The organism is uncultured Alsobacter sp., assembly GCF_945952055.1.
Lineage (GTDB): Bacteria > Pseudomonadota > Alphaproteobacteria > Rhizobiales > Beijerinckiaceae > Alsobacter.
Genome location: NZ_CAMFHB010000021.1, coordinates 1 through 56,544 on the forward strand (window position 1 = coordinate 1; position 56,544 = coordinate 56,544).

A 56,544-nucleotide genomic window follows, 5' to 3' on the forward strand; every position below is an offset into this window, starting at 1 on the left:
CCCCCGAGGCTTCGGCCGAGGCTCCCGTCGAGGCGGTCGCCGCCGAGCCCGCCCCCGAGGCGGCGCCCGCTGTCGAAGCGCCCCCTGCCGAAGCGCCCCCTGCCGAAGCCGCGCCGCGCGCCCGCAAGCCGCGCGCCCGTCGCCCGAAGAAGGGGACAGAAGAGGTCGTCGCCGAGGTCGTCGAAGAGGTGGCCGTCGTGGCCGAGGCGGCTCCTGTCGTCCCGCCCGAACCGGTCCGCCCGCCCGCGCCCGTCGAGCCCCCGGCTCCCGTCGCGCCCGAGCCGGTTGCGGCCGCGGAGCCCACGCCCGAGCCGGTCACGACCGAGCCGGTCGTCATCGGCGCCGAACCCGCCGCGCCCCGCAAGGCCGGGTGGTGGGCCAAGGCCAAGTCCGCCCTGAGCGGCAACTGAGAACACCGACGGCCCCGGCGACCAGCCGGGGCCGTCTTTCTATCTGAGGCAAGTGGTCAAGGAGTGACAGCTTTCGTCACGCCTGAACTGCCCCTCTGGCCTGCATGCTGGCCCAGCAGCGCGGCGATCGGTCCTAGCCGACTTTTTCGATGATGAACAAGCATCCGCCTGACGCCATTCCGACAGACAAGTAGATGTCGTCTCCCCTGGTCGCGATATTGCATGACACCAAGCTGCCGGCGTCGGATGCCTCCAGATTGCACCGATCATTGTAAGGCGTATTGTATCGGACGTTATTGAGACGAAAACTTATATTCCAGTAGTCAAAATTGGCCCAGAAGCCCGTCTCGAAGCTGATTTGCTTGGAGGGAGATTCGCTGCCCGATTTTAGTTGTGCACACTCGATCGTGTCGATGTTGTTCCCTTGTTGATGGGTCAGTACGACTTCCGTCAGATCGGCTGCAAGACTGTTCGTGATGTAGATGAAGCAGGATCGGGTGGTGGCTTGGACATCCTTGCCCGTCCCGTCGTTCTTCCGCGGATCCGTTCCATCATTGCGAATTTGCTGGTGTGTCACTGATGTCGACCTTGTCCTGAAAAAAATGTTCAAAAGGCTCAAAGCAAAAATGCGCGGATCCGCCTGCGCGGCTCAAAGCAATGCATCGTGCCCAAATGTAGTCAATGGTGACGTCGGCAAGAAAGACTAGGACCGGACGTTTGTCGACGCATATCCGGCAAGGACATCGAAGTCGTGCAGACTGCTGGTTGATACGATACTCAGTTTTGTCTCGTGGCTAACGATGCGGGTGGGCGGACGGCGAGCCAATTTCGGCGGGCGCCGCGACTCATGCCCCGAACAGACCTCGACGCCGCCCGCCAGCCGACCAAGTTGTGAGATATGCGGGGGGGGCTCGGCTAGGATTGGCACGGCAGAAAGGTGGGACCAGTCGGTGTGACGGGCCCCAAGGCGCTCCGACGATGCCGCCTACTGCACCAGCGTCAGGGCGTTCGCGCCGCGCAGGTAGCGCATGGGGTCGACCGGGTCACCGTCGACGCGGGTCTCGTAGTGGAGGTGCGGGCCGGTCGACCGGCCGGTGGAGCCGACCTTGCCGACCACCGCGCCCGCCTCGACTTGCCGCCCGGGCTCGACCAGGATCTGTGACAGGTGGCCGTAGCGGGTGGCGATGCCGTTGCCGTGGTCCACTTCGACCATGTTGCCGTAGCCGCCCGTCCACTCGGCCGACACGACCCGGCCGGCGGCGGTCACGCGCACCGGCGTGCCCCATTCGTCGCGAAAGTCGATGCCGGTGTGAAGCGCCATGCCGCGCGTGAAGGGATCGATGCGGTAGCCGAAGGCTGACGTGGTATCGAGCTCGCCGCTGAGGGGCCGCCGCAGGGGCAGGGCCTTGACGATGCGCCGCAGCCGGTCGGCCTCGACCAGGGAGCGCTGCAGCGCGTCGATGCCCGCCTCGAAGGGGCCATGCGACGGATCGACGGCGACAGGGACGAGCGGGCCGCCGACGCCGGACGGGACCGGCATGGACGCGAACCGGTTGCGGTCCAGACCGAGGTCGGCGATCACGCCGGCGAGACGGTCCGCGGTCTTGCGCGCGCGGCTCTCGAAGCCGCGCACCTGTGCGATCTGCGTCGCTTCCGTCTGGGCCATGGCCTCCTTGAGGGCCAGGAGGCGGCTTTCGGCGGGCATGGACGGGTCAAGGCGCCAACTCTGCTTCTGGGACGGCGCAACGGCCGGAGCGGCCTCCGCCGCGGGCCGGGCGGGGGTCGGAATGCCCCGCAGCGGCCCGAAGTCGACCAGGGGATGCGGCTTGTCGACCGGCGCGAAGGCCGACGCGCCGACCGGCACCGCGTCCCGCGGAATGACGGTCGCGGCCTGGGGAAGCTGGGGCGCCGACGGCTTGGCGGGCGGCGCGGTCTGGGCGGTGGCGACAGGGGCCGCGTTCGGCTTGAGGACGCTCTCGGCCTGGCTCGCGACCTGCGAGACGATGGCCTGGCGGGTCTCGAGCTGCGCCTGGCGTGAGACCAGGTCCTGGAGCTTGCCTTCGATGGTGTCCTGGTCGAGCACCTGCCGGCTCGTCACCTTGTCGATAGACGCCTGCAGCGCGGCGATCTTGTCCTCGTAGGCGTACTGGACCTGCGCCTGACGCGAGACCAGGTTGACGATGAGGTCGTCGCGGAACACCAGGTAGAGCGTGGCGGCGATGGCCCAGAGGCCGACCAGCACCATGAGGATGCCGACGACCAGGGCCGCGCCCGTGTCCAGGCGCCATTGTCGCTGTCGTCCGCCCTGATCGATGACGAGTGTCAGGAAACGGCCCTTGCTCGGGCTCGAACGGCCGAAAACCCAGGACATCCGGGGAAGCCTCACGGAACGAAGGGGGCAATCCGCGCCCCGTGAGGATTAGAAACAATTAGGGTTAATCAATCGCTACATACACGCGCAGCGTGTTGTATCGCGATTGGCCGTCTCAAGCCGCCTTGGCCGCCGCGAGGACCTCCTCGGCGTGGCCCGGCACCTTCACCTTGGACCAGACCCGCGCGATCTTGCCCGCCGCGTCGATCAGCACGGTGGTGCGCTCGATGCCCATGTAGGACTTGCCGTACATGCTCTTTTGCACCCACACGCCATAGGCCTCGAGCATCGCCTTCTCCTCGTCGGAGCCGAGCGTGAAGGCGAGGTCGTACTTCTTCTTGAACTTGTCGTGGCTGGCCACGCTGTCTGCGGATACGCCAACGATCTCGGCACCGGCCTCGGCGAAGGCGCCGCGCAGGGCGTTGAACTCCATGGCCTCCTTGGTGCAGCCGCTCGTGTCGTCCTTCGGGTAAAAATAGAGCACCACCTTGCGGCCCTTGAGGCCGGCCAGTGAGACGACGCCGCCGCCGTCCTTGGGGATGCTGAAAGCGGGCGCGGGCTGGCCCACCACGAGAGTCTCCGACATATCGCCTTCCTTTTGCCGAATCGACGTGACGCATACCTTACGCACGGATCGCCGGGACGGATTGTCGTATTCCGCGTTGATACGTCGTTGGGCCGTGCCCAGCGTGTTATATCGGGACGAACGGCGGACGAGATCGGTTTGGCGACCCAGGATCTGGACAGGCAGGAGGGAGGAGCCGAGGCGGCCATGCGGGTCGCCCGGACGCGCTTGCGTCTGAGGCAGCGAGCCCATGCCCGGTCGGAGAAGGTCCGGCGCAATCGCGAGGGCAAGGCCCGGCGCTGGCGCACCATCATCGGGCGCGTGGTGCTGGCCTGGGTCGTCCTGATGGTCGTCGGGATCGCCGCCGCCGCCTGGCGCATCCGGCAGGGCCCCGTGGCGGCCGACGCCATCACGGAGCGAGTCGTGGCCGCGCTGGAGGCGCAGTTCGGGGCCGGCTACGACGTCGACGTCCGCCACGCCCAGGTCGAGTGGAGCGACGACGGCCCGCTGCTGGCGGTCTCGGGAATCACGGTCCGCGACGGATCGGGCAGCCTCGTCGTGGCCGCTCCGCAGGCCGACATCACCTTCGACGCGACGGGCCTGCTCGGCTGGCAGCTGAAGCCCAAGGACATCTCCTTCGTCGGCCTCGCCATGGTCCTCACCATCTCGCAGGACGGCGCCGTGTCCATCTCCGCGACCGGAGAGGAGGAGCCGCAGGCCGAGCCCGCTCCGCAGCCCGCCCAACCCAAGGCCGGCTTCGGCCCCGCCCAGATCCTCGACGGCTTCGCGGCGCGCGAGGGCCCCCTGGCGGTCCTGGAGCGCGCCGGCATCCGCGACGGACGCCTGCGAATCAACGACCGGCGGCGGGACCGCACGGTCGTGTACGACAAGATGTCGGTCAGCTTCGCCCGGCCGGAGGAGAACACGGTCCGCATGGCGGTGGGCGTGACCGGCGCGCTGGGCACCTGGTCCGCCCGTGCGTCGCTGTCCGGCAAGCCGGGCGAGCGGCGCGACCTGCGCGTCGAGATCAACGACCTGTCCGTCGCCGAACTGCTCGGATATGCCGAGCCGGGCTCGCTGCCGGCCTCCACGGACATGCCGCTGACCGGCTTCGCGGCGCTGACCCTCGCGGCCGACAACACGGTCACGACGTTCGAGGGCCGCATCACCGGCGGCTCCGCCGTCGTCATGTTCACGGATCCGGACGCCGAGCCCCTCTTCATCGACAGGGTGCGCGGCGCGTTCGGGTGGGATGCCGTGGGCCACGCCATCCTCGTGAACGACCTCACCATGGAAGCGGGTGACACGCGCTGGCATCTCGCCGGCCGCGTCGACGTCCCGCAGACCGACGCGGCGCAATGGAAGATCTCGCTGGCGAGCAGCGATTCGGCCATGGCGGCCGACCGGCCGTCCGACGCTCCGGTGGCCATCGACCGGCTGGTGTTCGAGGGCCGGATGCCGATCGGCCTGGCGGGGGTCGAGATCGACCGGCTGGAGCTCGCCGGCCCGCAGGTGGGGATCGCGATCAACGGGACGCTGGGGCGCGTCGCCGGGTTCAGCGGCATGCGGCTCGGGGTGACGACGACGCGCATGCCGGTGCGCAACGTGCTGGCCTTCTGGCCCTCGCCGGTCGCCGCCGACGTGCGCACCTGGTTCCTGGAGAACGCCGAGGCGGGCACGGTCGAACGCTTCGCGCTCGCGGTCAGCCTGACGAGCGACGCTCTGGCCGCGGCCTTCGCCAAGCAGCCCATTCCCGACGACGCGGTGCAGCTCGACGTGGCCGTGAGCGAGGGCGTCCTGCGCCCGGGCCCGGGCTTTCCCGTGATCAGCGAGCTCAACGCGACGGGAAAGGTCACCGGTCGCACGGCGCGGGTCCAGGCCAACCGCGGCACGGTGAGCGGGGCAGGGCGCCTGCTCACGCTGGCCAACGGACGCTTCGACATCGACGACACGTCGCAGCATCCCCCGCGGGCGGCGCTCGCCTTCGATGCCGCGGGCTCCGCCGAGGCCATGGTGGACGCGCTGCGCAGCGAGGCCCTTCGGCCCTTCGTGGCCCTGCCGGCGGACATCAGCGCCGTGAAGGGGCAGATCGACACCAAGGTGCGGGTCCAGTTCCCGCTCGATTCGGTCATCAACCCGAAGGACGTCGTCCTCTCCGTCACGGGCCAGGCCAGCGCCGTCAGCGCCGAGGGCCTGTTCGGACGGGAAAAGCTGGAGGGGGGCTCCTTCACCTTCTCCCAGGACAAGGCCGGCAACCTGCTGGTCAACGGCGACGGGAAGCTCGGCGGCACGCAGGCCGTGTTCGAGATGAAGCAGGCGGCCGGAACGGGCGTGTGCGACGTCACCGTGACGGCGACGTTCGACGATGCCGCGCGCAACCGTCGCGGCATCAAGCTGCCGGGCGTGACCGGGCCGATCGAGCTCAAGATCACGGTGAAGGACGCCGCCGCCCAGAAGCCCGTCCTGCGCGTCGAGGCCGATCTGGCCAAGGCCGTCATCAACGATGCCCTGCCGGGTTGGAACAAGGCCGCGGGCCGCCCGGCCAAGGCGAGCTTCAGGCTGGAGCAGGACGGCGAGGCGCAGACCCTGGAGGAGCTCGCGATCGACGCCTATGGCGGCGTCCAGCTGCGGGGCGCCGTGAAGCTTGCCGCCGACGGCTCGCTCACCAGCGCGCGCATGACCAGCGTCCGCCTCTCCGCCCAGGACGACATGCGCCTCGACCTCGACCGCGCCGGGGGCGTGATCAAGGCCACCGTGCGGGCGACGAGCCTCGATGCCCGGCCGCTGCTGCGCGCCCTGACGAGCCCCGGCGGCCCGTCCATGGGCAATCCGGGCGATCTGGACGTGGACCTCACGGCGCGCACCATCCTCGGCGAGAACAACGAGAAGCTGACGGCCTCGGACCTGAAGCTGGCGCTGCGCGGCGGCGACATCCGCGAGTTCCGCCTGGCGGGCCGCTTCGGCAATGCGCCCGTCTCGGGCCAGCAGGCCCGGGCGGAGAGCGGCCAGTCCGGGATCGTGGTGGAAAGCGGCGATGCGGGAACGTTCCTGCGCTTCCTCGACACCTACCGGCGCATGCTGGGAGGCACGCTGATCGTCCAGCTCTACGGCTCCCCGCCGGCCATGACCGGGGCGATCATCGCCAACAACTTCACCCTCGCCAACGAACCGGCCCTCGCCAGGACCGCCGGGGTGGAGCCGGGCAAGCCGGCCAATGTCGCCTTCACCAAGCTCAAGGCGAACTTCACGGTGGGCGCCGGCAAGCTCGACATTCGCGACGGCACCATGTGGGGCACCGCCGTCGGCGGCACGCTCGACGGCACCATGGACTTCAACCGCGACCGGCTCGACCTCAGCGGGACCTTCGTGCCCGCCTACGGCCTCAACAACGCCCTCAACCGCGTCCCGGTGCTGGGCACCATCCTGGGCGGCGGCCAGAACGAGGGCATCTTCGCGGTCAATTTCCGCATCACGGGGCGGCTGAGCCAGCCGACCCTGTCCATCAATCCGCTGAGCGCGGTGGCGCCTGGCGTGCTGCGCAAGTTCTTCGGCGTGTTCACGCCCGCCGAGACCTCGCCAGTCCCGGACAAGCGCGGTCCGGAGACGACCCAGTCGATCCCCCAGCCCAGCCCGCAGCGCTGATCGTCCGGCTCCCTCACCGGGATCCAGATCGCCTGCTTCTTCCAGCCGTCATGGCCTGGCCCTGACGGCTACAGCCCTCACTCCACCACGCGCAGCAGCACGTGCTTCTTGCGGCCGAAGGAGAGCTTCGCGGCGCCGTCCAGGAAGGCGTCCGCCCCTATCGACGCGCGCTCGTCGGTGACCGGCGCGTCGTTGACCCGCAGGCCGCCGCCCTTCACCTGCCGGCGCGCCTCGCCGGTGGACGGCACGAGGCCGGCCCGCACGAAGGCGGTCAGGACGCCCAGGCCCGCGTCGATCTCGGCCTTCGGGATGTCGATGCTGGGCAGCGTATCCGCCGTCACACCCTCCTCGAAGGTCTTGCGGGCGGTCTCGGCTGCGGCCAGCGCCGCTTCGCGCCCGTGCATGAGCGCGGTCGCCTCGGTGGCCAGCACCTTCTTGGCCTCGTTGATCTCGGAGCCGCCGAGCGCCTCCAGGCGGGCAATCTCGTCGAGGGGCAGGGTGGTGAACAGCTTCAGGAACCGCCCGACGTCGCGGTCCTCGGCGTTGCGCCAGAACTGCCAGTAGTCCCACACGGGCAGCATGTCGGCGTTGAGCCACACTGCGCCTGCGGCCGTCTTGCCCATCTTGGCGCCGGACGCCGTGGTCAAGAGGGGCGTGGTGAGCGCGAAGAGCTGCGCCGTGCCCATGCGCCGGCCGAGGTCGATGCCGGTGATGATGTTGCCCCACTGGTCCGACCCGCCCATCTGCAGCACCGCGCCGTAGCGGCGGTGAAGCTCGGTGAAGTCGTAGGCCTGCAGGCACATGTAGTTGAACTCCAGGAACGACAGTTCCTGGTCGCGCTCCAGCCGCAGCCGCACGGAATCCATGGTCAGCATGCGGTTGACCGAGAAGTGGCGGCCGACCTCGCGCAGGAAGTCGACGTAGTGCAGCGCCGTGAGCCACTCGGCGTTGTCCGGCATCACGCCGTTGCCGCCGTCCTCCTCGAAGCGCAGGAAGCGGTTGAAGACCTTGCGGATGCCGTCCTTGTTGGCCTCGATGTCGGCGACGCTGAGGATCTTGCGCGCCTCGTCCTTGCCGGAGGGGTCGCCGACCCGCGTCGTGCCGCCGCCCATCAGGGCGATCGGCTTGTTGCCCGTCTGCTGGAGCCAGTGCAGCAGCATGATCTGCACGAGCGAGCCCACATGCAGCGAGGGGGCCGTGCAGTCGAAGCCGATATAGCCCGTCGCCTCGCCCTTCGCCGCCTTCTCGTCGAGGCCGGCGAGGTCCGAGCACTGATGCATGTATCCGCGCTCGAGAATGATGCGCAGGAAATCGGACTTGGGGCGGAAATCGGTGGCGGTCATGGTCGGGGCCTTGCAGGATCTCGCGGTGCGCCGCGGGCTTGAAGCGGTTCGTCTATCAGCTTCGCCCGGGCTTTTCACCCGGCTTTCTCCGCGTTCGGACGAGTTGCCGGCCCGCCTCGGCTCGGGTTACGCTGGCGCGGTCACGGGTCGGTCATGCGCGTTTCGGTTCTTCACCTCCTCCTCCTCATGCTCCTGGCGCCGCTCGCCGCGGCCCGGGCCCAGGAAACGTCTCCCACGCAGACGACACCGACGCGCCCGCCCGAGTTCGTGCAGGAGACGACCCTCCTGCCGGTGACAATCGCGGGCGCCACGTTCCGGCTGGAGGTGATGACCGTGCGCAGCCGGACCGCCACCGGCCGGCTGCCCATCGCGCTCATCACCCACGGCAAGCCGGGCCCGCGCGACGATCTCGCCACCATCCACGCCACGAGCTACCGCAGCATCGCCCGCGACATGGCCCGCCGCGGCTGGCTTGCGGTCGTCCTCGTCCGCCGGGGCTACGGCTTCTCGGAAGGGACGTTGCCGCAGTTCGGCGACTGCAAGTCCGGCTACGACCTCGCCCGCATGTTCCGCACCGAGGCCCTCGACATCGCCGCGACCCTGACCGTGGTCGCCAATCGGCCCGATGCCGATGCCACCCGCGCCATCGCCATCGGCGTGTCGGCCGGCGGGGCGGCCTCCCTGGCCCTCGCCGCATCGGCGCCCGCCAACCTCAAGGCCGTCGTCAACGTGTCGGGCGGCCTGCGCAACGACACGTGCCCCTACGAGGGCAAGCTGGTGGAGACCTTCGCCGGGTTCGGGCGCACCACGAAGATCCCGACGCTCTGGCTCTACGCGCGCAACGACCGCCTGTTCGGCCCGGATCTCGTGGAGAAGATGAGGGCCGCCTTCGTCGCAGCCGGCGGCGACGCCCGCCTGTCGATGATGGACCCGGTCGGCGACGACGGGCATTCGCTCTTCACCCTGACGGAGGGCCGCACGCGCTGGTACGCGGCGCTCGACGCTTTCCTGCGGGACGTGTCGCTGCCCACCCTGGGTGACCACGACGTCGAGGCGGTGATGGCGCTGGGGCTCGGCGCGGAGCAGCGCACGTCGGTCGCGCGCTACATGGCGGTTCCCGGGGAAAAGGCGCTGACGCGCCCGGTCGGCGGCGGCAAGCTCACCTGGTACCTGGGCCAGCCGGACGTGGCCACGGCCCGTCGCCTCGCACTCGAGCTGTGCGAGAAGGCCGCTCCGAAATGCGAGGTGGTGGCCGAGAACAACAGGCCCGCCCCGCGGACCGTGGCGGGCGAGGGAAATCCGGCTGCCAACGACAATGCGATGAAGGCGGCCACCGAGGCGGCCCGTAAGTCGATCGGGCGCTAGAGCGGAATTCGACCTGATTGCATCAGTACTCTCGCCGCCGCCTGCCGGCGGAAGAGGGCGTCAGCCCTCCTTCGGGCCGAGCCGCTTGTCGAGATAGGTGCCGACGACGCCCATCAGGTCCTCGACCTTGTTCTCGAAGAAGTGGTTGGCGCCATCGACCGTCGCGTGCTCGATCTGGATGCCCTTCTGCGTCTTCACCTTCTCGATGACGCTCATGACGTCCTTGATCGGGGCGACGCGGTCCTGGGACCCGTGCACGAACAGGCCCGACGAGGGGCAGGGCGCCAGGAACGAGAAGTCGAACCGGTTGGCGGGCGCCGCCACCGAGATGAAGCCCTCGATCTCGGGCCTGCGCATCAGGAGCTGCATGCCGATCCAGGCGCCGAAGGAGATGCCGGCGATCCAGCAGGCGCGCGCCTCCGGGTTGACGGCCTGGGCCCAGTCGAGCGCCGCGGCGGCGTCGGAGAGCTCGCCCTGGCCGTGGTCGAACACGCCCTGGCTGCGGCCCACGCCCCGGAAATTGAAGCGCAGCGCCGAGAAGCCCCGCTCCACGAAGCCGTAGTACAGGGCATAGACGATCTGGTTGTTCATCGTCCCGCCGAACTGCGGGTGGGGGTGGAGGACGATGGCGATCGGCGCGCCCTTGGTCTTCGACGGGTGATAGCGGCCCTCGATGCGGCCGGCGGGACCGTTGAAGATAACCTCAGGCATGGATGCTCCGACCTCGTTTTCGGCCCGGGGTGGGACCGAATGACCATGGTGAAAGGGGGCCGCCACCTTGACTTCGAGGCCCGGCGGGACCACAATTCTCTTAGAATAATTCTAACAGCGGACCCGCACTCCATCGGCCAATCTGGCCGGCGGCGGGGCGATCCGCTTCGGGAGCGCCGCTTTTAGCACGGTCGCAGGGGTCGCTTGCAAGCTTTTGCTGCAACGGATTGCCGGGCCTGCGGGCGGCGCACTTCATGGATTGGGGACCACAAGCGGTGATGGCGGGCGCCCAGCGCACCTATCTCGACCACAACGCGACTTCCGCGCTTCGGCCGGAGGCGCGCGCCGCCATGGTCGCCGCCCTGGACGCCGTGGGCAATGCCTCCTCGGTGCATGCCGAGGGTCGGGCCGCCCGGGCGCTGGTCGAGGCGGCGCGCGAGGGCGTGGCGGCCCTGGTCGGCGCGAAGCCGGCCAACGTGGTCTTCACAGCCGGCGGCAGCGAGGCGGCCGCGCTCGCGCTGACCCCTCGCATCGAGATGGGCGGCACCGTCAGGACGTTCGATCGATTGCTGGTGTCGGTCACCGAGCATGCCTGCATCCTGGCGGGCGGCCGCTTCGCGGCTCATTCCATCGAGATCCTGCCGGTCGATCCGCGCGGCGTCGTGGACGCCGCGGGCGTCGCCGCGCGCCTGGCCGACCTCGCCGCGCGGGGCCTGCGGGCGGTCGTGGCCGTCCAGGCCGCCAACAACGAGACCGGTGTCGTGCAGGACCTCGCGGCCATCGCCGCGGCGGTCCATGCCCACCAGGGGATCCTGGTGTGTGACGCCGTCCAGGCGCCGGGCCGCATCGGCTTCGACCTGAAGGCCAGCGGCGCGGACTTCGCGATTCTCTCCGCCCACAAGCTCGGCGGACCGCAGGGCGTCGGCGCGCTCGTGGCCGCCACCGGGTCCGTCCGCGTGGCCGACCCGCTCGTGCGTGGGGGTGGCCAGGAGCGTGGCATGCGGGCCGGGACGGAGAACGTCCCCGCGATCGCCGGCTTCGGCGCGGCGGCCCGCGCCGTGCGCGGCGAGGGCGCCGAGGCCCATGGCCGGCTCGCCACGCTGCGCGACGCCTTCGAGACAGGGCTGCGGCAGCGTCGTTCGGACGCTGTGATCTTCGGGGCCGGCGCCGGCCGGCTGCCCAACACGAGCCTTTACGCCATCCCCGGCCGTGCCGCCGAGGTCGAGCTGATGCGGCTCGACCTGGCGGGCATCGCGCTGTCGTCCGGCTCGGCCTGCTCGTCGGGCAAGGTCAGGGCCTCGCATGTGCTGGCCGCGATGGGCATCGAGGCGGATCTCGCGCGGTGCGCGCTGCGCCTGAGCCTGGGCTGGACCTCGACGATCGAGGACGTGAACCGTTGTCTCGGTGCCTACGAAAACCGGGACGACACCCTATCTGAAAGACCGGGACGGGCCGCCGCCTGAGGCCGACCGTTCCCCACCACACCCGCGGCCCTTGAAGCCGTAGAGGAGGACAGTGCAATGCCTGCCGTGCAGGAAACCGTCGAGAAGGTCCGCGCCATAGACGTGGACCAGTACAAGTACGGCTTTTCGACCGACCTCGAGGTCGACAAGGCCCCCGTGGGCCTGAACGAGGACATCGTCCGCCTCATCTCGGCGAAGAAGAACGAGCCGGAGTGGATGCTGGAATGGCGCCTCGACGCCTACCGGCGCTGGCTGACCATGCGCGAGCCGACCTGGGCCCGCGTCTCCTATCCGCCGATCGACTTCAACGGCATCCACTACTATGCCGCGCCGAAGCTGAACGCCGCGCCGAAGTCCCTCGACGAGGTCGATCCGGCGATCCTGGAGACCTACAAGAAGCTCGGCATCCCGCTGCGTGAGCAGGAGATCCTGGCCGGCGTGCAGACCTCGAAGGTGGCCGTGGACGCCGTCTTCGACAGCGTCTCCGTCGTGACCACCTTCAAGGAGGAGCTGAAGAAGGCGGGCGTCATCTTCTGCTCGATCTCCGAGGCCATCCGCGAGTACCCCGACCTGGTGCGCAAGTACCTGGGCTCGGTGGTGCCCGTCACGGACAATTTCTACGCCACGCTGAACACGGCCGTGTTCACGGACGGGTCGTTCGTCTACGTGCCCAAGGGCGTTCGCTGCCCGATGGAGCTGTCGACCTATTTCCGCATCAACGAGAAGAACACCGGCCAGTTCGAGCGCACGCTGATCATCGCCGAAGAAGGCGCCTATGTGAGCTACCTCGAGGGCTGCACGGCGCCCCAGCGCGACGAGAACCAGCTGCACGCGGCCGTGGTCGAACTGGTCGCGCTCGACGACGCCGAGATCAAGTACTCGACGGTCCAGAACTGGTACCCCGGCGATGCCGAGGGCAAGGGCGGCGTCTACAACTTCGTGACCAAGCGCGGCGACTGTCGCGGGCGGAACTCGAAGATCTCCTGGACGCAGGTCGAGACCGGCTCCGCCATCACCTGGAAGTACCCGTCCTGCATCCTGCGGGGCGAGGGATCGCGCGGAGAGTTCTACTCGATCGCCGTGTCGAACGGCATGCAGCAGGTCGACAGCGGCACCAAGATGATCCACCTCGGCAAGAACACGACGAGCCGGATCATCTCCAAGGGCATTTCGGCCGGCCGCTCGCAGAACACCTACCGCGGCCAGGTGTCCGCCCATCGCAAGGCGACCGGCGCCCGCAACTTCACCAACTGCGACAGCCTGCTGATCGGCAGCGCGTGCGGCGCTCACACGGTTCCGTACATGGAATCGAAGAACGCCAGCGCCGTCTTCGAGCACGAGGCCACGACGTCCAAGATCTCCGAGGACCAGATGTTCTACTGCCAGCAGCGCGGCCTGTCGGCCGAGGAGGCGACGGCACTGATCGTCAACGGCTTCGTCAAGGACGTGCTGCAGCAGCTGCCGATGGAGTTCGCCGTCGAGGCCCAGAAGCTGATCTCGATCAGCCTCGAAGGCTCGGTGGGCTAAGCAAAACCCTTTCCGCGTCCTGGCCGGGCCTCGCCCGGCCATCCACGACTTCCCGCCGCGCGGTCGAAGTCGTGGGTGCCCGGGCCGAGCCCGGGCATGACGGTGACTTAGAACAAGGTCCTGACACCATGCTCGAGATCCGCAACCTCCACGTCCAGATCGAGGACAAGAAGATCCTCAACGGCCTGACCCTCACCGTGAACGACGGCGAGGTCGCGGCCATCATGGGGCCGAACGGCTCCGGCAAGTCGACGCTGTCCTACGTCATCGCCGGCAAGGAGGACTACGAGGTCCTCGACGGCGAGATCCTGCTCGACGGGCAGAACCTGCTCGAGATGGAGCCCGACCAGCGCGCCGCCGCCGGCGTCTTCCTCGCGTTCCAGTACCCGCTGGAGATCCCCGGCGTGGCCACCATGACCTTCCTGAAGGCGGCCATGAACGCGCAGCGCAAGCAGCGCGGCGAGGACGAGCTCGCCACGCCCGACTTCATGAAGCGGGTGCGCGCCGCCGCCGACAAGCTCCAGATCGGCCAGGACATGCTCAAGCGCGCGCTGAACGTCGGCTTCTCGGGCGGCGAGAAGAAGCGCATGGAAATCCTGCAGATGGCGCTGCTCGAGCCGCGCTTCTGCATTCTCGACGAGACGGACTCCGGCCTGGACATCGATGCGCTCAAGATCGCCGCCGATGGCGTGAACGCGCTGCGCGGCGGGGAACGCTCGTTCCTGGTCATCACCCACTACCAGCGCCTGCTCAACTACATCGTGCCGGACAGCGTGCACGTGATGGCCGCCGGCAAGGTGGTGCGTTCCGGCGGCAAGGAGCTGGCCCTCGAACTCGAGGCCAACGGCTACGCCGACTACCGCTCGCAGGCGGCGTGAGGACCGGTCATGGCTGACGTCACTCCGATGCGCACGGGGGCCGAGACGGCCCTCGTCGACATGTTCCCGGCCGTCAAGGCGAGCCTGCCGGGCACCGCCAAGGTCGCCGACGCGCGCAAGGCCGCGCTCGAGCGGTTCCAGGCCGTGGGCCTGCCGCATCGCCGGATCGAGGCCTGGCACTACACCGACCTGCGCGGACTGCTGCGGGAAGCGGCGCCGATCGCGCCGGCTCCCGATGCCTCCGCGATCGCCTCGGTCCAGTCCGCCGGCGATCCGCTGGGCGACATCGACGGCATCCGCCTGACGCTCGTCGACGGTCACCTGGTGCCGACGCTCTCGGCCCTCGACCGCTTGCCCGAGGGCCTGGAGGTCACCCCGCTGGCCACGGCGCTGGCCAAGGGACATCCGCTGGTCGACGCCCACATGGGCAGCATCGCGCGCGCGGCGGACGATCCGCTTCCCGCCCTGAACGCGGCCTTCGTCAGCGACGGCGTGGTCCTGCGGGTCGTCGAGGGCACCGCGCTCGACGAGCCGATCATCGTGCGCAACGTGCTCACCGGCGACACGCCGGCGGCGACGTTCACGCGGATCCTGCTCGTGGTGGAAGAGGGGGCCTCGGTCACCCTCGTGGAGAACCACGAGGCTTTCGGCGGCGTCGCCCACCAGGGCAACAGCGTCGTCGAGATCCTCGTCGGCGACCGCAGCCAGGTCGAGCACGTGCGGGTCAACGCGCGCGGCGGCAACGGCTTCGACCTGTCGACGCTGGGCGTGCGGCTGGGAGAGGCCGCAACTTTCCGCTCGGTCGCGCTCGCGGTGTCCCCCGCCGTGACGCGCCACCAGATCGGCGTCGTGTTCGCCGGGGAGGGCGCCTCGCTCTCGGTGGGCGGCGGCGCGCTGCTCAACGGCAGCCAGCACGCCGACACGACCCTGCTCGTCGATCATGCGGTGCCGCACGGCGTCAGCCGGGAGCTCTTCAAGCACGTGCTCGACGGCGAGGCGACCGGCGTCTTCCAGGGCAAGATCGTGGTGCGGCCCGACGCGCAGAAGACCGACGGGCGCATGATGAGCCAGGCGGTCCTGCTCGACGACGGCGCGGCCATGAACAACAAGCCCGAGCTCGAGATCTTCGCCGACGATGTCCAGTGCGCCCATGGCGCCACCTGCGGCGCGCTCGACGAGGACCTGCTGTTCTACCTGCGCGCCCGTGGCCTGCCGCTGCCGGAGGCCGAGGCGCTGATGCTGCAGGCTTTCGTCGGCGAGGCGATGGAACTCATCGCCCACGAGGGCGTGCGCACCGTGCTCGAGGGCGTGGTCGAGAGCTGGCTGCGCGCCAGGATGTGAGATCGGACCGGGTCAGCCCGGTCCACGTCAATCGCGTCTGGCCCGTGCGGCCAAAGAGGCAATCATGTCAGCATCCCCCACGCGACCCTTCGACATCGAGGCGATCCGGGCGGATTTCCCGATCCTGTCGAAGGAAGTCTACGGCAAGCCGCTGGTCTATCTCGACAACGCCGCCTCGGCCCAGAAGCCCCGGCAGGTGATCGAGCGCATCGTGCATGCCTACGAGCACGAATACGCCAACGTCCATCGCGGCCTGCACTACCTCGCCAACGCCGCGACCGAGGCCTACGAGGGCGCCCGCGAGTCGGTGCGTTCTTTCCTGAACGCCCCCTCGACCGACGAGATCATCTTCACGCGCTCGGCCACCGAGGCGATCAACCTCGTGGCCTCGAGCTTCGGCCAGATGGCGATCCGCGAGGGCGACGAGATCGTGCTCTCGATCATGGAGCACCACTCCAACATCGTGCCGTGGCACTTCCACCGCGAGCGCCAGGGCGCCATCATCCGCTGGGCCATGGTCGACCAGGACGGCAACTTCCTGCTCGACGAGTTCGCGAAGCTGCTGAACGAGAACACCAAGATCGTCGCGATCACCCACATGTCCAACGTCCTGGGCACGGTGACGCCGATCAAGGAGATCGTGAAGCTCGCCCATGCCAAGGGCATCCCCGTGATGGTCGACGGCAGCCAGGGGGCGGTCCACCTGCCCGTCGACGTGCAGGACCTCGACGTCGACTTCTACGTCTTCACCGGCCACAAGGTGTACGGGCCGACGGGCATCGGCGTGCTCTACGGCAAGCGCAAGTGGCTGGAGCGGATGCCGCCCTTCAACGGCGGCGGCGAGATGATCCGCGACGTCACCATGGACGACGTCACCTATGGCGCGCCGCCGCACCGCTTCGAGGCCGGAACACCGCCCATCGTCCAGGCGATCGGCCTGGGCGCGGCGGTCGAGTACATGAAGTCCGTCGGCCGCGACGCCATCCTGGCGCAGGAGAACAAGCTCCGCGACTACGCCATGGAGCGGCTCTCGGCGATGAACTCGCTGCGCATCTTCGGCCGGGCGCGCGACAAGGGCGCCATCGTCTCCTTCGAGATGAAGGGCGCCCATGCCCATGACGTCGCCACGGTCATCGACCGGTCGGGCGTCGCCGTGCGCGCGGGTACGCATTGCGCTCAGCCCCTTCTGGCGACATATGGTGTGACGTCGACGTGCCGGGCCTCGTTCGCCTTCTACAACACGACGGACGAGGTCGACCGGCTCGTCGAAGCCCTGCAGAAGGCCGAAACCCTGTTCGGCTGAGCCTGAAAGAGTCCCCCATGAGCGACGTGTCGTCCGAAAACGCCCCGAACCGGCCCGCCATTGAGCCCGCCACGGTGCTGCCGCCGGAGGAGATCGACCGTCTCACCGACGACATCATCGCCGCCTTGAAGACGGTCTACGACCCCGAGATCCCGTCCGACATCTACGAACTCGGGCTCGTCTACCGGGTCGAGATCGACGACGACCGCAACGTGGCCATCGACATGACCCTGACGGCGCCAGGCTGTCCGGTCGCCGGCGAGATGCCCGGCTGGGTCGAGAACGCCGTCTCCGCCGTGCAGGGCGTCCAGTCCGTCAAGGTCAGCATGGTCTTCGACCCGCCGTGGGACCAGAGCCGCATGTCGGACGAGGCCCGCGTCGCCCTGGACATGTGGTGACGAGATCCTGCGTCCTTCGACACGCCGCCTGCGGCGGCTGCTCAGGATGAGGGTCGTTGTCGTCGAAACAAAAGAACCGTCTTCGTCCTGAGCAGGCCGCGAAGCGGCCGTGTCGAAGGACGCAGCAGCTCTCCGCTGCCCACTGTGGAGAGAGCGCATCACCTGCGCGTTCACCCGGCCTTCAATCCGGCGGGTTTATGGTTATGTTAGCAGGACCTGCCACCGGGCCTTGAACCCGGCGAGAGAGGACGATGCCATGGGACTGTTTGCGAACCTCAAGGTGATGTCGATCACCGACGCCGCGGCCGAAAGGGTGCGCTCCATCGTGGAGAACGCGGACCGGCCGGTCGTGGGGATCCGCGTGGGCGTGCGCAACGGCGGATGCGCCGGCATGTCGTACACGGTGGATCTCGCCGAGGAGGTGCGGCCGGGCGACGACGTGGTCGAGGACAAGGGCGTGACGGTGATCGTCGATCCCAAGGCCGTCCTGTTCCTGCTCGGCACCGTGATGGACTTCCGCACCACGAAGCTCGCCTCCCAGTTCGTGTTCGACAACCCGAACCAGACCTCGGCCTGCGGTTGCGGCGAGTCGGTGGCTCTCACCCCCGCCAAGATCGACCAGGCTCCCGCCTCGCCGGCGTGACGCCGTGGACGCGGCCGACATCGAGGACGTGTTCGCGCCCGCGGCGCGGGTGGACGTCCGCAGGATGTTCGGCGGCAAGGGGATCTTCACGGCCGACCGCATGGTCGGCCTGGAGTCGGGCGGGGTCATCTACCTGAAGATCGACGCCGAGACCGAGCCCGCCTTCGTCGAGGCCGGCTGCGAATGCTTCAGCTACGGCACCAAGACCGGGCGCACCGTGACGCTGCCCTACCGGCGGCTCCCCGAGGAGGCCTTCGAGGACCCCGACGCCCTGCGCCGCTGGTACCGCCTCGCGGTCGACGCCGCCTTCCGGCAGGCCGACTCCAAGAAGACGCGTCAATCCAGCCACGGCCGCGGCAAGGGCCGCAAGGCGGGCTAGAGGCTCGGTGTGCAAGCCCCGCCAAAGCTGCTCATCCTGAGAGCTTGTGACTCAATCGCCGGCGCGGTGTCGCATCTGACTGCTCCATCGCGCGACCACCTCTCCGCCGTCCTGCCCGGGCTTGGCCCGGGCATCCACGACTTTGCTGGGGCCATCCTGAAGTCGTGGGTGGCCGGGCCAAGCCCGGCCACGACGTGGAGAGGGAGGTGCCAGCTGGATGTCGGAAAGTTTCACAAGCTCCGAGCAGCCCGCGCAGAGACCGGGTCGCAGCGTGCATTCAAGGCGCGGCCGTCAGGCCACGTCCGACATGTCGAGGTTGAAGTCCGTTTCGCTGACGCTCTTGTTGCGTCCGGTTCGCTTGGCCTCGATCAGGCATCGGTCGGCGCGCTCGACCAGCAGGGCGGCGGTGTCGCCTCGCGTGTAGGAGGCGCAGCCGATCGAGACCGTGAGGCGCCCCAGCGCCTCTCCGCTGGATCGCTTGACCAGTTCGCGGCTCATCACCGTCTGCCGGATCCGCTCGGCCACCATGACGGCGGACTTGAGCTGGGTCGCGGGCAAGATGACGGCGAACTCCTCGCCACCGAAGCGCGCCGCCGTGTCAGTCGGCCGGACGGCGCCCTTGATGGACATGGCCACGAGCCTGAGCACCTGGTCTCCCGTGAGGTGCCCCCAGGTGTCGTTGAACGACTTGAACCGGTCGACGTCCACCATCAGCACCGACAGCGGCTCGCCGGAAAGGGCGGCGTGGTCGACGGCGCTCAGCAGCATGTTGTCGAGGTGCTTGCGGTTGGCGAGCGTCGTCAGGGGATCGGTGAGCGACTCGGTGCGGATCGATTCCAGCGTCTCGCGCAGGTCCTGGATCTCGCCCTTGGTCTCCTGCAGCCGGGCTTCCAGCGTGCGGTTCGTGGCGACCGTCTCCTTGGTCGCGGCGACCAGGCGGCCCACCACCTCGCGCAGGCGCTGCTTGTCCATGAAACCGTCGAGGTCGGTCGTCATCGACTCCAGCGACTGCTGGTACTGGTTGCTCGATCCGAGAGCCAGGTCAATCATTTCCATGACCGTGTCGATCTCGCTCAGGATCCCGAGGCTCGTCTTCTCGGCATGCATGGCGAAGCGGCTGGTCGCCAGCATGTTGTCGTGAATGTGATCGAGAGCGTCGTCGCTGAGGACGCCCCCATCCTTGGACAGGGCCTCGGCGACGGCCTTGGACAGGGCCTGGTTCTGTCCCGAGGCGTGCGCGTACCACACCTCGAAGGCCCTGGGATCGCCGGAAGGCCCGTGCTTGCGCATGAGCGCATAGGCCTCGTCCGCCCGCTTGAGACTCAATTCCTTGTCGCTGGACGTGACGGACATACGTGGACCCCTTGCCGCTCTTTTGCGGAAGCATCCACAATTGGCCTTAAGGCCAGCCTAACGTTGCAGAATCGAGTGCGCAGACCGCCCTTTTCGAAAAAGGGGCGGTGCTCAGCGGACGCGGACCGAACGCAGCAGGAAGGAGGGGACGTGATCGCCGAGACCGATGACCGGCGGATCGTCGTGCTCCTCGCGCCGTTGCCGGCCCCGAGACTGATCCCGGGAGGACTGATCCCGGGCCGCGGCCTGACGGGGAGCCTGCTCGCGCGCAGGGGCCGGCTGGCGGCTCTCCCGCGACTGACGGGGCTCCGCCGCGGGGGCGGCCTCACTCGCCGGCGCGGCCTCGCGGCGCGGTTCGCGGTCCGGACGCGCTTCACTGCTGCGCTCCGGACGCGGCTCGGCGCTGCGCTCGGGACGCCGGTCGCGCCCGCCACGTTCGCGGCGTTCTCCGCGCTCGCCACCCCGGCGACCGCGCCGCGGCGCTTCCTCGCCGCCCTCGTCGGCGACCTTGTCCGGGCCCTGCCACTCGATCGACTGCTTGATCATCGATTCGATGGCGGAGACGGCCTTGCTGTCTTCCGACGTGACGATCGTGAAGGCGGTGCCCTTCTTGCCCGCGCGGCCGGTGCGGCCGATGCGGTGCACATAGTCCTCGGCATGATGCGGCACGTCGAAGTTCACGACGTGGCTCACGTCGGGAATGTCGAGGCCACGCGCGGCCACGTCGCTGGCGATGAGCAGCTGGACCGAGCCGTTGCGGAAGCTTTCCAGCGCGGCCATGCGGGAGCGCTGGTCCATGTCGCCGTGCAGGGCGCAGACGCTGAACCCGTGGCGCTCGAGGGACTTCCAGAGCACCTGAACGTCGCGCTTGCGATTGCAGAAGATGATCGCGTTCTTCAGGTCGGCGGAATCGCGGATGATCCGGCGCAACGCGTCGCGCTTGGCATGCGGCTCGCGGCCGGACGCGATCAGGCGCTGCGTGATCGACGCGTTCGTGGTCGCCTGGCGAGCAACCTCGATCTTGACCGGGTTGTGCAGGAACGTTTCCGTGAGTCGCTGGATTTCAGGCGGCATGGTGGCCGAGAAGAACAGCGTCTGGCGGGTGAACGGAACGAGACGGCAGATGCGCTCGATGTCGGGGATGAAGCCCATGTCGAGCATGCGGTCGGCCTCGTCGATGACGAGGATCTCGATGCCGGTGAGCAGCAGCTTGCCGCGCTCGAAGTGGTCGAGCAGGCGGCCGGGCGTCGCGATCAGCACGTCCACGCCGCGCGTGATCTTCATGTCCTGGTCGCCAAAGGACACGCCGCCGATCAGCAGCGCGACGTTCAGGCGCTGCTGCACGCCGTACCGGTTGAAGCTTTCCTCGACCTGCGCGGCGAGCTCGCGCGTCGGCTCCAGGATGAGCGTGCGCGGCATGCGGGCCCGGGCCCGGCCCTGCTCGAGCAGGGTGATCATCGGAAGCGTGAAGGCGGCGGTCTTGCCCGTGCCCGTCTGGGCGATGCCGAGCACGTCGCGGCGCTCCAGCACCTGCGGGATCGCCTGTTCCTGGATGGGTGTGGGGGTCGTGTACCCCGAGGCCGTCACGGCCTCCAGAACCTTCTGGCTCAGTCCGAGTTCGTCGAAGTTCATCGTTTCGGGCCGCCTCTTGTCGCGGCAGTCGACGCTCTGGTGTGTGTCGTGGGAAGGAGGGCCGGATCAGCAGCGTCGACGACAATCGTCGGCCTGACCTTCTGAAGTCGGGGGGACCATAGGCAGATTTCCCCGCAAGTCAATCTCCGGCGTTTTTCGGACGCTCAAAAAGACGAGAACAGAAAAGGATGCCGCCCCGTGTCTGAACCGCTTCTACTGATCCCGGGCCTGAACTGCACGGCCGCCCTCTTCGCCCCGCAGCGCGCGGTCCTCGGAAATGACCGGGAAATCCTCGTGGCGGACATCGGTCAGGACGACACGGTGGCAGGCCTGGCCCGCCGGGCCCTCGCCGATGCACCCGACCGTTTTGCTTTGGCTGGACTGTCGATGGGCGGCTACGTGTCGCTGGAAGTTCTTCGCCAGGCACCCGGGCGCGTCACCCGTCTTGCGCTCCTCGACACCTCCGCGCGGCCCGACTCGGAGGAGGCGACGCAGCGGCGCATGAGGCTGATCCGCATCGCCGAGCATGGCCGCTTCGCCGATGTCCACCCCCTGCTGTGGGACCGCCTCGTCGCGCCGGCGCGACGCAGCGACCGCGACCTGGAGGGAATCGTCAAGGGCATGATGGCGCAGACCGGGCCGGAGGCCTTCGCCCGCCAGCAGCGCGCCATCATCGGCCGGATGGATTCGCGGCCGGGCCTCGCTGCGATCGCGGTCCCGACCCTGGTGGTCGTGGGCGACCAGGACGCGATCACGCCGCCCGCGATGGCCAGGGAACTCGCCGAGGCCATTCCCGGCGCCGAACTCCTCGAAATCGCCGACTGCGGCCACCTCTCGACGCTGGAACAGCCGGAGGTGGTGAACGACGCCCTGGTCCGCTGGCTGGCCGCCTGAGAGCTTGTGAATCCATCCCCGGGTAGGGGCGTTGCGTCTCACGTCTGCAGCGCGCGACCATCTCTCCGCCGTCCTGCCCGGGCTTGGCCCGGGCATCCACGACTTTGCTGGGGCCATCCTGAAGTCGTGGGTGGCCGGGCCAAGCCCGGCCATGACGCGGAGAGGGAGGTGCTCGCTGGACGAGCGACCGATTCACAAACTCTGAGCTGGTCGGGGAAGACCCCGGTCGTCAGTTCTTGCGCTTGCCGGTGCAGGGGTCCAGCACGACGTTGGCCATGGACAGGCCGCCGGTCGTCTCGGGGTCGAGACGGCGATCCGGGCCGATCCAGGCCGCGAGCTGCGAGCGCAGCGTCTGGGGATCGGACGTCGCCCGCGACAGCCCGAACGCACCGCCGACGGCCGCGCTGGTCGTCACGATGGCGATAAAGAGGACACGGCGCGCAAACCCGGTGAACATCGCATGACCCTGAGCGATACAATTGTCAGGATCATGCCCAATCGTGGTTAACCACCGGTTTAGCGCTCGCTACCGGCCGCCGGCGAAGCTCTTCGACAGGCCGACCGTGCGGTGCACGATCATCACGGCACCGAGCGTCAGCGCGATCATCAGCACCGCGATGGCGGCGATCAGCGGATCCGAGCGTGTCTCTAGGTGCCGGAACATCTCGAAGGGCAGGGTGGAGACCCGGGGGCCGGCGAGGAACAGCGTGATCACCAGCTCGTCGAAGGACACGAGGAAGCTCAGCGCGGCGGCCGACAGCAGGCCCGGGGCGATGAGGGGCAGCGTGATGCGGGTGAACACGACGAGCGGCCGAGCCCCCAGCGTGGCGGCCGCCTCCTCGACCGGAACGGCGAGGCCGGCCAGCGCCGTCGCGGTGACGCGGATGCCGTACGGCACCGTGAGCACCAGGTGGCCCAGCGCGATGCCGGTGAAGGTGCCGAGCAGGCCGAGCGGCGCGAAGATGATCAGGATCGCGAGGCCGAGCACGATGGTGGGCAGCAGCAGCGGCGCCGTGAAGACGTTGTAGAGGAACTCCGACCCCCGCGTGCGCAGCCGGACGATGACGTAGGCCGCGGGCAGGGTGATGGCCAGCGTCAGGATCGTCACCAGCGTGGCGAGCGTCGCGCTGATGCGGAAGCCGCTCATGATCCGCTGGTTCTGGAAGATCGCCCCGTACCACCGCAGGCTCCAGCTGGTCGGCGGAAAGCGCAGCGTGTTCTCGCCGCTGAAGGACAGCGGGATGACGACGAGGACGGGGACGAGCAGGAACGCGAAGAGCAGGAGGACCAGGATCTTCAGCGGCCAGCTGGTACGGGCTTCCTCCATGGTCAGTTCAGCCTGTTGACGGCGCGCGTGTAAACGACCAGCGCGGCGCCGAAGATGACGAGGACGAGGATGGAGAGGGTCGCGGCGCCGGGCCAGTTCAGGGTGACGATGGCCTGGTCGTAGATCTCGGTCGCCAGCAGGAACACCCGCCCGCCGCCGAGGATCCGCGGCGTGATGAAGGACGAGACGCACAGCACGAAGCACAGCAGGCAGCCGAGCGCGATGCCCGGCGCCGTCAGCGGCACGATGATGCGCCAGAAGGTCTGGACGGGCGTCGCGCCCAGCGTCAGCGCCGCTTCCTCGCAGCGCGGGTCGAGCCGCCCGAAACCGGCGAGCAGCGCCAGGATCATGTAGGGCATCAGGATCTCGGTGAGCCCGATGACGATGCCGGTCTGGTTGTAGAGGAGCCGCAGCGGCGAGAAGCCCAGGAGCCCGAGCGCGTTGTTGATGAGCCCCTGGTCGGCCAGCATGGCGATCCAGCCATAGGTGCGCACGACGGCCGAGGTCAGCAGGGGCGACACGACGAGCACGAACAGGAAGGTCCGCCAGGCCCCCTTGGCCCGGTGCACGTAGAGCGCGATCGGGTAGGAGCACAGGAGCGCGAGCAGCGTGACCAGCAGGCTCATGCCCACCGAGCGCAGCATGATCTCGAGGTAGTAGCTGTCCTCGGCGAGCTTGTACCAGTTCTCCAGCGTGCCGCCCGGCCCGATGCCGCCGCCCGGAAGCGCCTCGTTGAAGGAGATGCGGAACAGGTTGAGGATCGGCAGCAGGAACACGAAGCTGTTGACGAGGATGATGGGCGCCAGCAGCATCGCCACGAGGCCGAAGCGGCCCGAGGCTGTGTGCATGTCGTCGGCCTGTGCCATCGCCCGCCTCAGCCTTGCGCCGGGAACGCCAGCGTGTCCTCGACACGCCAGGACAGGGACACCGGCGTGCCGGGAACCTCGGGCGGCCGTGCGGCCGTGGTCTGCTGCTCCACGAACCAGCGGGTGCCGCCCACGTCGATGCCGTACTGCACGAGGTCGCCCGCATAGGCGACCTGGCTGATCGTGCCCGTGACCCGGTTGGCGCCGGGTGCCGTGTCGGACGGCCCGCCGAGCGCGATACGATGCGGGCGGACCATCACCTCGACGGCGCCGGTCATGGGCTTCGGCAGGATGACGTCGTGCGCGCCGACCTTCACGGTCGTGCCCGCGGCGGTCCCGGGCAGGCGGTTCACCCGCCCGACGAAGGACGCGACGAACGGGTTCGCGGGATGCTCGTAGAGCTCGATCGGGGAGCCGAACTGCTCCAGTCGCCCTGCGTTCAGCACGGCGACCTTGTCGCACATGGCCAGCGCCTCGGACTGGTCGTGCGTGACGAAGACGGCCGTGATGCCGAGCCGCTGCTGGATGTCACGGATCTCGGTCCGCATCTCGTCGCGCAGCTTGGCGTCGAGGTTGGAGAGCGGCTCGTCGAACAGCAGGATCGAGGGCCGGATGACGAGCGCGCGGGCCAGCGCCACGCGCTGCTGCTGGCCGCCCGACAGCTCGCGCGGGCGCCGCTCCTCCATGCCGTTGAGGCGCACCAGGGAGATGGCCTCGGCCACGCGCCGGTCGATCTCGGCGCGGGGCACCTTTCGCATCTGCAGGCCGAAGGCGATGTTCTTCGCCACGGTCATGTGCGGGAAGAGGGCGTAGCTCTGGAACACCACGCCCATGTCGCGGTCGTAGGGCGGCGCCGACGTGATGTCCCGCCCGCCGACCATCACGTGCCCGGCCGTCGCGGAGGCGAGCCCCGCGATCATCCGCAGCGTCGTGGTCTTCCCGCATCCCGACGGGCCGAGAAGGGCGATGAGCTCGCCCTTCGGCACGTCGAGGTGCAGGTTCTCGACGGCGACGAAGTCCGTGTACACCTTGCGCAACCCGCGCAGGGACAGGAAGGCGCCGTCGCCGGCTGCCGCACTCTGGGCCGTGGCCATCGGCTCGCCTGCCTTACTTGCTGAGGGGGATGACGCGCCGGCGCCAGTCCTGCGTCACCTTCTCGCGGATCTTGGCGAGCTCGAGCCAGTCGACGTCGACCACCTTGCTCATGTCCGACGGCGAGATGCGCGACACGACCGCGGGTGCAAGCTGCACCTTCTTGTTGGTCGGGCCGTAGAACATCAGCTCGGAGAAGGTCTTCTGGGCCTCGGGGCTCAGCATGTAGTCGACGAGCTTGCGGGCTGCCGCGGCCTGCGGGGCGCCCTTCACCAGCGTCACCGCGTTGATCTGGAAGAGGGTGCCCTCCTGCGGAATCGTCGCGGCGAGCACGCTGCCGGGCTGCTCGGAGAACACCTGCGAGCGGGCGTTGTAGCCCACGCTGATCCCGGCCTGCTTGGCCATGATCATGTTCCACAGATCGGGCTTGGGATCCCAGGTCAGCACCCGCGGCGCCAGGGTCTCCATCTCCTTGATGCCCTTGTCGAGATTGTGGTTCCAGTCGGTGCCGCCGGCCATCTTCTCGAGCATGACGGTGAGCGCGATGCCCAGGATGTCGGGCACGCCCGTCAGCGCCACCTTGCGGTCCATCTCCGGCGCCCACAGCGCGCGCCAGGACTTCGGGGGCTCCTTGAACAGCGTCTTGTCGTAGACGAGGACGAGGCTGTCGAAGGTCATGCCGGCGAGGTTGGCGCCCGGCATCAGGGCCTGCGGGTAGAGGTCCTTGACGTGCGGCGTAACCTTCTCGTCGATCGGGTCGAACAGGCCCTCGTCGGATCCTGCCTTGGCGATGGAGATGTCCATCATCGCCACGTCGATCTGCGGGGCCGCCTTCTGGGCGCGCAGGGCGCCGAGGATCGCGGCCGAGTTGCCCGGGGCGTAGTAGGTGACCTTGATGTCCGGGTTGGCCTTCATGAACGGCTCGATCACGGCCTTCATGTAGAGGTCCTGGTAGAGCCCGCTGTAGCCGGCGAACGTCAGGTTCGTCTGGGCCTTGGCGGGAGCGGCGGCCAGCGTGACGGCCGCGGCTGCGGCCAGCAGGATGCGTCTCGTGAATGTCATGGCATGGTCCTCCGGGTTCACTCTTGCGTGGTGATCATGTTGGCTTCGACGATCTTCGTCGCGCCGCTGATGTCGGGGAGCTTTTCCCCGGCCCGCAGGCGCTCGTGCATCTTCTTCTCGTTGTTCTGCATCTCGATGGCCCGGGTCGCCGCCGCCTTGGCGACGTCGGCCGGGAACACCAGCACGCCCTGCTCGTCGCAGAGCACGGCGTCACCGGGCTTCACCACCTGGCCGCCGACGCTGACCGGCACGTTCATGGCGCCGTCGAGGCCGAGAAGACGCGTGGTGATCGAGGACAGCCCGCGCGACCACATCGGCAGGTCGAACTCCTCAATCTCCGAGAGGTCCGTCGCCGGCCCGTCGATGACGCCTGCCTTGCAGCCCGCGAGCTTCATCGCCAGCGTCAGGCCTCCGCCCCAGCAGGCGTACTTGGTGTCGCCGCAGCGGTCGATCAGCACGATGTCGCCGGGCCGCACCAGCTTGCAGGCGTAGTGCAGCAGCGTCGAGTCGGCATGCGGCAGGCGCAGGGTCACGGCGGTGCCCGCGACGCGCCGGCCGCGGATCAGCGGCGTGATGCCCCGGTCCAGGAAGCCCGTGTAGAGCACGTGGCCGATGGTGGCGGTTTCCGCCTTCTCGAGCAGGTCGACCAGCGCCGGGTCGATCTGCTTGGGCATGGGATTGACGATGAACATGGACGTTGTCCCCTGAAAATCGGTCAGTTCGCAGCGACTGAGAGCGTCGAACAGCCCCCATGCCCCTCGTCCTTCGACTCACGGCCCGGCGGGCCGTGGCTCAGGATGAGGAGGTTGGGGGCTGAATTCGCCATCGGATTCGGCTCGGGTCAGGTCCGCGCGGCGAAGTGGGCGGCGAACTTGGCGGTGAGGTCGACGAGGCGCTCGGTGAGCTTCTCGCCGTTCTCGGCCGAGCACATCGTGGGATCGCCGGTGCCGACGCCGAGATTGTAGACCTCGTCGTACTCGTGCGGCACGTCGATCGGCGCGCCTTCGAAGGTGGCCACGCCCAGCGAGGCGAAGGGCAGGTCGAGGATCGGGTCCTTCTTGAGCGGCTTGGCGCCCGGGATCATGTCCTTGCGGATCATGTCGGGGAACAGGTGCAGGCCGATGCTGGTCAGCGGGTCCGCGCCATGGCCGGAGGAGAGCTTGCCCTTCTCGGCGCCCACCACCTGCGGAATGATCCCGTAGGCGATGCGCCACAGGTAGAGGCTCGGGATGACGCGCTTGTGCTTCAGGTACATCTCGCGTGCGACCTGGCCGATCGGGCCGACGTTGCCGCCATGGCCGTTGATGACGATGAGCCGCGTCAGGTTGTGACGGTAGAGGTTCTCGACCATCTCGCGGACGACGTTGGTCATCAGCCCCTGCGACAGCGCGATGCCGCCCGGCATGGGACCGAAGAAGTCGATGCCGCCGAAGGGCACCACCGGGGCCACCACGGTGCGCACGCCGTTGTTCGTGGCGCGGATGGCGGCGAGCTCGGCGATCTTCTCGGCGAGCAGGTAGTCGCCCATGGGCGCGTGCGGGCCCTGGTCCTCGTGGCTGCCCATGGGCAGCAGGATCACCGGGTTGGTGGCGTAGAGCTCGCGCCCCTCGCCGCCGGTCAGGGTTCCCATGTGAACCTTCGGAGTGGTGAGCGCAGCCATGATGTCCTTCCTTTGCGGTTCAGGCGTTTGCGGGCGTGGTCATGCCAGCGCCTCGGCGTGGTGACAGGCGACGGTGCGGCCGGCGAGCGGACGCAACGCGGGGATCTCGGTGCGGCAGACCTCGGTCGCGTGGGCGCAGCGCGTGTGGAACACGCAGCCCGACGGCGGCTTCACCGGGCTTGGCGGATCGCCGGGCAGGATGATGCGCGTCACGCGGTGAGCCGGATCGAGGCGCGGCGTCGCCGACAGCAGGGCGCGGGTGTAGGGATGGGCCGGCACCTCGAAGAGGGCCCGCGTCGGCCCTTCCTCCATGACGCGGCCGAGATACATCACCATCACGCGGTCGCAGAGATGGCGGACGACCGGCAGGTCGTGGCTGATGAAGAGAAGCGCCAGGTCGAGCTTCTCGCGCAGGCCGTGGAAGAGCCGCAGCACCTGCGCCTGGACCGAGACGTCGAGCGCGCTGACCGGCTCGTCGGCGACGAGGAAATCCGGATCGGTGGAGAGCGCGCGGGCGATGCCGATGCGCTGGCGCTGGCCGCCGGAGAACTCGTGCGGGAAGCGCTGCGCCATCCGCGCTTCGAGCCCGACGAGCGCCAGCAGGTCGGCGACCCTGTCGGACGTGCCGGCGCTGCGGCCGAGGCCGTGCAGGGCAGGGCCGTCCGCGATCTGCGAGCCGACCGTGCGGCGCGGATCGAGCGTGCCGTTCGGGTCCTGGAAGACGATCTGCATGCGCCGGCGCAGGGCCCGCCACGCGGCGCTGCCCTCGGGCGGCAGAGGCTGGCCATCGAAGGTGAGGGTGCCGCCGGTCGCCGGAATGAGCCCCAGCAGGAGGCGGCCGAGCGTGCTCTTGCCCGAGCCGGATTCGCCGACGAGCCCCAGCGACTGGCCGCGGCCGAGCGACAGCGTCGCGCCCTTGACCGCCTGGACCGGCAGCGACGTCGTGAAGAAGCCGGTACCGCCGAAGGTCTTGGCGAGGTCGCGGGCCTCGACCAGCGCCGGGGCCGCCATGGGGGAGGAGTGTGCCGCGCTCATGCCACGGCCTCCGGCAGGCGCGCCATCTCGTCGGAGCGGATGCAGCGGGCGCGGCGACCCTCGTCCACCTCCCGCAGCGCGACGGGCGCGGCGCGGCAGGTGTCGATGGCGAAGCCGCAGCGCTCGGCGAAGCGGCAGCCGGTCGGGAATTCCTGCGGCAGCGGCACGACGCCGCCGATCCCGGTCGGCAGCTCGTCGCCTTCGGGCGTCGCGGCCAGCAGGGCGCGGGTGTAGGGGTGGCGCGGCTGGTGGAAGACGGCGCCGACCGGCCCGTCCTCGACCACCTGGCCCGCATACATCACGCAGACCCGGTCGGCGATCTCGGCGACGACGCTGAGGCTGTGCGTGATGAAGACGAGCGCCATGCCGTTGTCCGTCTGCAGGTCCTTGAGCAGCGTCAGGATCTGCGCCTGGACGGTGACGTCGAGCGCCGTCGTGGGCTCGTCCGCGATGAGGACGCGGGGATTGTTGGCGATCGCCATGGCGATCATCACGCGCTGGCGCATGCCGCCCGACATTTCGTGCGGGAAGGCGTCGAGCCGCCGGTCGGGATCTGCGATGCCGACCTTGCGGAAGAGCTCAAGCGCGCGGGCCCGCGCCTGCTCCGGCGACACGGAGCCGTGGGCCCGGATGGCCTCGACGAGCTGGTCGCCGACCCGGTAGACCGGGTTGAGCGAGCTCATCGGGTCCTGGAAGACCATGGCGAGTTCGCCGCCGCGCAGGCGCCGCCGCGCCTCCTCGTCGAGCGACAGGAGATCGCGCCCGGCAAAGCGGGCGGTGCCCTCGATGGCCTGGGCCACGGGCGGCAGCAGGCCCAGGATGGCCGTCGCGGTCAGCGACTTGCCCGACCCGCTTTCGCCGACGATGGCGAGCGTCTCGCCTTCGCGGACATGGAAACCGACGCCTTCCACCGGCTTCACCACGCCACGCGGCGTCGCGATACCGACGGTCAGGCCGTCCACCGCCAGCACCGCGTCGCGGGCCGGATCATGGCCGGGCAGGAGCCCCGGCACGAGCCGGTCGATCAGGCGCGGCCTGGAGCGGACCGAGGTCGTGCGCGGGTCGACGACGTCGCGCAGGCGGTCGCAGAACAGGTTCATGCCGAGGATCGTGAGCGTCAGCGCCCCGCAAGGCCACAGCAGCAGCCAGGGCGCCTGGGCCATGGTGGTGCGCGCGCCGCGGATCATCAGGCCCCAGGACGGGGAGGGCGGCACGACGCCGAGGCCGAGAAACGAGAGGCCGCTCTCCAGCACGATTGCGGCGGCCACGCACAGCGACACCTGCACCAGCAGCGGCCCGGCGATGTTGGGCAGCACCGTGCGCAGCAGGATCCGGGAGGTCGGCGCGCCCAGCGCGCGGACCGCCTCGACATAGTCGTTGGCGCGCATCGACAGGACTTCGCCGTAGGCGACGCGCACGAAGCCCGGGATGTAGAGGATCGACAGCACCAGGATCAGCGTGCCGGCGCCGGGCCCGAGCAGCGTCACGACGAGCAGGGCGAGCAGGATCGGCGGGAAGCACAGCACGACGTCCATGCTGCGCACGGTCATCCATTCGACCCAGCCGCGCTTCCAGGCCCCGATCATGCCGAGCGCCGTGCCGACGGCCGCCGCGATGAAGGCCGAGGCGAAGGCCACCGCGAGGCTGGTGCGGGCGCCCCAGATCAGGCGGGACAGCACGTCCCGGCCGAACTCGTCGCGTCCCAGCGGCGACCCCAGCATGGGACCGGCGAGGCGGCGGGCGATGTCCTGCTTCACGGGATCGGGGAGCCCGAGCACGGGGGCGGCCACGGCCACCACGAGGATGGTGCCGATCCACAGGCCGGGCATGACGAGCTTGCGGTTCACGGGCGGACCCTCGGGTCGAGCACCGCGTAGAGCAGGTCCATGATGAGGTTGATGAGCAGGAACAGCCCGGAGATCGTGAGCACGATGCCCGCGACCATCGGGTAGTCGCGGCCCTCGACCGCCTTGATCAGTGGCGAGGACAGGCCGGGCCAGTTGAAGACGTATTCCACCAGAACCGTGCCGCCGAGCAGCGTGCCGATCTGCAGGCCCACGACCGTGACCACCGGGCTCAGGGCGTTGCGGACCACGTGCCGCATCGTGATGCGGCGCGGCGTCAGGCCCTTGGCGCGTGCAGTGCGGACATGGTCGCGGGTCATGACGTCGAGCACGGACGCCTTTGTCATGCGGAAGACGGTGGCGGCGAGGCCCTTGGCGATGGCGAGCGCCGGAAGGGTCAGGAGCGTCAGGTGCTTGACAGGGTCCTGCGAGAACGGCGTGAAGCCGCCGGCCGGCATCCAGCGCAGCTGCACCGCGAAGGCGAGCACCAGCAGCGTGCCGACCACGAAGACCGGGATCGCCATCAGCAGGGCCGCGGTGCCCGACGCGATCCGGTCGAACCAGCCGCCATGCCCGAAGGCGGCCTTCACGCCGGAGGGAAAACCGACGGCGAGCCCGATGATGACGGCCGCGAAGATGAGTTCGAGCGTGCGCGGCAGGCGCAGCGCGATCTCGCTCGCGACGGGATAGTCGTCCTGCAGCGACTTGCCGAGGTCGCCCTGCACGATGCCCGACAGGAACGTCCAGTACTGTTCGATGAGCGGGCGGTCGAGGCCGAGCTTGTCGCGCAGCCGCATGACCTGCTCCTGGCTCGGCGCGGCGCCGCCCGTCGACAGCAGCAACACGGCCGGGTCGCCCGGCACCAGGTGCAGCGTGAAGAAGACGATGGTCACGACGAGGAAGGCGAGCAGGAGCGAGCCCCCGATCCTGCGCGCCAGCCACTTGGCCGCCTTGCCGTTCACGGCTGGTCGTCCGGCCTGAAAAGACGTGCGCCGACAGCTGCCACCGCCTGGCGATAGGCTCTCTCCCTCCCCTGCAGGGGAGGGTGGCTCGCGCGCAGCGCGAGACGGGTGGGGGCCTCGCTGGGCATTTGCCGGGAAAGCTGGCCCGTCCCGAACATTGAGCCTTTCCCTGAACCGTGTTCCCCACCCCCGGCCTTCGGCCGGCTCCCTCCCCTACAGGGGAGGGAAAGCGCCCTCGCGGCGACGCCTCGATGCCTTCGACGGTGAGCCACCTCGCCAGTTCTCAGCCGAAATACGTTTCCTCGAGCAGGCCACCCGACGAGGTCGACAGGGCGCCGCCGATGTTGGTGAAGCCCTTCACGGACTTGTCGTAGCCGTAGCCCTGGGAGCGCCAGGCGAGGCCCACCATCGGGGCTTCCTCGATGCAGGCGCGCTGCATCTCCTTATAGATCTCGACGCGCTTGGCCTGGTCGAGTTCGGCGCGGCCGCGCTTGAGCGCGTCCGTCGTCCGGGGGGCGGGCAGCGCGAAGGAGCGGCCGTGCGAGGCCGACAGCGACGTGTCGATGATCGCCGACAGCCCGTCCGGATCGTTGTTGTCGGCGGCGAGCCCGTGGATGGCGATCTCGTACTGGCCCGTGGTGCCCAGGCTGACGCGCGTCGACCAGTCGGGCAGCTTCAGCTCGCAGTTGATGCCCACCGCGGCCAGATGCTGCTGCACCACCTCGGCGGTGTCCTTGTGCATGCCGTACTGGGCGGTGGCGAGCATGGTCGCGTTGAAGCCGTTCGGCACGCCGGCCTCGGCCAGCAGGGCCTTGGCTTTCGCCGGGTCGTAGGCCCAGCCCTTGGAGAGAACGGGATCCCACCACGGCGTGCCCTCGACGAGCGGGACGCCTTCCAGCGCCGAGCCGCGGCCGAAGAAGGCGGCCTTGACGATGTCCTCGCGCTTCACGGCATGGCCGATAGCGCGCCGGATCCGCGGATCCGAGCACGGACCCTTCGAGCCGTTGAACAGCACGCACATGAAGGGGCCGGGCTTGGCGTCGAGCGCGAGGCGGGAATCCTTTTCGACCGACTCCATCGACTGCCACGGCACGTATTCGATCATGTCCACGTCGCCGGACTGCAGCGCGGCCATGCGCAGGTTCTCGTCGGCATAGACTGTGAACTTGATGCCCTTCATCTTGGGGAAGCCGGGCTTGTAGTACTTGTCGTTGGCCGCGAGCTCGATCGAGGTGCCGCGCTCGGTCGCCGCGATCTTGTACGGACCGCAGCCGATCGGCTGGCCCGGCTGCGAGTTCCGGCTGATGATGAACATGTTGTAGTTGCCGAACCACAGCGGCAACGACACGTCGGGCTGCTTGGTGACGAGCCGGATCGTGAACGGATCGACGATCTCGATCTTCTCGAGGCCGGCCACCTGGTTCTTGAAGTAGGCGGTCGACTTCTCAGCGCCGATCTGCTCGAGCGACCACTTCACGTCCTGCGCGTCGAAGCTGTCGCCGTTGTGGAACTTGACCCCCTGGCGCAGCTTGAACGTCCAGGCCTTGCCGTCCGAGGACCAGGATTCCGCCAGTTCCGGCCGCAGGTTGCCCTTCGCGTCGAAGGCCAGCAGGCTGCGGTGGACCAGGAGCTTGATGGTGCCGGCGGCGGCGCCGACATTGTCCCAGGGATTGAGGTTCGGCGGGAAGGCCGAAAGACCGTAGCGCAGGACGTTCGCCGACTTCTGGGCGAAGGCCGTCCGGGTCAGGACCGGAAGGGATGCTGCACCGACGATGAGGCTTCTGCGTGTCAGCATGACGGTCTCCAGCGCTACGGATCGTTGAGGTGGCGAGGCTGCGGCGCGCGCCGCGGCCCGATCAGAGGACGTGGTGGTTGGCGACCGGGATCTGGCCGCGCACCGTGTCGAGATACTTGAAGTCGAACCGGGCCGAGGTGGTGCCGACGCCGTCGGAGGCCTGCGCCACCACGTGTCCCCACGGATCGACGATCATGGAGTGGCCCCAGTTGGCCTTCTTGCCGTCGGCGAAGAAGCCGGTCTGGCCGCAGGCCAGGAAATAGGTCTGCGTCTCGATGGCGCGCGCCCGCACCAGCGGCTCCCAGTGGTCCTTGCCGGTCTGCAGCGTGAAGGCGGCAGGCAGCACGATCACGTCGGCGCCTTTGTCGCGCAGCGCGCGGAAGAGCTCGGGGAAGCGCAGGTCGTAGCAGATGGCGCAGCCGATCGTGCGGTCGCCGAGCTTGTAGGTCACCACCTCGTCGCCGCGCGAGATCGTGTCGGACTCGCGGAAGGACGCGCCGCCGGGCACGTCGACGTCGAAGAGGTGGATCTTCGAGTATCGCGCCAGCTCCTGGCCCTCCGGGCCGAACACGACCGTCGAATTGTAGAAGCGGTTGCCGCGGCGCTCGACCACGCTGCCGGCGTGGATCGTCACCTTGAGGCGCGCGGCCAGCTTGGACATGCGCTGGTAGGTGTCGCCGTCGGGGAACGTCTCGCCGCTCGCGTGGATCTGGGCGGGGTCGACGCCAAGATAGGCGAAGAGCTCCGGCAGCACGACGAGATCGGGCTTCTCCTCCGCCACGGCCTTCTCGATCAGCTGCTCGGCGGCGGCGACGTTGGCCGCCTTGTCGCCCTGGGAGTTCATCTGGATGAGTGAGGCCTTCACGGGTGTTCCTCCAGTCGCAGTCGCATGACCCGTTCGGTCGGGTCGGGATCGAAGCGGAAAACCGGCGGGAGGCTCGATCCCGCCTTTGACGATCGTCGAGTTGACCGTTTCACAAGTCGAGGATTGCAGAGATCTCATGAACGGTCAATCAGTCGCAGGCCCCGCCGGATGGCCGCCCAGAGGCGTGGTTTTTGGCAGATTTGACAGTGCGATGAGCTGAATCCAGCACGGCTGAGGGATGAATTCGACAAGACCGCCCCTCTCGAAAGGCGACGGCGGTTGACGGAATTCCACGCACGATTGTCCATTCGGTCAATCGAGTGGTGCATTCGGTCCCATATTCCGGTACTCTTGCGGCTGTGGAGGAGCCGTGACGCAAGCCGCACGAGGCATGGGGGCCTTCGACGTCGCCGTCATCGGCGCGGGCGTCGTCGGTTGCGCCGTGGCGCGCGATCTGGCGCTGCGCGGGGCCCGGGTCGTGGTGCTGGAAAAGGCGCCCGACATCCTGGCCGGGGCCAGCAAGGGCAACAGCGCCATTCTCCACACGGGTTTCGACGCGCCGACGGGAAGCCTCGAGCACGCCTGCGTGCAGGCGGGCTACCGCGAGTACCTGGCGATCCGAAGCTCCCTCAACTTGCCGGTGCTCGAAACAGGCGCCGTGGTCGTCGCGTGGACCGAGGACGAGGTCGCCCGCCTCGACGCGATCGAGAGCACGGCCCGGGCCAACGGAGTCGGCGACGTCGTGCGCGTCGACCGTGCCGCCCTGCTGGCCCGCGAGCCGAACCTGTCGCCGCGGGCGCTGGCGGGCCTCCTGGTTCCCGGCGAACACGTCATCGACCCCTGGTCGGCACCGCTGGCCTATCTGCTGCAGGCGATGTCGCGCGATGCCGCCGTGCTGCGCGGGACCGAGCTCCTGGGCGGCCGCTTCGAAGCCGGCCGGTGGCGGCTCGACACATCCGCCGGGCCGATCGAAGCCACTGCCGTGGTGAACTGCGCCGGCCTGCACGGGGACACCGTCGACGAGCGCCTCACCGGGCGCCGGCATTTCGACATTCGTCCCCGCAAGGGGCAGTTCGTCGTCTTCGACAAGGCCGCCGCCCGGCTCCTCGGCACCATCGTCCTGCCGGTGCCGACCGAGCGGACCAAGGGCATCGTTCTCACGCCCACGGTGTTCGGTAATCTTCTCGTCGGCCCCACCGCCGACGAGCAGGAGGACCGCGAACGCGCCGACGTCGACACGCCGACGATCGAGGCGCTGCTCGAAAAGGCTGCCGACATCCTGCCCGCGCTGGCGGGAATGCCGGTGACGGCCACCTATGCGGGGCTGCGGCCGGCGACCGAGCGCAAGGAATACCGCTATCGGCACGAGCCGGAGCTCAACCTCGTCACCGTCGGCGGCATCCGCTCGACCGGCCTCACGGCCGCGCTGGGTCTCGCGCGGCACGTCGGAACGGCGATCTCCGGCGAGACCCACCGCACGCCGCCCTCGGACGCCCCCAGCCTCGCCGTGCCGGTCCTCGCCGAGCACATGGCCAGGGACTGGACCCGGCCGGGCTACGGCGAGATCGTCTGCCATTGCGAGATGGTGACCCGCCGCGAAATCGAGGCGGCCCTCTCGGGGCCGTTGCCGGCCGGCGACATTGGGGGCCTCAAGCGGCGCACCCGCGCCGGCATGGGGCGGTGCCAGGGCTTTCACTGCCAGGCACGCGTCGCGGCCCTGACCGCCGGGCGCCTGGCCGTCCCGATGGCCGCGGGACGCTGCGATGACTGACGGGCCGCGCCACCTGTCCTGCGACGTCGCCGTCATCGGCGCGGGGCCGGCCGGCCTGTCGGCCGCCACGGCGCTGGCCCGCGCCGGCGTCGGTACGGTCCTGGTCCTCGACCGCGAGGGCGAGGCGGGCGGCGTGCCGCGCCACTGCGGCCATCCCCCCTTCGGCCTTCGCGAGTTCGGCCGCGTTCTCACCGGTCCGTCCTATGCGGCCCGCCTGCGCGACGAGGCGAGGTCCGCGGGCGCGGACCTGCGGACGAGCCACAGCATCGTGGCGCTGCTGCCGGACGGCCGGCTCGACGTGATGTCGCCCGCCGGCCGCATCGACCTGCGGGCCCGGCGGATCGTGCTGGCCACCGGCATGCGCGAATCCTCCCGCGCGGCGCGCGCCGTCGGGGGCACGCGGCCCCTCGGCGTCATCAACACCGGCGCCCTGCAGGCCTATCTCCACCTCGAGGGTCTCGTGCCCTTCCGCCGGCCCCTGATCGTGGGCACGGAGTGGGTCGGCCTTTCGGCCGTCTCCACCTGCCTGCGGCATGGCATCCGTCCGGTCGCCGTGGTCGAGGCGGGCCGGCGGGCTTCCGCGCCCTGGCCGTTCTCGTTGTTCCCGCGGCTTGCCGGCATTCCCGTGCATTTCGGCACCGTCGTGCAGTCGATCGCCGGGCGCGAGCGCGTCGAGGGCGCCACGCTCCGGCACGCCGACGGCACCGTCCGGACCCTCGCCTGCGACGGCGTGCTGTTCACCGGGGCGTTCGTGCCCGAGGCGACGCTGGCCCGCACGGGGCATCTGCGCCTCGATCCCGCCACCGGCGCCCCGGCGCGCGACGCCGCGGGGCGCTCGTCCGACCCGTGCGTCTACGTGGCCGGCAACGTCTCCGGAGCCGCGCGATCGGCCGGGTGGTCCTTCCGGGACGGCAGGGCCGTGGCCGCGGCCGTTGCGGCGGACCTGCGGGCCCTGCCGCGCCAGGCGCAGGCCGCCGGCGACAGGCCTCGGGAACGGGAGGCGCAGCCGTGACCGCGTACGCCGCCGCCATCGACCAGGGCACCACGAGCACGCGCCTGCTCCTCCTCGACGAGGACGGCGGCGTCCGCATGGTGTCCGCCGGCCGCCACCGGCAGATCCACCCCCGGCCCGGCTGGGTCGAGCACGATCCGCGCGAACTGCTCGCCGCCCTGCGGCACTGCCTCGACGCGGCGCGGGGCGTCCCGCGGCTCGGCATCGCCAACCAGGGCGAGAGCTGCCTCGCCTGGGACGCCGTGACCGGCGAACCGCTGTCCCCCGTCATCGTGTGGCAGGACAACCGCACCGGCGACGCCATCGCACGCCTGCGCGCCGCCGGCGCCCAGGCCGAGACGCTCGCCCGCGCCGGCCTCCCGCTCGACGCCTATTTCTCGGCGTCCAAGCTGTCCTGGCTCCTGGAGAACGTGCCGGCCGTGGCCGAGGCGCGCCGTGCCGGCCGCTTGAGGCTCGGGACGACCGACGCCTTCTTCCTCGACCGCCTGACGGGCACCTTCGCGACCGACGTCACCACGGCCTCGCGCACCAGCCTGATGAACCTGGAAACGGGCGCGTGGGACCCGCTGCTCTGCGATCTCTTCGGTGTGCCGGCCGAGTGCCTGCCCGAGATCCGCGACACGGTGGGCGACTTCGGCGCCGTCGGGCCGACCCGCATCCAGGCCAGCGTCGTCGACCAGCAGGCCGCCCTCTACGGGCATGGTTGCCGCGTGCCGGGCGCCACGAAGATCACCTTCGGTACGGGCGCCTTCGCGCTCGCCGTCACGGGTGCCGAGATCGTGCGCGCTCCCGAGAAGGGCATGCTGCCCACCGTGGCCTGGCGCAAGGCGGGCACGACCACCTACGCCGTCGACGGCGGCGTCTACGACGTAGGCTCGGCGGTGGACTGGGTGCGCGGCCTCGGGCTCTTCCGGGAGTTCGCCGAACTCGACAGTTTCGACGCCGAACCGGCGATCGGCCGCGACCTCGCCTTCGTCCCGGCCCTGTCGGGGCTCGCCTGTCCGCACTGGGACCGTACCGCCGCCGGCACGTGGATCGGCCTGGGCGCCGGGACGACGCCGCGCGACCTGTGCCAGTCGCTGCTGGAGGGCATCGCGCTGCTCACCGCCGGGGTGGTGGAGGCGATCGGCTCGCGGGTATCCGTGCAGGGCCCGGTGTCCATCGACGGCGGCGTCGCCCAGAGCGGCTACTTCGCGACGTTCCTCGCGGAAGCCATGGAGCGGGAGGTGGTGCGCCCCGCCTTCCACGAACTCACCGCGCTCGGCTGCGCCATGCTGGCCTGTGGGGATGCGCCCGCGCCAGGCGTCGCCGCCGGGCCGGCGGTCAGGTTCTCGCCGGGACGGGGCAGGGGCCTCGCCTGGCGCGAGCGCTTTGCGGACGCCGTGCAACGCAGCAAGGGATGGCGTCGATGACGGGGAGGGGATGATGCGGCCTGTGGCTCGTCAGGAACTGATCGTCGGGTATCTGTCGCGGCAGGGCCGCATGACGGTCGACGGGCTCGCGGCGAGCCTCTCGGCGTCACGCGAGACCATCCGCCGCGACCTGGCGGCGCTGGCCCGGGCGGGTCGGATTCGCAAGTACCATGGCGGGGCCGCCCCGGTCGGGCCCTCCGACACCGGCTCCGTCACGGAAGGCTCTTTCCAGGCCCGGATGGGCGAGAACGTCGCGGCGAAGCGGGCTGTCGGCCAGGCGGCGGCCGCGCTCTTCAAGGCCGGCGACAGCATCTTCGTCGACACGGGCACCACCACCGTCCTGTTCGCGGAGGAACTCGGCAAGCTCGCCGGCCTCACCGTCATCACCAACTCGGCGATGGCCGCCCAGCATGTCGGCCGCTCCGGCCAGAACCGCGTGTTCCTGGTGGGCGGGGAGTATCGCGACGGCAGCGCCCAGAACGTCGGGCGGATGGCCGTGGAGCAGATCGCCACGCTGCGCGCCGCCCATGCCGTGCTCACCGTGGGCTCGATCGACGTCGACGGCATTCTCGACTTCGACCCGGAGGAGACGGAGATCGCCCGGGCGATGATCGCCCAGGCGCGCAGCGTCACCGTCATCGCCGACGGCTCCAAGCTCGGCCGCCCGGCGGTCTTCAAGGTCTGCGACTACTCACGCATCCAGCGCCTCGTCATCGACGTCCCGCCGGAGGGGGAGATCCGGCGGGCCCTGATGGCGGCGGGCGTGGAGATCCTGGTGACGGGCTGAGCGCCGTCTACGGCGTGCTCGTAGACTTCCGCGACCCCGTCACCGCTGCGGCATCATCCGCCGCATCGTGCCGTCGCGCAGCACCACGTGGTGGAACACGGCGGCGGCTGCATGGAGGGCGGCCAGGCCAATGAGGGCGAAGGACAGGAGCTCGTGGACCTCCTTGGCGGAGCGCCCCAGTGCCCGGTTGGCCTCGATGGGCGAGGCGATCGTGAACAGTCCGAGGTCGATGCCGCGGCCGCGCAGGAAGATGGTGGCGAGCCCGGCGATCGGCACCACCAGCATCAGCGCGTAGAGCCCCAGATGGCCGGCGCCCGCGAGCTTTTCGAGCAGAGGGCTACCTCCTGCCTCCGGCGCCGGGGCTCCGGTGATCAGGCGCGAGACCAGCCGGAGTGCGAGCAGCACCAGGAGGGCCAGCCCCACGATCATGTGAACCTGGACCACGGTGTTCTCGTAGGCCCTCGGAAAGGCATCGACCGTCAGCCCGAGCAGGAAGGCGAACAGGATGCCTACCGCCATGCTCCAGTGCAGCGCGCGGGCCACGGGACCGTAGGCCCGCGGCTGTTGCTTGGTGCCGGACATCCGCATCACGTCGGTCATTGGGTATCCCCCTATTCAACAAGCGATGGAGGGACAATGCACGACAGGGGATCGCACGAGCATGTCCCGATCATTACGGATCGGTCATGTCGCGATCACCGGGACGGCCACATGCGCCTGAGCGTCCCGTCGCGCAACGCCTTGTGGTGCCAGAACGCGGCCCCTGCGTGCAGGACGGCGAGACCGATCAGCGCGAAGGCGAAGTACTTGTGGAACGAGCGGATGGATTTGCTCAGCGCGCGGTTCGTCTCCAGTGGCGAGAAGACCGTGAACAGCCCCAGTTCGATCGGGCGGCCGCGGTAGAACGTCACGAACAGCCCCGTCAGGGGCAGGATGATCAGCAGCAGGTACAGCACCAGGTGCGTGCTTCCCGCGAGACGGGCGGCAAGCCGGCCCGAGCCGGGCTCCGGCGCCGGGACCCCGTTCGACAGGCGCGACACGATGCGCACGACCAGGAGCAGGGCGAGCGTGAGGCCCACCAGCATGTGCGCCTGGACCATGGCGTTCTCGTAGGCACGCGGCGGCACGTCGACGGTCAGCCCCAGGATGAAGGCCACGGGGATCAGGGCCGCCATGGTCCAGTGGAGGACACGCGCGGCGGGGGTGTAACCGTCCTGGGTTCGGGACGGCGTGGACAGGCGTACGACGTCGGTCATGGCAGGCTCCCGCGTCATCAGAGGGGGGGTGATGAGGCCCGGGCACGCCTGCCCGAACGCCCTGCCGAGCGTGAGCGAGGCCGCCGGCGAGCGCCAGCGTCGCGGATAATGGCGGATGGTTAATCCGTTCCGACTAATGCGTCAGATGTCGACGAGGTCGGTCGCGAAGGCGGCGCGTTCCTGGATGAACTGGAAGCGGGCCTCGGGCTTGTTGCCCATCAGGCGCTCCACGGCGTCGCTGGTCTCCGGGCGCTCGTCGTTGACCACGCGGACCTTCAGCAGCGTGCGCCGCTTCGGATCCATCGTGGTTTCCTTGAGCTGCCCGGGCATCATCTCGCCCAGGCCCTTGAAGCGGCCGATCTCGACATTGGCCTTGCCCTTGAAGACCGTGCGCATCAGCTCGTCTTTGTGCGCGTCGTCGCGGGCATAGACGGTCTTGCCGCCGTGGCTCAGGCGGTAGAGGGGCGGCACGGCGAGATAGAGGTGCCCGTTGTCCACGAGCTTGGGCATCTGCCGGTAGAAATAGGTGATGAGCAGGGACGCGATGTGGGCGCCGTCCACGTCGGCGTCCGTCATGATCACGACCTTCTCGTAGCGCAGCTCCTCGTCCTTGTAGTGCGAGCCCGTGCCGCAGCCGAGCGCCTGGGAGAGGTCGGCGAGCTGCTGGTTCTGCGAGAGCTTGTCGCGGCTGGAGTTGGCCACGTTGAGGATCTTGCCGCGCAGCGGCAGGACGGCCTGGGTCTGCCGGTCGCGCGCCTGCTTGGCGGAGCCGCCGGCCGAGTCGCCCTCCACGATGAAGATCTCGGAGCCGGCCGCGCCGGCGGCCGTGCAGTCGGCGAGCTTGCCGGGCAGGCGCAGCTTGCGCACGGCGGTCTTGCGGGCGACCTCCTTCTCGGCCTTGCGGCGCAGGCGCTCGTCGGCCCGGTCGATGGTCCAGTCGAGGAGCTTGGTCGCCTGGGACGGCGAGGCCGCCAGCCAGTGGTCGAAGGCGTCGCGAATGGCCGTCTCCACGATGCGCGAGGCCTCCAGCGTGGCCAGCTTGTCCTTGGTCTGGCCCTGGAATTCCGGCTCGCGGATGAACACGGACAGCATCGCCGCGCAGGTCGCCATGACGTCGTCGGTCGTGACGTTGGCGGCGCGCTTGGTCTGCCCGATGCGCTCGGCGTGGTCCTTCAGCGCGCGCAGCAGCGCGATGCGCAGGCCGCTCTCGTGCGTGCCGCCCTCGGGCGTCGGAATGGTGTTGCAGTAGGAGTTGACGAAGCCGTCCTCGACGCCGCCGAGCCAGGTCACCGCCCATTCGAGCGAGCCGTGGCCGCCGGCCTTCTCGATCTTGCCGGCGAAGATCTGGTCGTTGACGAGCTCCTTGCCCTCGATTTCGCGGGCCAGGTAGTCCTTCAGGCCGGCGGGAAAGCGGAACACGGCCTCGGCCGGCACGCCCTCGACGCCCTCCAGAAGGGCCGGGTCGCAGTTCCAGCGGATCTCGACGCCGCCGAAGAGATAGGCCTTCGAGCGCGCCATCTTGAACAGGCGGCGCGGCTGGAACTTCGCGTCGGCCCCGAAGATCTGCGCGTCGGGATGAAAGCGGGTGCGGGTGCCGCGGCGATTGCGGACCTCGCCCAGGTGCTCCACGGGCCCCTGCGGAATGCCGCGGGAAAAGACCTGGCGGTAGAGCTGCTGCCCGCGGGCCACCTCGACCTCGAGGCGGTCGGAGAGCGCGTTGACCACCGAGACGCCCACGCCGTGCAGGCCGCCCGAGGTCTCGTAGACCTTGCTGTCGAACTTACCGCCGGCGTGGAGCGTGGTCATGATGACTTCGAGCGCCGACTTGTCCGGGAACTTCGGATGCGGATCGACCGGAATCCCGCGCCCGTTGTCGGTGACGGTGATCGAGCCGTCGGACGAGACCACCACCTCGATGAAGGTCGCGTGGCCCGCGACCGCCTCGTCCATCGAGTTGTCGATCACCTCGGCGAAGAGATGGTGCAGGGCCTTCTCGTCGGTCCCGCCGATATACATGCCCGGGCGGCGGCGGACGGGCTCCAGCCCCTCCAGCACCTCGATCGAGGCGGCGGTGTAGCCGGCCTCGCCGGGCGTCCCGGCCGGAACGGGCGCCAGCGCCGGCTTCTTCCTGGCGGCAGGCTCGGCCCGCGCGGATCCCTCCGGAAGCTTGCGCGCCGCAGAGCCGTTGCCAAAGAGATCGCCAGAATTTGCCATGCGTCCACCGCCCGTGATTCGCTTCACCGCACCCCGGTTGAGCCTCTGATGTGACGTGAACGGATCGGAAACGCAAGGGGGCTGTGGACAGGCGGGCGAGAGCCGTCGGGGAGCGCGAGATAGCGTTCGCCGCACGATGTGGACGACCTCTCTGTCCCTCTGGACCGTCCTGGCCGGGCTCCGGCCCGGCCAGAACGCGCGAAGGGAAAGCGGACTGATCGGATGAATCGGGGCGCCTCAACGCCCCTTCAGCCCAAAGCGCTCGAGCACCTCGGCGAGCGCGCCGGAGAACGGGTGGAAGGTGAAGCTCACGCGGTGCTTTCCCGCCGGGACCGCGACCGCCCGGAACAGCACGTTGGCCTTCAGGATCGGCGCGGGGGCACCGTCCACCGTGGCCCGCCACCACGGGTACCAGACGTCGTGCAGCACCACCCAGCCGCCGGCGGGACTGTCGGCCTCGACCTCGACCCGCGTGGGCTCATAGGACACGAGGCGGACCGTGCCGGGTCCGGCGCCGGCCGAACCGAGCCTGAGGCCGGGCAGGGCGTCGAGGAGCACGGTGGTGCGCGGGTCGAACTCCGGCCAGCGGCCGGACGCGATGATCGCCTCGCCGTCGGCGCCCAGCGCCTGCGTGGCGAACAGCACGCGCGGCAGGGCCCGCGGGTTCTCGTAGAGGAAGGCGTCCTTCGTGCGCCCTAGCGGGATCAGGTCGCCGGGCTTCAGCGCCTTGTCCATCTGTTCGACGGGGACGCGGGTGGCAATCACGCGCAGGCCCAGCATGTCGGCGAGCAGCGAGCGATAGGACGGAAACAGCGGCGAGAACGTCCGCTGGTCGGGCAAAGCCACGTGGTCCTGCGCCCCGGTGGCCCGGGTGTAGGTGTCGAGGTGGATGGGATTGTAGCCCAGCGTGTGGTCGAGCCGGTGCACCATCGAGGCGTTCGGCCAGTGGAAATCGATGCCCGCGAGTTCGACCCGGTCGCGCCGGTCCGGGCCGGCCGTCTCGCCGATGCGCTTGCGGATGGCCGCGATCGTCTCGTTCGCGGTGTCGGGTCGCAGCACGTCGTAGGTGGAGGGCGGCAGCGCGGTCGACTCGTTCGGGCCGTTGCCGAGCGCCAGGTCCAGGGTGAGGAGCCCCGCCAGCACCATGCCGGCCGCCGTGGCGCTGCGGCGGGCCAGCCGGGGAGCGGCCCACAGCGCAGCGACCGAGGCCGCCATGAACGCGAGGCCCATCGCCAGGGGACCGGCAGCCTGGCCGAGCCGGTCCTTCCACGCGGCGACGGCCACGCAGGCCGCCAGCCCGCCGCCCACGAGGAGCGTGGCCGCGGCGAGGGTCGGGGCCGTCCAGCTGGGCAGGGTGCCCGTCACGTGGCGGTGGACGCAGTAGCCCGCGAGGATCGCCGCCACCGCGCCGATGAGGAAGGTCGCGTCGGCCGGTCGTCGGAACAGCCCCACGCCCGGCAGGTGGAACATGACCTGGAAGGCGGGCGTGTAGCGGCCCAGCGCGAACAGCAGCAGCAGCACCAGCGCCACGACCAGGAAGCGCACCTCCCGGGCGGCGAGCGCGCCGCGCGCCACGCCCAGTGCCAGCAGGGCGACGATGGGCAGCGCGCCCATGTAGACGTCGCTCATGTTGCGCGCGAGGAAGAGGTCGGTCGGCCCCCAGGCGAAGCTCGGCTGGCCCCAGAAGTCGGCGAGAGGGCCATCCGTCCCGTAGAGATTGGCCACGAAGGCCGTCAGCAGCGAGGCGGGGTGCAGCGACCCGCGCTCCGCGCCCGCCAGGTCGATGATGCTCGCCCGGCTGGTCTCGCCGGCGAGCAGCAGGGTCAGCACGAGCGGCACGCCGCACACCAGCACGCCGCCGAGAACGCCCATGGCGAGCGGCTTCACCAGCGAGACCGCCGTGCCCAGCCGGTCGGGGCCTGCCGCGACCATCCAGACGACCCGGCCCAGCAGCACCCAGCACCCGAGGAAGGCCACCTGGTCGCGGCCCAGCACCATGAGGCCGGCGACCGCGCCGGCGGCAAAGCCCCAGAAAGCCGTGCGCCGGACGATGGCCCGCTCGAGGGTCCACAGCGCCGGAACGAACCAGGCGAGGCTCAGGATCTGGCCCGTGTGCTGGATGCGCCAGGCGGCCGACCCGCCGAAGGCGAAGGCGAGCGCGGCGACGACGGCGCCGCTCCAGTGCCAGCCCCGATCGCGGAACAGCAGGAGCACGGCGAAGGCGCCGACGAGCAGCATGCCGTAGGCGATGGCATCGGCGAGCACGAGCCCTGGGTCGGGCACTAGGGCGGCGGCGATCAGATGCAGGGGCGAGAAGATGAGCGATTGCGGATCCGCCACATGGGGCGATCCGGCGAAGACGAAGGGGTTCCAGAACGGGCTCTCGCCGCGGTGCAGCGTGCCGGCGAGATAGGCGAGCTGCGGCTGGAAATGGGCCTTGGCGTCCCACGGCACGGTCACCCGCCCCGACAGCCAGGGGAAGGCGAGGGCGCCCCAGCCCAGCACCACCAGCGCCATGGCGCGCGCGAGCGGCCAGTCCCGCGGGCCGGAAACGGGCGCGTTCACCGGCTCGCCGGTCAGTCGTTGACGGGCTTGTGGGTCACCAGATCGTCGAGATCGATATAGTGGCCGGCGCGGTCGCGCTTGGAGGCGAGGTAGAGCACGTTCTCGCTGGTCGGGCGTCCGTGGACGCGGCGGTCCTCGACCACCTCGAGCCCGGCATTCTCCAACGCGGCGATCTTGACCGGGTTGTTGGTCAGGATCGCGACCTTCGAGACGCCGAGCTGCTTCAGCATCTCGGCCGCGAAGCCGAAGCGGCGCTGGTCGAGGTCGAAGCCCAGCATCTCGTCGGCGTCGTAGGTGTCGTAGCCCTGGCTCTGCAGCTTGTAGGCCCGGATCTTGTTGGCGATGCCGTTGCCGCGCCCTTCCTGGTCCAGGTAGAGCAGGATGCCGCCGCCGTTCTCGGTCATGAACCGCACGGTGGACCGCAACTGGTCGCCGCAATCGCACTTCAGGCTGCCGAAGAGGTCGCCCGTGAGGCAGGCCGAGTGCAGGCGCACGCTCACCGGCTTCTCCAGGTCGGGCTTGCCGACCACTATCGCCACCTGGTCGCGCAGGCCCTCGCCGCCGCGGAACACGACGAACTCGGTGTCTGGGGCTCCCTCGAGGGGCACCGGCGCGCGGCTGACGACGTGGATCTGCCGCGCCATGGCCGGGCGGTAGGAGCGCAGGGCGTGCCCGCTCACCACCATCACGGCCTGGTCGACGCTCTCGCGCGCCACCGGAATGACGACGACGGCCGGCATCACCAGCGACAGCGCCGCGAGCTCCAGCGCCAGCTGGTCGACGGGACCCGCCTGGCCGACGGGGGCATCGATCCGCGCGTCGAGCTTGAGGGCCAGCGTCTCGATGCGGTCATGGTCTACGACGGGCAGAGCCACCACGCCGGGAACGGTGCGCTCCACCCCGAGCCGCCGCAGGCGCGCCGAGGGAAGCGCGAGCCTGGCGCGGCCATCTGCCACATCGCTCAATGTATCCGAGCGTTCGCCGTCCAGCGCCTCGGCGCTGGTCACGAGGGCCGACTCCGCGGCGTCGGTGACGAGAACAGGGCGTCCCGAGCGAAACTCGGCTATGGCCCGTTCGACCGAAAGGTGGTCGAAATCGTCCAGCAACCCTACAATCCGTTCCGTACGCAGCATCGAAGTCCCCTGCAGGCTCCGGGTTCTGCCCGGCCCACGCAACAAGTGGCGCTTGGGTCGTAGCGTTCAAGCCCGGCCTGTGCAGGATCAGCCTGCACCGACATATCAACCCCGGACCCCTGTGCCTCATTCCCACCCTGCCTCATCGATCGGCAATTATCCATCGCTAACGGATGTTTTTGCCCCCTTCGACGCCATCACGGAGGATCAATCCTTCGTTGTCGCGCAGCTCGGCCAGTCGCTCGACGGACGTATCGCCACCGTCACCGGCGAGTCGCGCTGGATCAACGGCGGCTGCGCCCTCGACCACCTGCATCGCATCCGCGCCCGGGTCGACGGCGTGCTCGTGGGGATCGGCACCGTGATCGCCGACGACCCCCAGCTCACGGTGCGCAGGGTGCCCGGCCCCAGCCCGGCTCGGATCGTGCTGGATCCGCGCGGCCGGGTCCCGGTCGACTGCCGCTGCCTCGCGCCCGCCGGCGAACGGCGCATCCTGCTGCGCGGCGAACAGGGCCATCCCGTGCCTCCGGGGGTCGAGGAGATCGTCGTGCCCGCGGTGCAAGGGCGGATCCCCCCGCGGGCGATCCTGGCGGCACTTCATGCCGCAGGCCTGCGTCGCATCCTTGTCGAAGGCGGCTCGCACACCATTTCCACCTTCATCGAGGCCGGATGTGTCGACCGCCTGCACGTGCTCGTCGCCCCGATGATCATCGGGTCGGGCAAGCCCGCGCTGGAAACCACCCCGATCGCCGCCCTCGACAGGGCCCTGCGGCCCGCCACGCGCGTGGTCGTGCTGGCGGACGGCGACGTCCTGTTCGACTGCGACCTGAGACAGAATGGGCCAAGCGCCCGGGGAGGGGACCCGCCATGATGACCGGTACCTACACGCCCGCCGCCCGCATGTTGCACTGGCTGACCGCGTTCTGCGTCGCCGTGACCGTGCCCGTCGCCCTGGCGATGGTGCGCACGCCCGAGGGCGCCTTCACCAACGCCCTCTACGAGATCCACAAGTCCTTCGGCATCCTCATCTTCGTGATCATGATGGCCCGGCTGGCCGTCCGCCTCGTCAAGGGCGCCCCGCCGCCGGCCGCGGGCCTGACCCAGGCCGAGCGCGTGATCTCGAAGATCGTCCACGTGGCGCTCTACGTCGTGCTGGTCGCCCTGCCCATCGGTGGCTACGCGGCGACGTCGAGCTGCTGCGCGCCGGTGAAGCTCTTCTGGACGATCCCGATGCCCTTCGCCTTCTCGTTCGGCGAGGACATGATCAAGACCCTGTTCGAGATGCACGAACTCGGCGGCTTCCTGCTGATCGGCCTCGTCATCCTCCACGTCGCCGGCGCGCTGAACCACGCCTTGGTCAAGCGCGACGAGGTCATGTCCCGCATGTGGGCGCGGTGAAGCGGTCTGATCGACCGCCGGGGCCCGGCTCCAACCTCACCGCCGTCCTGGCCGGGCTTGGCCCGGCCACCCACGACTTGAGGACGGCCCCGGCAAAGTCGTGGATGCCCGGGCCAAGCCCGGGCAGGACGTAGAGACGGTGAGGGCAGGTTGAAAAAGCCGTTGAAGTTCAAGCGCTAGGTGCGCGGCACCGCGAACAGGTCCACGTGCCCGATCAGCGCCGACGCGCCGGTCCGGGCCGCGGCCCACGCCCGGCCCTGCGCCTCGCTCACGCCGCCGGCCTCGACCGCCGCGCCGGCGATGCCCGTCGCGAGCTGGCCGACCAGCGTCGCGCTCTCGGCGCCCAGGCGCCAGGGGCTCTCGCCGGTGACGACGTCATAGCCCTGGCGGCGGAAGGCCGCGGCGAGAGCGTCCGCGGCCCTGGGCCCCGCGGCGGGGCCGAAGCCCTTGTCGCGGCCCTGGTGTGCGTGGAAGGCGGACAGGACGGCTGTGTCCAGCGGATGGGGCGGCGACCACTGCTCGCGCCCGTCATAGGTGAGCACCGTGTAGAGCGGCAGGCGCCTGGCCGCGAGCACGGCGGCGAAGCGCTCGATCCAGTCGGCCGAGACGAGGTCGAAGAAGGCCGCTGCCGTGACGAGGTCGGGCGCGGGGTCCAGCACCCGCGCGAGGTCGGCGTTCAGGTCCGCCTGCATCGTCTCGACCGACAGGTTGCGCCCGGCGTGACGCAGGTCGAGCCGGTCGCCGGCGCGCGTGGCGCCGCCGGCCCAGTCCTGCAGGCAGGACAAGGCGGCCTGCAGGAGCGCCGGATCCCAGTCGACGAGCCGCCACGCCTGGGCCGCGGGCAGGTTCTCCGCCGTCCCGCGCAGGTTCGAGCCGGTCCCGCACCCCAGGTCCACGACGCGCAACCCATCGCGGCCGGCGAAGTGGGCCCGGACGGCGTCGGCCACGGCGAGGTTTCGGGCCGCGTGGTCGGCCGGCTCGCGCAGGGTGAGCCATTCGGCGCTGAAGCTCATCGGGATGCTCCGGGGATGGGCGCGGTCATGGCGCCGCGCACGACATCCGCGATGCGCCGGGCGGTGTCGGTCCAGGTCGGGAGTGCGCGGCCGGCCGCCAGCGAGGCGTCCGCCAGGCGCGCCCGCAGGGCGGGATCGCAGATCACGAGGCGCAGCGCTGCGGCGAGCGCTCCGGCATCGCCGGGCGCCACCTTCAGCGCCGCCGCGTCGGGAACGGTCTCGGCCGCCGCTCCGCCCGTGGTGCAGACGATCGGCAGGCCGCGCGCCATGGCCTCGGCCAGCACCATTCCGTAGCCCTCGAAAAGCGACGGCATCACGAAGAGGTCGGCGGCGCCATAGGCGGCCTGAAGCGCCTCGTCCGGCTGCGCGCCCTCCAGCGCGATCCGCCCGGCCAGACGCCGGTCGCGGATGCCAGCGGCGACGCGGTCGGCTTCCTCCGGCGCACGGTCGGTGGCGCCGAGGATCCTGAGCCGCCAAGGGAGGTCGGCGAGCAGGGCCATCGCCTCGACCAGCACGCCATAGGCCTTTCGGGGCGACACCGCGCCCACGGCCAGGATCGAGGGCGGCTCGCCGCCCCCGGTGGCCCGGGGCGCCGGATCCGTCCCCGGCACGGCGACCGTGATCTTTTGCGCGGGCACGTCGTAGTCGGCGGCGAGGATGCGGGCGGTCAGCGGGCTGGTGACGATGACGGCCACGGCCCGGGCCAGGGCCGCGCGCTCGCTTTCCACGAGGGCGCGACGGCGGCGTTCGGGAAGGCCGGTCTCCAGCGCCAGCGGATGGTGCACGAGCGCCACGAACCGCCGGTGCAGGTCCTTCAGCACGATGTCGGTGAGGGCGCCGTAGGCGAGCCCGTCGACGAGGACGACGGCTTCCTCCGGCGTCTGTCCCAGCGCCCGGCCCGCCATGGCGAGATCGGGCACCGGCGCGAACGGAAACGACCCCGGCAACGGGAGGTGGCGGGCCGGCAGCCCGCACTCCGGCAGCAGGGCCAGGACCCGTCGGTCGTAGGCGTAGCCGCCCGTCGGCGTGTCGATGTCGCCGGGGATCGCGAAGACGACGTCAGGCAACGGTGACCGGCCCCTCGAACCAAGCCCGCGCGACGTGGGACTCGTGCAGCTGCACGCGGATCTTCACGATGCCGTCCGAGCCGGGGCCGAGGTCGCCGTTGCGGCAGGCCGCGGCCATGCGGTCGAAGATATGCTTGCTGAGGAATTCGGTCGTCGTCTGCTGGCCCGCGAATTCCGGGATCTCGTCCAGGTTGCGGTAGTTCAGCGGCCCGAGCGTCGCCTTCAGCGCGTCGTGCGCGCGGCCGATGTCGACCACCACGTTCTCCGGCGTCAGGGTCTCGCGGAAGAAGGCCACATCGACCACGAAGGTGGCCCCGTGCAGGCGCTGGGCGGGGCCGAAGAGGTCCCCCTTGAAGCTGTGCGCGATCATGATGTGGTCGCGCACTTCGACGGCGTACATGCGGTTCTCCTGTGAGGGTCAGTAGCGGATGGCGGTGGCGAGCCCCGGCGCGCCGGGGGCAAGAAGGGCCGGAACGGCGGCCGGGAGGTCCGCGAAGGCGACCTCGGCCGTGATCAGGGCATCGAGCCGGTCGTCGGCGAGGAGGCCGATGGCGGCCTCCATGCGCCGGGCATGGCTCCAGCGCGGGCGGCGGGAGGGCGCGACCTGCCCGACCTGGGACGAGACGAGGCGCAGCCGGCGGCTGTGGAAGGCGCCGCCGAGCGGCACCGGCTGCAGGCCTTCGCCGTACCAGCTCATCTCGACCACGGTGGCCTCGAGCCCAGCGGCGGCGATGGCGGTGCCGAGGCCCGCCGGCGCGGCGCTGGTGTGGAACACGATGTCGCAGTCGCCCGGCGGGCTCTCCGCGAAGGCGACGCCCAAGGCCCCGGCCAGCCCGGCGCGGCTGGCGTCCACGTCGACGACCGTCACCTCGGTGCCCGGCAGGCCCCGCGCCAGGTGGGCGACGAGCAGGCCGACGATTCCCGCGCCGACGACGGCGATCCGGTCACCCGGTCCCGCGCCGGAATCCCACAGGCCGTTGAGGGCCGTCTCCATGTTGGCGGCGAGGATGGCCCGCCGGGCAGGAACCTGCTCCGGGATTGGCGAAACGAAGCCAACCGGCGCCCCGAACCGCGTCTGGTGCGGGTGGAGAGCGAAGACCATGCGGCCCAGGAGCGCGGGCGGTCCCTGCTCGACGAGGCCCACGGCGCAGTAGCCGTACTTCACGGGGAAGGGAAACTCGCCCTCCTGGAGGGGCGCGCGCATGCGCTCGTGCTCGGCCTGCGGCACCCGGCCGGAGGCCACGAGGCGCTCGGTGCCCCGGCTGAGGCCCGACCAGAGGCTGCGCACGACGACGCCGTCCGCCGGCATGACCCACCGCACCGGCCGGATCTCCGCCCGCATCGGCGCCACGTACCACAGCGCGTCCGCCTGCCCCTCATTGCCCAACCCGGTGTTCCCCTCTACATGCATGGACGGTCCAGTCCACGTTGTGGCGCGGGATCGTGTCGCTTTCCAGTCCCGGCGTGATCATGGCATCCACCCCCACGGGTCTACAGTCAACGGCGGATCTCACCCGCAGGCGTCGCATCGTCGGGGCCCTCAACGGGCTGACCTTCCTCGGCCTCGCCTGGGCGCTCGTCGCCGTCCTGTCCTCCGGCGGCTGGACGCTGATCGACGTGCTGATGCTGGTGTGCTTCCTGTTCGCGGCGCCCTGGAGCGTGCTCGGCTTCTGGAACGCCGCCATCGGGCTGTGGCTGCTGCACGTGCGGCGCGATGCCTGGGATCAGGTCGCGCCATACCTTCCCGCCGCCGAGGGCACCGGGCCGCTGCAGGTGCGCACGGCCGTGCTCCTGACCCTGCGCAACGAGGATCCGGAGCGGGCCATCCGCCGCCTGCGCATCGTCAAGGACAGCATCGACGCGACGGGGCAGGGGGCCGCCTTCGCCTATTTCATCCTGAGCGACACCAACGACCCGACGGTCGCCGAGGCCGAGGAGCGCGCCTTCGAAAGCTGGAAGGCCTCGGACGCCGTTCCGCAGCGGCTGCATTACCGGCGGCGCACGGCCAACACCGGCTTCAAGGCCGGCAACGTGCGCGATTTCTGCGACCGCTGGGGTGCCGACTACGAGCTGATGCTGCCGCTCGACGCCGACAGCCTGATGGACGGTCCCACCGTGGTGCGCCTCGTGCGCATCATGCAGGCCCATCCCCGGATCGGCATCCTGCAGAGCCTCGTGGTGGGCCTGCCGTCGCGCAGCGCCTTCGCGCGGCTGTTCCAGTTCGGCATGCGCCAGGGGATGCGGCCCTACACCATGGGCAGCGCCTGGTGGGCGGGGGACTGCGGGCCCTTCTGGGGCCACAACGCGCTGGTGCGCATCGCGCCCTTCGCCGAGCACTGCCACCTCCCGGTCCTGCCGGGCGGCCCGCCGCTGGGCGGCCCCATCCTGTCGCACGACCAGGTCGAGGCCGTGCTCATGCGCCGGGCCGGCTTCGAGGTGCGCGTGCTGCCGCAGGAGTGCGGCAGCTGGGAGGAGAACCCGCCGACGGTGCTGGAGTTCACCCGCCGCGACCTGCGCTGGTGCCAGGGCAACATGCAGTACTGGCGCCTGCTCGGCCTGCCCGGGCTCTTCCCGATGAGCCGCTTCCAGCTCACCTGGGCGATCCTCATGTTCCTCGGGATCCCGGCCTGGACGCTGATGTTCGCGCTCGCCGCGCTGAAGCCCTTCGAGACGCAGGATCTCGCGGCGGGCTACCCGGCGGGCCTGGCGCTGTTCGTCTACCTGGCCTTCCTGGCGATGTATCTCGCCCCCAAGATCGCCGGCGCCATCGACGTGCTGATGACCAGGGGCGGGGCGGCCCGCTACGGCGGCGCGCCCTGGTTCCTCGTGGGCTTCGTCTGCGAACTCGTGTTCTCGTTCCTGGTCGGCGCGGTGACGACGTTGCGCACCAGCCTGTTCATGGTGGGTCTCCTCTTCGGGCGCTCCGTGACCTGGAACGGACAGGCCCGCGACGCCCATGCCCTGTCCTGGGAAACGGCCGCTCGCGGCTTGTGGCTCCAGACGCTGTTCGGCTCGACCGTCATCGCCCTCCTGGGGTGGAAAGCCCCGGGCGCGCTCGCCTGGGGCCTGCCGCTCCTCATTGGCTTTCCCATCGCCATTCCCTTCGCGGTGGTGACGGCGGCCCCGGCGCTCGGCGCGCTGCTAGCCCGCTGGAAGCTCGCGGCCATCCCCGAGGAGTTCCACATGCCGGCGGAAGTCGCCGCCCTGGAGGCCCCGATGCCGCCTCCGCCTCCGGCCGCGGCGGCGGCCTGAACGGACGCCGCCACCCAATCGTTAGAAGGCCATGACGCTCATCCGAGCCCGAGGACACCGATCGATGACCCGCAAGAGCCGTCTCGCCCCTGCCTTCGCCCTTCTGGCCCTGCTGGCGGGAGGAGCCGTCGCCAGGGCCGACGACCTGCCGGTCACCGTCAAGAACGGTAGCGAGCCGGAGCTCTGCGCCGAGAAGGACAACGTGGCGCTCGACTTCTCGTCCGCGACCCTGAAGAGCCTGCGCATCCAGGCGGTCCACCCGTCCTTCATCGGCGGTATCACGGCCGACCGCTGGGCCCCGGACTTCACCAGCTGCGACATGAGCCGCGACCCGTCCTTCGCCACCCAGGCCAAGCGCGTGACGTTTTACGAGGACAACGACCTCTGGCTCACCGGCTACGCCTATCCCTCCTTCTGGCGCCCGGCGACCGTGCCGGTGCGCGTCGGCGACCGCGTCGAGAACGGCCTGCACATCATCCAGGTGTGGGTGAAATTCCAGGAGCGCGCGGAAGAGGTGCTGGTGGTCTATCCGCCGGACGGCTACTGGCGCGCCCGGCCGCTGCCGCCGCCGCACATGCGCTGGACCGCCTATGGAAGCTCGTTCCTCGTCGGCCCGGTGGAGGTGCAGGAGCGCCCGATCGTGGACATCAAGGAGATCGTCTTCGACCCCAAGGCCAAGCGCTTCACCATGACCTTCGCGCGCGGCGGCTCGGCGACGCTCACCATCTCCACCCTCGACCAGGACCGCATCATCCTCGACGTCGAGTTCGACGGCCCGCGCCCGGCCAACATGCCGTTCGCCGCGCTGCGCTCGATGTACACCACCGAGACCAATGCCGACGTGGCCAAGGTCGAGTGGCGGGTGAAGGACGGCAAGGGCTGGGGCGAAGCCCCGATCATGAATTTCAAGGGCGGCGACGACATCACCGAGCTCTGGGCCGGCCGCCAGGTCCTGTCCCGCCACAACACCAGCGCCCCGGACATGGTGTTCAACCGCTTCTCCACCGGGCCCGTGCCGCCGCCGAAGAAGTGAGGGCGCGAAGCTCTTTCAGTCTTCCGACGCTCAATTCGCCTTGGCGTCGACCTCTCCGCCGTCCTGCCCGGGCCTCGCCCTTCGGGATGCACCCATCTCACTCGAGCCCGAAGGAAGGGCGCTCTCCCTCCCCTGCAGGGGAGGGTGGCAGCCGCAAAGCGGCTGACGGGTGGGGACAGCGGCAAAGAAAGAGCGGATATGCCGGGGCCGGCCCTGTCGTCGCGCCAAGTCCTGCGGCACCGCCCCCACCCGTCTCGCGCTTCGCGCGATCCACCCTCCCCTGCAGGGGAGGGAAAGCGCGCTCAGCCATCCATAATCACTTGTGTGCACGTCGAAGGGCCTGGCCCGAGCACACACGACTTTGCCGGCTCCTGACGTCGTGGATGGCCGGACCGAGCCCGGCCAGGACGCGGTGAGGGAGCCCCGAGCCGGACGAGCGGGCGACGGGACAGGCCCCAAGGCGGCGGTGACGACGTTCGGCTAGCCCGCGTCCAGCTCGCGCCGCACGGCGGCGAAAACGGTCCGGAACATCTCGGGCGTGAGACGCCCGGTGTTCGTGTTGTACCGGCTGCAATGGTAGCTGTCGAAGACCGCGACCGGCCCGACGGCGTGGCGGCGGGCGTGGCCGAAGGGGTGGGCCGAAGGCTTCTCCCCGAGCGCCCTCACCAGCGATTCGTGGGCGATGCGGCCCAGCGCCACCGCGGCCTTCAACCGCGGCATGGCGGCGATCGTCGCGGTCAGGAACGACCGGCAGGTGACGATCTCGGCCCCGGTCGGCTTGTTCTCGGGCGGCACGCAGCGCACCGCGTTGGTCAGGCGGCAGTCGACGAGGGCGAGGCCGTCGTCGGGGCGCGCCTCGAACCGGCCGCGCGAGAAGCCGAATTCGTCCAGCGTCGCGTAGAGCAGGTCCCCGGCATAGTCGCCGGTGAAGGGCCGGCCGGTCCGGTTGGCGCCGCGAAGGCCGGGCGCGAGGCCCACGATCAGGAGGCGGCCGGACGGGTCGCCGAAGGACGGCACCGGCGCGTTGTGCCAGTCGGGCTCGCGGGCGCGAGCCTCATGGCGGAACGCCACCAGCCTGGGACAGGCGGGGCAGTCGCGCGAAGGTTCGGTCGGGAGGGCAGAATCAGGAAACGTCGGACGGGCCATGGGCCCGTGTTAGAGCATGCTGCGAAAAGGGGAAATCCGGCTTTTCGCCAGAAGCATGCGCCCACCGTCGGCCGGCAGCGTTGCGATGGAAACGCTGCCCGTGCCGACGTCCTGCGACGACGCCCGTGTCAGGCGTCGTCCCCGTTGGGGTCCGCCGGGGCGGCGGTCGGAGCCATCGGCCGGCGCTCGAAGTTGCGCGGCGGACGCTCGGTGCGCTCGGCCGGATCGCGGCCGATGCGCGGGATCAGCTGCACGATGTCGATGAACTCGTCAGCCTGGCGGCGCAGTTCGTCGGCCACCATCGGGGGCTGCGAGCTGATGGTCGAGACGACCGACACGCGCACGCCGCGCCGCTGCATGGCTTCGACCAGGGACCGGAAGTCGCCGTCGCCGGAGAAGAGAACCATGTGGTTGATGAAGGGCGCGAGCTCGAGCGCGTCGATCGCGAGCTCGATGTCCATGTTGCCCTTGACCTTGCGGCGACCGGTGGAGTCGACGAACTCCTTGGTCGGCTTGGTCACCACGCGGTAGCCGTTGTAATCGAGCCAATCGATCAGCGGCCGGATGGAGGAATACTCCTGATCCTCGATCAGCGCCGTGTAATAGAAGGCGCGGACCAGATTGCCACGGCCCTGGAATTCTTTCAGCAGGCGCTTGTAGTCGATGTCGAAGCCAAGCGCCTTGGCCGTGGCGTAGAGGTTTGCGCCGTCAATGAATAGAGCGGTCCGGTCGGCATTCTGCATGGGCATGCCCAATCAG

The 56,544-nt window shown here is 69.8% G+C and carries 49 protein-coding genes and 1 pseudogene; 20 read left to right on the forward strand and 30 right to left on the reverse strand.

Annotation, left to right across the window (positions count from 1 at the left end):
- Positions 1-410: pseudogene (locus Q0Q47_RS16090) on the forward strand (hypothetical protein); the annotation flags it as partial.
- 133 nt (positions 411-543) lie between these two features.
- Here the strand turns inward: Q0Q47_RS16090 and Q0Q47_RS16095 are convergent.
- From Q0Q47_RS16095 to Q0Q47_RS16105, 3 genes are all read right to left on the reverse strand, one after another.
- Positions 544-987, reverse strand: a complete 444-nt coding sequence (locus Q0Q47_RS16095) for a hypothetical protein (protein ID WP_293861932.1) — start codon at positions 985-987, stop codon at positions 544-546.
- A gap of 408 nt (positions 988-1,395) precedes the next feature.
- Complete coding sequence (locus Q0Q47_RS16100) at positions 1,396-2,781, reverse strand: M23 family metallopeptidase (protein WP_293861935.1); 1,386 nt, start codon at positions 2,779-2,781, stop codon at positions 1,396-1,398.
- Between the two features lie 115 nt (positions 2,782-2,896).
- Positions 2,897-3,367 (reverse strand): peroxiredoxin, encoded by a 471-nt coding sequence (locus Q0Q47_RS16105; RefSeq protein ID WP_293861938.1) that lies wholly within the window; start codon positions 3,365-3,367, stop codon positions 2,897-2,899.
- Positions 3,368-3,505: 138 nt separating this feature from the next.
- On the opposite strand from Q0Q47_RS16105, the gene Q0Q47_RS16110 reads away from it, so the two are divergent.
- Positions 3,506-6,988, forward strand: coding sequence for an AsmA-like C-terminal region-containing protein (locus tag Q0Q47_RS16110; protein ID WP_293861941.1), 3,483 nt, complete (start codon positions 3,506-3,508; stop codon positions 6,986-6,988).
- A gap of 77 nt (positions 6,989-7,065) precedes the next feature.
- On the opposite strand, the gene tyrS is transcribed toward Q0Q47_RS16110, so the two are convergent.
- The gene (gene tyrS / locus Q0Q47_RS16115) at positions 7,066-8,331 is read right to left on the reverse strand and encodes a tyrosine--tRNA ligase (RefSeq protein ID WP_293861944.1); all 1,266 of its coding nucleotides are present in this window, start codon (positions 8,329-8,331) and stop codon (positions 7,066-7,068) included.
- Positions 8,332-8,484: 153 nt separating this feature from the next.
- Between tyrS and Q0Q47_RS16120 the strand changes: the two genes are divergently transcribed.
- Positions 8,485-9,696, forward strand: a complete 1,212-nt coding sequence (locus tag Q0Q47_RS16120) for an alpha/beta fold hydrolase (RefSeq protein ID WP_293861947.1) — start codon at positions 8,485-8,487, stop codon at positions 9,694-9,696.
- 60 nt (positions 9,697-9,756) lie between these two features.
- Here Q0Q47_RS16120 and Q0Q47_RS16125 read toward each other — a convergent pair whose 3' ends face one another.
- Positions 9,757-10,407 carry an alpha/beta hydrolase gene (locus Q0Q47_RS16125; RefSeq protein WP_293861949.1) on the reverse strand — a complete coding sequence of 217 codons (651 nt, stop codon included), beginning with the start codon at positions 10,405-10,407 and terminating at the stop codon, positions 9,757-9,759.
- A gap of 278 nt (positions 10,408-10,685) precedes the next feature.
- Here Q0Q47_RS16125 and Q0Q47_RS16130 point away from each other — a divergent pair, with 278 nt between their 5' ends.
- The 8 genes from Q0Q47_RS16130 (at position 10,686) to Q0Q47_RS16165 (ending at position 18,339) form a co-directional block, all read left to right on the forward strand.
- Entirely contained in the window at positions 10,686-11,870 is a 1,185-nt protein-coding gene (locus tag Q0Q47_RS16130; RefSeq protein WP_293861952.1) for a cysteine desulfurase family protein, read from the forward strand.
- Between the two features lie 57 nt (positions 11,871-11,927).
- Positions 11,928-13,397, forward strand: a complete 1,470-nt coding sequence (sufB, locus tag Q0Q47_RS16135) for a Fe-S cluster assembly protein SufB (protein WP_293861955.1) — start codon at positions 11,928-11,930, stop codon at positions 13,395-13,397.
- A gap of 128 nt (positions 13,398-13,525) precedes the next feature.
- The gene (sufC, locus tag Q0Q47_RS16140) at positions 13,526-14,275 is read left to right on the forward strand and encodes a Fe-S cluster assembly ATPase SufC (protein ID WP_293861958.1); all 750 of its coding nucleotides are present in this window, start codon (positions 13,526-13,528) and stop codon (positions 14,273-14,275) included.
- Positions 14,276-14,284: 9 nt separating this feature from the next.
- Positions 14,285-15,616 carry a Fe-S cluster assembly protein SufD gene (sufD, locus tag Q0Q47_RS16145; protein WP_293861961.1) on the forward strand — a complete coding sequence of 444 codons (1,332 nt, stop codon included), beginning with the start codon at positions 14,285-14,287 and terminating at the stop codon, positions 15,614-15,616.
- Between the two features lie 64 nt (positions 15,617-15,680).
- Positions 15,681-16,919, forward strand: coding sequence for a cysteine desulfurase (locus Q0Q47_RS16150; protein ID WP_293861964.1), 1,239 nt, complete (start codon positions 15,681-15,683; stop codon positions 16,917-16,919).
- Between the two features lie 17 nt (positions 16,920-16,936).
- The gene (locus Q0Q47_RS16155) at positions 16,937-17,317 is read left to right on the forward strand and encodes an SUF system Fe-S cluster assembly protein (RefSeq protein WP_293861967.1); all 381 of its coding nucleotides are present in this window, start codon (positions 16,937-16,939) and stop codon (positions 17,315-17,317) included.
- Between the two features lie 262 nt (positions 17,318-17,579).
- Entirely contained in the window at positions 17,580-17,960 is a 381-nt protein-coding gene (gene sufA, locus Q0Q47_RS16160; protein ID WP_293862184.1) for a Fe-S cluster assembly scaffold SufA, read from the forward strand.
- A gap of 4 nt (positions 17,961-17,964) precedes the next feature.
- Entirely contained in the window at positions 17,965-18,339 is a 375-nt protein-coding gene (locus Q0Q47_RS16165; protein ID WP_293861970.1) for a TfoX/Sxy family protein, read from the forward strand.
- Between the two features lie 291 nt (positions 18,340-18,630).
- On the opposite strand, the gene Q0Q47_RS16170 is transcribed toward Q0Q47_RS16165, so the two are convergent.
- Positions 18,631-19,692 (reverse strand): GGDEF domain-containing protein, encoded by a 1,062-nt coding sequence (locus Q0Q47_RS16170; RefSeq protein ID WP_293861973.1) that lies wholly within the window; start codon positions 19,690-19,692, stop codon positions 18,631-18,633.
- Positions 19,693-19,803: 111 nt separating this feature from the next.
- The gene (locus Q0Q47_RS16175) at positions 19,804-21,324 is read right to left on the reverse strand and encodes a DEAD/DEAH box helicase (RefSeq protein ID WP_293861976.1); all 1,521 of its coding nucleotides are present in this window, start codon (positions 21,322-21,324) and stop codon (positions 19,804-19,806) included.
- Positions 21,325-21,522: 198 nt separating this feature from the next.
- Between Q0Q47_RS16175 and Q0Q47_RS16180 the strand changes: the two genes are divergently transcribed.
- On the forward strand, positions 21,523-22,218 hold the full coding sequence (locus tag Q0Q47_RS16180; RefSeq protein ID WP_293861979.1) for an alpha/beta fold hydrolase: 696 nt from the start codon (positions 21,523-21,525) through the stop codon (positions 22,216-22,218).
- 229 nt (positions 22,219-22,447) lie between these two features.
- On the opposite strand, the gene Q0Q47_RS16185 is transcribed toward Q0Q47_RS16180, so the two are convergent.
- The 12 genes from Q0Q47_RS16185 to Q0Q47_RS16240 all read right to left on the reverse strand — a co-directional run bounded on the left by Q0Q47_RS16185 (position 22,448) and on the right by Q0Q47_RS16240 (position 34,726).
- Positions 22,448-22,675, reverse strand: a complete 228-nt coding sequence (locus tag Q0Q47_RS16185; protein WP_293861982.1) for a hypothetical protein — start codon at positions 22,673-22,675, stop codon at positions 22,448-22,450.
- Positions 22,676-22,744: 69 nt separating this feature from the next.
- On the reverse strand, positions 22,745-23,545 hold the full coding sequence (locus Q0Q47_RS16190) for an ABC transporter permease (RefSeq protein ID WP_293861985.1): 801 nt from the start codon (positions 23,543-23,545) through the stop codon (positions 22,745-22,747).
- 2 nt (positions 23,546-23,547) lie between these two features.
- Positions 23,548-24,411, reverse strand: a complete 864-nt coding sequence (locus tag Q0Q47_RS16195) for an ABC transporter permease (RefSeq protein ID WP_293861988.1) — start codon at positions 24,409-24,411, stop codon at positions 23,548-23,550.
- A gap of 8 nt (positions 24,412-24,419) precedes the next feature.
- A complete protein-coding gene (locus Q0Q47_RS16200) occupies positions 24,420-25,505 on the reverse strand; it encodes an ABC transporter ATP-binding protein (RefSeq protein ID WP_293861991.1) in 1,086 nt (361 codons plus the stop codon).
- Between the two features lie 13 nt (positions 25,506-25,518).
- Positions 25,519-26,565: an ABC transporter substrate-binding protein gene (locus tag Q0Q47_RS16205; RefSeq protein ID WP_293861994.1), complete on the reverse strand. Its 1,047-nt coding sequence runs from the start codon at positions 26,563-26,565 to the stop codon at positions 25,519-25,521.
- 17 nt (positions 26,566-26,582) lie between these two features.
- Positions 26,583-27,257, reverse strand: coding sequence for an RraA family protein (locus tag Q0Q47_RS16210; protein ID WP_293861997.1), 675 nt, complete (start codon positions 27,255-27,257; stop codon positions 26,583-26,585).
- 149 nt (positions 27,258-27,406) lie between these two features.
- A complete protein-coding gene (locus Q0Q47_RS16215; protein ID WP_293862000.1) occupies positions 27,407-28,225 on the reverse strand; it encodes a creatininase family protein in 819 nt (272 codons plus the stop codon).
- A gap of 39 nt (positions 28,226-28,264) precedes the next feature.
- A complete protein-coding gene (locus Q0Q47_RS16220; protein ID WP_293862003.1) occupies positions 28,265-29,260 on the reverse strand; it encodes an ABC transporter ATP-binding protein in 996 nt (331 codons plus the stop codon).
- Positions 29,257-31,107, reverse strand: a complete 1,851-nt coding sequence (locus Q0Q47_RS16225; protein WP_293862006.1) for a dipeptide/oligopeptide/nickel ABC transporter permease/ATP-binding protein — start codon at positions 31,105-31,107, stop codon at positions 29,257-29,259. The genes Q0Q47_RS16220 and Q0Q47_RS16225 overlap by 4 nt, the downstream gene beginning before the upstream one ends.
- The gene (locus tag Q0Q47_RS16230) at positions 31,104-32,066 is read right to left on the reverse strand and encodes an ABC transporter permease (RefSeq protein ID WP_293862009.1); all 963 of its coding nucleotides are present in this window, start codon (positions 32,064-32,066) and stop codon (positions 31,104-31,106) included. Before Q0Q47_RS16230 ends, Q0Q47_RS16225 begins: the two co-directional genes overlap by 4 nt.
- A gap of 283 nt (positions 32,067-32,349) precedes the next feature.
- Entirely contained in the window at positions 32,350-33,861 is a 1,512-nt protein-coding gene (locus Q0Q47_RS16235; RefSeq protein ID WP_293862012.1) for an ABC transporter substrate-binding protein, read from the reverse strand.
- Between the two features lie 61 nt (positions 33,862-33,922).
- A complete protein-coding gene (locus Q0Q47_RS16240) occupies positions 33,923-34,726 on the reverse strand; it encodes a carbon-nitrogen hydrolase family protein (protein ID WP_293862015.1) in 804 nt (267 codons plus the stop codon).
- Positions 34,727-35,117: 391 nt separating this feature from the next.
- Here Q0Q47_RS16240 and Q0Q47_RS16245 point away from each other — a divergent pair, with 391 nt between their 5' ends.
- From Q0Q47_RS16245 to Q0Q47_RS16260, 4 genes are read left to right on the forward strand one after another with little or no spacing between them, the layout of a single operon-like run.
- Positions 35,118-36,497, forward strand: coding sequence for an NAD(P)/FAD-dependent oxidoreductase (locus Q0Q47_RS16245; protein WP_293862187.1), 1,380 nt, complete (start codon positions 35,118-35,120; stop codon positions 36,495-36,497).
- Positions 36,490-37,509: an NAD(P)/FAD-dependent oxidoreductase gene (locus Q0Q47_RS16250; protein ID WP_293862018.1), complete on the forward strand. Its 1,020-nt coding sequence runs from the start codon at positions 36,490-36,492 to the stop codon at positions 37,507-37,509. The genes Q0Q47_RS16245 and Q0Q47_RS16250 overlap by 8 nt, the downstream gene beginning before the upstream one ends.
- Positions 37,506-38,921 carry an FGGY family carbohydrate kinase gene (locus Q0Q47_RS16255; protein WP_293862021.1) on the forward strand — a complete coding sequence of 472 codons (1,416 nt, stop codon included), beginning with the start codon at positions 37,506-37,508 and terminating at the stop codon, positions 38,919-38,921. Before Q0Q47_RS16250 ends, Q0Q47_RS16255 begins: the two co-directional genes overlap by 4 nt.
- A gap of 13 nt (positions 38,922-38,934) precedes the next feature.
- The gene (locus Q0Q47_RS16260) at positions 38,935-39,708 is read left to right on the forward strand and encodes a DeoR/GlpR family DNA-binding transcription regulator (protein ID WP_293862024.1); all 774 of its coding nucleotides are present in this window, start codon (positions 38,935-38,937) and stop codon (positions 39,706-39,708) included.
- 39 nt (positions 39,709-39,747) lie between these two features.
- Here Q0Q47_RS16260 and Q0Q47_RS16265 read toward each other — a convergent pair whose 3' ends face one another.
- From Q0Q47_RS16265 to ribA, 5 genes are all read right to left on the reverse strand, one after another.
- On the reverse strand, positions 39,748-40,308 hold the full coding sequence (locus Q0Q47_RS16265; protein WP_293862027.1) for a cytochrome b/b6 domain-containing protein: 561 nt from the start codon (positions 40,306-40,308) through the stop codon (positions 39,748-39,750).
- 95 nt (positions 40,309-40,403) lie between these two features.
- Positions 40,404-40,964 (reverse strand): cytochrome b/b6 domain-containing protein, encoded by a 561-nt coding sequence (locus Q0Q47_RS16270; RefSeq protein ID WP_293862030.1) that lies wholly within the window; start codon positions 40,962-40,964, stop codon positions 40,404-40,406.
- Between the two features lie 141 nt (positions 40,965-41,105).
- Positions 41,106-43,178 carry a DNA topoisomerase IV subunit B gene (parE, locus tag Q0Q47_RS16275; protein WP_293862033.1) on the reverse strand — a complete coding sequence of 691 codons (2,073 nt, stop codon included), beginning with the start codon at positions 43,176-43,178 and terminating at the stop codon, positions 41,106-41,108.
- Positions 43,179-43,415: 237 nt separating this feature from the next.
- Entirely contained in the window at positions 43,416-45,743 is a 2,328-nt protein-coding gene (locus tag Q0Q47_RS16280) for a hypothetical protein (RefSeq protein ID WP_293862036.1), read from the reverse strand.
- An 11-nt stretch (positions 45,744-45,754) separates the two neighbouring features.
- Complete coding sequence (ribA, locus tag Q0Q47_RS16285; protein WP_293862039.1) at positions 45,755-46,876, reverse strand: GTP cyclohydrolase II RibA; 1,122 nt, start codon at positions 46,874-46,876, stop codon at positions 45,755-45,757.
- 79 nt (positions 46,877-46,955) lie between these two features.
- On the opposite strand from ribA, the gene Q0Q47_RS16290 reads away from it, so the two are divergent.
- Positions 46,956-47,747, forward strand: coding sequence for a RibD family protein (locus Q0Q47_RS16290; protein WP_293862042.1), 792 nt, complete (start codon positions 46,956-46,958; stop codon positions 47,745-47,747).
- Positions 47,744-48,274, forward strand: coding sequence for a cytochrome b (locus Q0Q47_RS16295; RefSeq protein WP_293862045.1), 531 nt, complete (start codon positions 47,744-47,746; stop codon positions 48,272-48,274). Before Q0Q47_RS16290 ends, Q0Q47_RS16295 begins: the two co-directional genes overlap by 4 nt.
- A 176-nt stretch (positions 48,275-48,450) precedes the next feature.
- Here the strand turns inward: Q0Q47_RS16295 and Q0Q47_RS16300 are convergent, their stop codons facing one another.
- From Q0Q47_RS16300 to Q0Q47_RS16315, 4 genes are read right to left on the reverse strand one after another with little or no spacing between them, the layout of a single operon-like run.
- A complete protein-coding gene (locus Q0Q47_RS16300; protein ID WP_293862048.1) occupies positions 48,451-49,287 on the reverse strand; it encodes a class I SAM-dependent methyltransferase in 837 nt (278 codons plus the stop codon).
- A complete protein-coding gene (locus Q0Q47_RS16305; RefSeq protein ID WP_293862051.1) occupies positions 49,284-50,354 on the reverse strand; it encodes a glycosyltransferase family 4 protein in 1,071 nt (356 codons plus the stop codon). Before Q0Q47_RS16305 ends, Q0Q47_RS16300 begins: the two co-directional genes overlap by 4 nt.
- Positions 50,347-50,754, reverse strand: a complete 408-nt coding sequence (locus tag Q0Q47_RS16310) for a 6-carboxytetrahydropterin synthase (protein WP_293862054.1) — start codon at positions 50,752-50,754, stop codon at positions 50,347-50,349. The genes Q0Q47_RS16305 and Q0Q47_RS16310 overlap by 8 nt, the downstream gene beginning before the upstream one ends.
- Positions 50,755-50,772: 18 nt before the next feature.
- Positions 50,773-51,696: a zinc-binding alcohol dehydrogenase gene (locus tag Q0Q47_RS16315; RefSeq protein WP_293862190.1), complete on the reverse strand. Its 924-nt coding sequence runs from the start codon at positions 51,694-51,696 to the stop codon at positions 50,773-50,775.
- A gap of 128 nt (positions 51,697-51,824) precedes the next feature.
- Here Q0Q47_RS16315 and mdoH point away from each other — a divergent pair, with 128 nt between their 5' ends.
- Both mdoH and Q0Q47_RS16325 read left to right on the forward strand, forming a co-directional pair.
- Positions 51,825-53,606, forward strand: a complete 1,782-nt coding sequence (gene mdoH / locus Q0Q47_RS16320) for a glucans biosynthesis glucosyltransferase MdoH (RefSeq protein WP_293862057.1) — start codon at positions 51,825-51,827, stop codon at positions 53,604-53,606.
- A 64-nt stretch (positions 53,607-53,670) separates the two neighbouring features.
- On the forward strand, positions 53,671-54,639 hold the full coding sequence (locus tag Q0Q47_RS16325) for a hypothetical protein (RefSeq protein ID WP_293862060.1): 969 nt from the start codon (positions 53,671-53,673) through the stop codon (positions 54,637-54,639).
- A gap of 480 nt (positions 54,640-55,119) precedes the next feature.
- Here Q0Q47_RS16325 and Q0Q47_RS16330 read toward each other — a convergent pair whose 3' ends face one another.
- The gene (locus Q0Q47_RS16330) at positions 55,120-55,785 is read right to left on the reverse strand and encodes a uracil-DNA glycosylase (RefSeq protein WP_293862063.1); all 666 of its coding nucleotides are present in this window, start codon (positions 55,783-55,785) and stop codon (positions 55,120-55,122) included.
- Positions 55,786-55,913: 128 nt separating this feature from the next.
- Complete coding sequence (locus Q0Q47_RS16335; protein ID WP_293862066.1) at positions 55,914-56,528, reverse strand: NYN domain-containing protein; 615 nt, start codon at positions 56,526-56,528, stop codon at positions 55,914-55,916.
- Positions 56,529-56,544: the final 16 nt, after the last annotated feature.

What these genes read in the sequence shown, in the direction of transcription:
- Q0Q47_RS16100 (WP_293861935.1), bottom strand. Translation starts at nt 2,781, where the DNA reads ATGTCCTGGGTTTTCGGCCGTTCGAGCCCGAGCAAGGGCCGTTTCCTG.
- Q0Q47_RS16105 (WP_293861938.1), bottom strand. Translation starts at nt 3,367, where the DNA reads ATGTCGGAGACTCTCGTGGTGGGCCAGCCCGCGCCCGCTTTCAGCATC.
- tyrS (WP_293861944.1), bottom strand. Translation starts at nt 8,331, where the DNA reads ATGACCGCCACCGATTTCCGCCCCAAGTCCGATTTCCTGCGCATCATT.
- Q0Q47_RS16120 (WP_293861947.1), top strand. Translation starts at nt 8,485, where the DNA reads ATGCGCGTTTCGGTTCTTCACCTCCTCCTCCTCATGCTCCTGGCGCCG.
- Q0Q47_RS16125 (WP_293861949.1), bottom strand. Translation starts at nt 10,407, where the DNA reads ATGCCTGAGGTTATCTTCAACGGTCCCGCCGGCCGCATCGAGGGCCGC.
- Q0Q47_RS16130 (WP_293861952.1), top strand. Translation starts at nt 10,686, where the DNA reads ATGGCGGGCGCCCAGCGCACCTATCTCGACCACAACGCGACTTCCGCG.
- sufB (WP_293861955.1), top strand. Translation starts at nt 11,928, where the DNA reads ATGCCTGCCGTGCAGGAAACCGTCGAGAAGGTCCGCGCCATAGACGTG.
- sufC (WP_293861958.1), top strand. Translation starts at nt 13,526, where the DNA reads ATGCTCGAGATCCGCAACCTCCACGTCCAGATCGAGGACAAGAAGATC.
- sufD (WP_293861961.1), top strand. Translation starts at nt 14,285, where the DNA reads ATGGCTGACGTCACTCCGATGCGCACGGGGGCCGAGACGGCCCTCGTC.
- Q0Q47_RS16150 (WP_293861964.1), top strand. Translation starts at nt 15,681, where the DNA reads ATGTCAGCATCCCCCACGCGACCCTTCGACATCGAGGCGATCCGGGCG.
- Q0Q47_RS16155 (WP_293861967.1), top strand. Translation starts at nt 16,937, where the DNA reads ATGAGCGACGTGTCGTCCGAAAACGCCCCGAACCGGCCCGCCATTGAG.
- Q0Q47_RS16170 (WP_293861973.1), bottom strand. Translation starts at nt 19,692, where the DNA reads ATGTCCGTCACGTCCAGCGACAAGGAATTGAGTCTCAAGCGGGCGGAC.
- Q0Q47_RS16175 (WP_293861976.1), bottom strand. Translation starts at nt 21,324, where the DNA reads ATGAACTTCGACGAACTCGGACTGAGCCAGAAGGTTCTGGAGGCCGTG.
- Q0Q47_RS16185 (WP_293861982.1), bottom strand. Translation starts at nt 22,675, where the DNA reads ATGTTCACCGGGTTTGCGCGCCGTGTCCTCTTTATCGCCATCGTGACG.
- Q0Q47_RS16190 (WP_293861985.1), bottom strand. Translation starts at nt 23,545, where the DNA reads ATGGAGGAAGCCCGTACCAGCTGGCCGCTGAAGATCCTGGTCCTCCTG.
- Q0Q47_RS16195 (WP_293861988.1), bottom strand. Translation starts at nt 24,411, where the DNA reads ATGGCACAGGCCGACGACATGCACACAGCCTCGGGCCGCTTCGGCCTC.
- Q0Q47_RS16200 (WP_293861991.1), bottom strand. Translation starts at nt 25,505, where the DNA reads ATGGCCACGGCCCAGAGTGCGGCAGCCGGCGACGGCGCCTTCCTGTCC.
- Q0Q47_RS16205 (WP_293861994.1), bottom strand. Translation starts at nt 26,565, where the DNA reads ATGACATTCACGAGACGCATCCTGCTGGCCGCAGCCGCGGCCGTCACG.
- Q0Q47_RS16210 (WP_293861997.1), bottom strand. Translation starts at nt 27,257, where the DNA reads ATGTTCATCGTCAATCCCATGCCCAAGCAGATCGACCCGGCGCTGGTC.
- Q0Q47_RS16215 (WP_293862000.1), bottom strand. Translation starts at nt 28,225, where the DNA reads ATGGCTGCGCTCACCACTCCGAAGGTTCACATGGGAACCCTGACCGGC.
- Q0Q47_RS16220 (WP_293862003.1), bottom strand. Translation starts at nt 29,260, where the DNA reads ATGAGCGCGGCACACTCCTCCCCCATGGCGGCCCCGGCGCTGGTCGAG.
- Q0Q47_RS16235 (WP_293862012.1), bottom strand. Translation starts at nt 33,861, where the DNA reads ATGCTGACACGCAGAAGCCTCATCGTCGGTGCAGCATCCCTTCCGGTC.
- Q0Q47_RS16245 (WP_293862187.1), top strand. Translation starts at nt 35,118, where the DNA reads ATGGGGGCCTTCGACGTCGCCGTCATCGGCGCGGGCGTCGTCGGTTGC.
- Q0Q47_RS16250 (WP_293862018.1), top strand. Translation starts at nt 36,490, where the DNA reads ATGACTGACGGGCCGCGCCACCTGTCCTGCGACGTCGCCGTCATCGGC.
- Q0Q47_RS16260 (WP_293862024.1), top strand. Translation starts at nt 38,935, where the DNA reads ATGCGGCCTGTGGCTCGTCAGGAACTGATCGTCGGGTATCTGTCGCGG.
- Q0Q47_RS16265 (WP_293862027.1), bottom strand. Translation starts at nt 40,308, where the DNA reads ATGACCGACGTGATGCGGATGTCCGGCACCAAGCAACAGCCGCGGGCC.
- Q0Q47_RS16270 (WP_293862030.1), bottom strand. Translation starts at nt 40,964, where the DNA reads ATGACCGACGTCGTACGCCTGTCCACGCCGTCCCGAACCCAGGACGGT.
- parE (WP_293862033.1), bottom strand. Translation starts at nt 43,178, where the DNA reads ATGGCAAATTCTGGCGATCTCTTTGGCAACGGCTCTGCGGCGCGCAAG.
- ribA (WP_293862039.1), bottom strand. Translation starts at nt 46,876, where the DNA reads ATGCTGCGTACGGAACGGATTGTAGGGTTGCTGGACGATTTCGACCAC.
- Q0Q47_RS16295 (WP_293862045.1), top strand. Translation starts at nt 47,744, where the DNA reads ATGATGACCGGTACCTACACGCCCGCCGCCCGCATGTTGCACTGGCTG.
- Q0Q47_RS16300 (WP_293862048.1), bottom strand. Translation starts at nt 49,287, where the DNA reads ATGAGCTTCAGCGCCGAATGGCTCACCCTGCGCGAGCCGGCCGACCAC.
- Q0Q47_RS16310 (WP_293862054.1), bottom strand. Translation starts at nt 50,754, where the DNA reads ATGTACGCCGTCGAAGTGCGCGACCACATCATGATCGCGCACAGCTTC.
- Q0Q47_RS16315 (WP_293862190.1), bottom strand. Translation starts at nt 51,696, where the DNA reads ATGCGGGCGGAGATCCGGCCGGTGCGGTGGGTCATGCCGGCGGACGGC.
- mdoH (WP_293862057.1), top strand. Translation starts at nt 51,825, where the DNA reads ATGGCATCCACCCCCACGGGTCTACAGTCAACGGCGGATCTCACCCGC.
- Q0Q47_RS16325 (WP_293862060.1), top strand. Translation starts at nt 53,671, where the DNA reads ATGACCCGCAAGAGCCGTCTCGCCCCTGCCTTCGCCCTTCTGGCCCTG.
- Q0Q47_RS16330 (WP_293862063.1), bottom strand. Translation starts at nt 55,785, where the DNA reads ATGGCCCGTCCGACGTTTCCTGATTCTGCCCTCCCGACCGAACCTTCG.
- Q0Q47_RS16335 (WP_293862066.1), bottom strand. Translation starts at nt 56,528, where the DNA reads ATGCAGAATGCCGACCGGACCGCTCTATTCATTGACGGCGCAAACCTC.